The sequence below is a fragment of the Myxococcus sp. AB056 genome, assembly GCF_006547365.1.
Classification (GTDB): Bacteria; Myxococcota; Myxococcia; order Myxococcales; family Myxococcaceae; genus Myxococcus; species Myxococcus virescens.
Genome location: NZ_VHLB01000075.1, coordinates 1 through 41,809, shown reverse-complemented (window position 1 = coordinate 41,809; position 41,809 = coordinate 1). Strand labels below are relative to the sequence as shown.

The window sequence follows — 41,809 nt, the reverse complement described above, 5'->3', positions numbered from 1 at the left end:
ACCCGGAAGCCCGCCCGCGAGCGCACCGCGGCGATATCCACGGGACCGGAGAAGACGACCTCCACCTCCACGCGGCCCTTCACCGTGTCGAGCTGACGCGGCACCATCCGGACGAACTGGAAGGGCGGCGTGGTGAACGTGTGCGACCAGTCCCCTACCGCGGCCGGCTTCACCACGCCCGAATCCAGCCCGACCGACGCCAGCGAGACGGCGTACTTCGTGTCGAAGGCGAAGCCCGCCCCCGACGGCTTGAAGGTCAGCGTGGACGGGGAGGACCAGGAGAGGCTGCCCGGCACCTCCGGAGTGATGGTCACGACGGTGTCCTTCAACACCGAGCCATCGTTGGGGCGCACCTCCCGCGGGAACTCGATGACGATGTCCTGCGGCAGCACGTCGCTGGTGGAGACCGCGCGGACGACGGGCGTCAGCAGCTCCGGCGCGGGGGGCGTCGGCGCCTGCGCCACGGCCGTCCCCGAGTCCGCCGGCTGCGCGGCGACGGGCGCCTGGGGCTGCGACGCGGGCGGCTCGGTGGACTCCTGTTCCTTCTTGCAGCCTGCGAGCGTGGCGCTCACCAACATGGCCGCGAGGAGCCAGCGCGAGCGTTTCGCCCACGATGGCCGCTGCGTGACGACGGACTGCGAACCCATGATTCCTCCAGAAGATGACGCGTGTTCTTCACAAGGCGTGCCGGACGAGGACACGCCGAGGAAGAGAGGGCTGTGGTCAGGCACCCGCGGCCCTGACGCGTCCCCCGCGCGTCAGCGGACCCGCAGGGTGTCCAGTGAGCCACACCGTCCGTGGCTCCTGGGCGCCTGCGAAGGCTTTCGAGGCCCCCAGGCTAGCGGAGTCCGCGACGCGGCGGGACCTCCATCCGCGGTCCTCAGGCTGCGAGAAACCGCTAAGGTGCCCCGCGCATGGTGCTGCCTGTCCGATTTGTCCTCATGCGCCCCCGCAACGCGGAAAACCTGGGCGCCGCCGCCCGGGCCTTGAAGAACTGCGGCCTCTCCGACTGGGTCTGGGTCCGCCCGGAGGTGGAGGATTTGGAGCCGGCGCGAAGGCTCGCCGTCCACGCCGGGGACGTGCTGGACGCGGCACGGCGCGCGGACACGCTGGAAGAGGCCGTGGCGGACTGTGTCTGGGTGGTGGGGACCAGCTCGCGCAAGGTCGAAGGCAAGCGCCGACTTCCCCCGCGCGCGGTGGGTGAGGAGCTGGTGGCCCGGGCGCCCCAAGGGCCCGTGGCGCTCGTCTTCGGTGACGAGCGCAGTGGACTCACCAACGCGGAGGTGGAGCGCGTGCACGACTTGTCCGCCGTGCCGACCGCGCCCGAACAGCCCTCCATCAACCTGGCGCAGGCCGTGCTGCTGTACGCCTACGAGGTCCGCGTGGCGATGCTGGAGGCCGCCGCCACGCCGCCCGGCCCGCTGCCCGCGGCGGCCACGGACGCGGAGCTCACGCAGGTGGAGTCCACGCTGGAATCCGTCCTCACGACGGGAGGCTTCCTCGTGGACGCCCAGCCGGGCCGCACGGCGGTGCGGGACTTGTTCGCACCGCTGCGGCGCTCACGGTTGACGCGGAAGGAAGCCCGCTTGTGGCTGGCCGCGCTGCACAGCCTCCGCAAGCGTCAGCCCGCGCCCTAGACGGAGCGCGGCTTCTGGGGCAGCCCCGTCCCCTTCCCCACGCCAATCCCCCCGGAGCCGGACGTCGGCGGCCCCTTGCGCCCCGCCATGCGCACCGCGCCCCAGGCGAGGACAGCGGCGGCCACGACCAGCAGCAGGACCCACAGCCATGTGGATTGGGCGGGCGCGGGCTCCCCGCCGATGGGCGCCCGCGCCCGTGACTGGGCGAGCGCGAGAACGGGGACCAGGAGCGTCAGGTATGGAATCCGGGTGCGCATGTCCGGAAGGTGTCCACCGGCGCACGTTCCTGCCCGCAATCCCGAAGGGCCACGTCGGCCGCGTGGCCACAGACCGGCCGGGCGGGCGGCCCCCGTTCAGGCGGCTTCATCGCGACAGCGCCTCCAGGGCCCGTTCAACTCCCGCCCCCGCCCGAGGCCCGCCCGGGTACAGTGCCGCGCCCATGTCTCGCAAGCCCGACAAGCCGAAGCCGCCGCCGCAACACAAACGCTGGGAGGGCAAGGAGAAGCCGGACTGGCTGTCGCGCGCGCTGGCCCGCGCGGGCGTCTTTCCCCAGAAGGAAGCGGAGGACGCCATCCGCGCTGGCCGCGTCAGCATCAACGGCCGCGTGGCGAAGATGGCGCTGACGCCCGTGCCGCCGGGCGCCACCGTGAAGGTGGACGGACTCGTCGTGTCCCTGGAAGCCCCGCCCACGCGGGTGCTGGCCTTCCACAAGCCCGCGGGCCTGCTGTCCTCCACGGAGCGGCAGCACCGCACCGGCACCGTCTTCGAGGCGCTGCTGCCCCAGCTCCCGCCGGAGCTGGCTGGATACACGTGGCACGCCGTGGGCCGCCTGGACGTGGACTCCACGGGCCTGCTGCTCTTCACCAACGACGACAAGCTGGTGGCCCACGCCACGTCCCCGGACGCGCACCTGCCCAAGCGGTACGTGGCCACCGTCTTCAGCACCGCGAGCGACGAGCGGGTGGAGCCCCTGCGCCGGGGCATGACGTTGGATGATGGCCCCGCCCGCCCCGCGAAGGTGAACGTGCGGGACGAGCACACGGTGGAGGTGACGCTCACGGAAGGCCGGCACCACCAGGTGAAGCGGATGCTCGGCGCGGTGGGTCTGCCCGTGCGCGCGCTGCACCGCGAGGCCGTTGGCAGCGTGGACCTGGAAGGCATCCCCGAAGGCACCTTCCGGCTGCTGACGGACGATGAGGTCCGCGAGGGACTTCGCTACGAGGGGCGCGCGCCCTCGGCTCCCTAGGGCCTTCGTTCCCTCCCCACGAAGCATGGCTGGGTGCCGCTCGACAGGCGGGCCCACGCCCCCGCGTGAGAGGAGCGCCATGGATAACCCCTGGTGGCGCTCCTCGACGCGAGGCTGAAGGCGACTCAGCCGCCCAAGTTCTGGAAGTAGAGGGCTTCCGCCTTGACGATGTTCGTCGAGAGCGCGGTGATGAGCGCCACCAGATTGCCGCCCAGATAGGACAGGCCCATGCCGGCGATGATGGTGACCGCGGCCTCGGGCTGGACCGCCACAATCGCCGTGCTGACGCCGGTGATGACGCCGCCCAGGTTGGAGCAGACGTCGCTGCACCAGGTCGAGTTGCGCGGAGAGCCGAGGATGTCGCTGCTGATGGCGGTGACGCCGATGCCAGCGTCGAAGCATGCCTTGATCGTGCCACGCACCGCGGCGGAGCTGATGGGAAGCGCCGTGGAGCCCAGACGCAGGAGGCTCGCGATCCACACGAGGACCCGCATCTGGTACGCAGTGCCCTCCATCGCGGGGCTTTGGATGGGGAAGGTGAATGCGGCGGCAATCCCCCCCATGGTCAGGCTGGAGACCAGCAGGCACTTGCCAAGCGCTCCTTTCAGCCGTGCCGCATCCATGCTGACTCGCACGAAGCCCATCAGCGATGCGAGCCAGCCAGCAATCGAAGCGACTCCCGCGCCAATCACCGAATAGCGCCGGGCCGCGATGCTGGCCTCCTTCTTGCTCGCGCCCTCTGCCGTGTCCACCCGCGTCATGCTCGTCCAGAGGTCCAGCGGGTCCCCAGAGAATGGCGCCTGGCCGTCGTTGGCGAGCTTGTAGAGGTAGGTATAGGGAACCGCCACCAGCAGCGACATGAGGTTCACCGCCGACAGCTCCTCCGGCGGGGCTTCGCCCTTCCCGAGCGCGCTGGTCAGCCACGTGTAGAAGCCGGAGAGGAACGGGATGTTGACCGGCTCGGTCAACAGACTCACCACCCACGGCACGAGGTCCAGCAGGTAGTCGACGCAGCCCAGCAGCAGTATCTCCAGCGTGTCGATGATGGTCTTCGCCAGCCCCTGGAGGAAGGTGACGATGTGCTCGACGGTCTTCCCCTCCCCGGTGAACACGGCCTTCAGGTTCTCCCAGTCCTCTTCAATGGCCTTCACGAGGACGAAGGAGGTGGGAATCAGCACGTCGTCGATGAACTTCTGCACCGGCGCGGGCAGGTCTCCCACGGGACCGCCGCCCAGGAGCATGCCGCTGTACTGCGTCTGGTAGCTGGACCAGCTCGCGATGGGCGTGTCGAAGTTGATGCCGGGGTGACTCTGCTGCGTGGCCGCGGCCATTTCACTGGGGACCATGGACGCGACGCTCGCTGGCACCTTCATGCTCGCGAAGTTCTCGCGGGCGAAGCCCAGTTGCTCGGCGATGATGCGCGCCATCTTCTTCTTGAGCCGGGCCGAGTCCTCCTGCACCTCCTTGGACAGCGCCTCCAGGGCGCCGGTGAGCGTCTTCGCGATGACGAGGTGCGTGGCCCAGATGTCATCCCAGCCAAACAGTTCGCCGAGCCAGCCAATCAGCTTCTCCATGCCAACCTTCAGCGCCTTGAACAGCGCCGTCAGGAAGGCGAAGAGCTGCTCGAAGCTCTGGATGACGAACTTGATGACGCGGCCTGCGACGTTGAGGGTGATCTTGATCACCGTCTCCGCGACCTCGAACAACATGTGGCCAATCTGGTCCACCACATTGCCGATGAACTGCACCACGTCGCCCACGGCGTCGACGATCCACTCGCCCACGTCCTCGACCAGCTTGAACTGGGACGCCTCGGCGCCCGAGTGGTATCGGAGGAGCCCCTGCGGACCGAAGGACAGCGCGAACGCCTGGGGCGGCCGAGCCATGTGCGCCCCGCTCTTGGCCTGAGGCGTGGGCCCCACGACGCTGATGACCTCGGTGGGGTAGGACTGCTCTGGCTGGAAGGCCATCATCTGGGCGATGGCACTGGCGATCTGGTCGGCCGTCACGCCTTCTGGCAGCGTGGGCGGCAGCACGGGGATGTCCGCGCCGGTCCGCACGGCGGCCAGCTTCTTGTAGACGTTGCTCGCGGGGTTGATCCGCAGCGTGTCCGTAAAGGCGCTGCTGGTCAGCGTGAAGGTGGAGACCGCCAGGTCCTGGATCTGCTGGATGATGTCCAGCTCACCGGTGACGTTGGTCGAGACCTCCACGCTCGCGCCGGCGTCCACGGTGTATTTCAGGCCGTTGATCAACAGGCTCTGGAAGCTGGCGCTGGTCAGGGTCAACGGGAGGCGCGCCGCCGGGGGTTGGCCGTTGACGCGGAAACTGAGCCTGGTGCTGTAGCTGTTGACCTCCTGCACCTTGTCGCTGCTGTACAGGGGGATGGTCTCCTCCTGCCAGAGCGTGGTGGCCGGGTCCTGCCAGAGATAGTGAATGGCCTTCTGACGCTCCCAGTCGGTGGTCAGGAACACCAATTCGTTGGCGCGGGTCGCGGGATTGATGAGCGGCGCGATACGCGAGATGCCGGTCTTCAGCACCAGCGGCGTCGTCCAGTGCAGGGCCCCCTGATGCTCGAACTGGCTGAGCAGGTAGAGGTTGCTGCCGGAGAGCGCCCAGGCGGAGAGCGCGTTGGACTTGCTGAAGCTCTGCCGGACCACGAGCCCACCAGCGGCCATGCCCGGCAGCTGTTCGCCCGTGGCGACAGTCTGTGCGGCCGTCCAGCCCGGCGCGTTCGATTCGAGCTGGGCGCTGGCGTTCCAGAACACGATTCCCGCCGCGCCGCCGGCATAGAGATAGCTGGTGCCGCCGCTGCCCGCGGTGGTCTGTAGACTGTTCTGGCCCGCGGGCACGGGCAGCGCCCGCACGTAGTCCCGCCCGAACTCGTTGAGCAGCGTCTTGAAGACGAGGTGCGTGCTGCCGTCCTGGCCGGCGTACAGCATGTACAGGCCCTGCCCCAGGTCGGAGACCGCTCCGGGCGCGGAGTCCAGCACCGTCCGGGCGTCGGTGGGCGAGGGAAAGGAGGTCCAGTTCCAGGTGATGGCGCCGGTCGTGGTGTTGACCGTGGCCTGCATCAAGTAGGTGAGCACGTCCGTCGCGCCAGGGGCGACCAGGCCCACGGCGATCATCGGGATGCCAAAGCCCTTGCCATCGTCCAGCGGACTGATGCTGGCGCGGCTCACCCTCGAGCCAGACAGCGGGTTGCCGGTGGGGGTCCACAGCGCAGCCAGCTGCGACAGGTCGGTCACCTCCAGGTTGTTGGACAGCGGTCCGGCCACATAGGTATTCACCGCGCCGGAGGCAGCATCCTGGCAAGCCAGGAACAGGCAGAGGTTGCCGTTGCTCAATTGCCCGCTGGCGAAATAGACCGGCTTGCCCAGCGCGGACACCCCTGGCAGCAAGTCAATCTGACTCCAGCCCGTGGGGTCATTGCGCGTGTTGACGATGGCATAGAAATCCCCGCTGTCGGCTCCAAAGGAGAAAACGATGGGGTAGCCGTTGGAGTCGCAGGCGGCGGTGACCTGGCCGCCGGGGGCAATCGGCAGCGCTGGCAGGTAATTCTTCATCAACGAGCCGCTGGCGCTGACAGTCAGCGACGGGTTCTTCGGCAGCGTGCTGGGGATGACGACGCTGGTGGTGGACGAGCGAGGTGTCGTGGTCATGTGAAGGTTCCTCCGTCAAACGCCGTACGTGACGTCCATTTGCAGTGCCAATGCATCGTTGAAGCGCGGTGCGTTCAGGAGAAACACGGCCCCCGTGGGTGAGATGAAGTTGCCGGTGGCGCCGCCCGTCAGCCCCTTGTTCAACTGGGAGTTGAGCTTGTTGAAGGTGTTGTTGATCTGCGCATGCACCACATCCACCGTGTACCGCGCCGGGTTCAGCTCTTGAATCAACTTGGACGTGGGAAACAACTGGTCGATGATGGCCCACGCGGTCTGGACCACGAAGGAGCTCAGACCCGCCTCCCAGTTATTCGATTCGAGCGGGCCGTTCACCGGCTTGCTGAAAGTGGCCTGAGAGTGATTCACCACCAGGTCATAGCCATTTCCGCCCACCGCCAGCGTCAGCGCCTGCGAGAACGAGGTCTGGCAGGTCACGCTCCAAACAAGGGGGATTTCGATGCTGAGTACCTCTAGCGTGGCCGCGAGCTTCTGGGTGATGGACAGCGAGCCCGAGACGTTGACCGTGTTGCCGCTGACCGCGATGGTGTAGTTCGGGCTCTCCTTCTGCGTCACCTTCATATAGGTGCCCGTCTTCACCCGGTTGTCCGGTGGCGGCGTGCTGCGGACCAGCCACTCATAGGAGGTCTGATAGGTGAAGGTCATCCCGTTCTGCTTCCACGAGGCAGGAGGGGCATGTACCGAGGTGAGCGCCTGCACCAGGGGGTTGAAGATCTCCGGCCTGAAGAACACGTCCTCGGAAAACAGCAGCTCGCCCGAATAGTCATTGGAGGTGACGAAGTTCGTGCCCACGCTGGGCGCCGGCTGGATGGGATTGGCGTTGCCGCCGCCCATCACCTGGTAGTTCAGGACGGACAGTCCGCTGTCGGCGGTGTTGCGGAGGCTGGAGAAGCCGACCGAGGTAGGCACCAGGAGGGGGGTGCTGTCGGGGTCCGTCTGCGCCGGGTTGGAGGAGGTCACCGTGACGCCGATGATGTACGGCGTGGATGAGGGGTTGCCGTCGTAGGTCGCCCCCACGCCGAAGGCGTATTGCAGCGCGACACTCACCTCGGTGAGGAAACCCGGGTCCCCTACCAGTTGCGCCAGGGTGGTGGTGGAGACGGAGAACGTGTTGCTGGCGGTGTCGATCGACGCCCCCGTCACCGCGGTGCTGGTAGGCGGCGCGGTCGTGCTCCACTGCGTGAAGTCGGTGGTGTCGAAGTTCAGGAACAACTGCTTCAAGGAGAAATACGCGCTGTTGAAGCCGCTGCCGTTGATGGTGTCCAACACCTGCGGCGGCATGATTCCTTTGTCGACCAGTTCGGCGATGCCTTGCGGCGTGGTGGGGATGGAATCCAGGTTCACCGTGAAGCGCAGCGGCAGGCCAGACAGGTCCACCAGGGTGGGGTAGAGGCCTCCCGACATGTAGAACAACCCCGGCACCAGGTAGTTCGAATAGGTCGTGGTGGTGCCCACCGTGACCGACGGCCGCTTCAGCCAGTAATAGACTGTCTGATTCGGCAGCGTCTGGGCCTCGCCGTTGCTCCCGAATGCGATGTCCTCATGATTCACCAGCAGCCCGTACTGCGAGTTATCGGGGCCTGGCTGAGGGGAAGCGAACGCGGCGTCCACCTGGGCCTGGGTGAAACCGAGTTGCTCCATGACCGTCTGCGTGAGCGGCTGGCTTTGCAGGGCGAACTGAAACAGGCACTGCTGGGGGTTGTCACCAGAGGCCAGGATGACCATCGGCTGCGCCACGCTGGGCGCCGCGATGTAGCCTCTCAGGTAGGAGGTCAAGGTCATCGCGCCGCCGCCAAAGGCACCGCCAGCGGTGGCCAGCCCGTTCGTCTTCAGCAGGGAGCGGATGTACCCCTGTTGCATCAACCTGGAGAACTGCGAGTTGATTTCATTCTGGGTGACCTGCAGGACCATGTCGTAACCAAAGAGCGCGTCTCCCATCGTTCCTTCCAAGAATGAGGCGGCAGTCAGGAGACTGCCGCCTGGCAAAGCCCGCATCGTCGCGCCCACGTCCGACGTGGCGTCTCAGTCGCCATGATTCAAAACGTGACTCCGAGCCGTGAGAGCGACGACGACCGGGGCCAGGTCCGCCGAAGCGGCCTGGCGAATCACGGAGGGGCCTAGCAACATCAGGGCCAGGGACGTGCCGCAGCACATCCCGCAGGAATCCCGTGCGGACACACGCGTGACATGTTTCAGGCTGCGTCCTTCAGGAACGTGGGCTGCGTCGCGCCGGACGCAACACGGCACGGAACGGCGGCGCGGCATCCGCCCCGGCGGCACGGGGGATTGCCTTCAAACGACCGGCGGGGTCGCGTACCTTCGCGCCCATGGCGGACTTCGACCTGGTGGTGATTGGCTCCGGCCCGGCGGGTGAGTGGGGCGCGGTACAAGCGGCGCTGGCGGGCAAACGCGTGGCGGTGGTGGAGCGGGAGCCCGTGCTGGGGGGGACCGCGGCGAACACAGGCACCCTTCCCTCCAAGACGCTGCGCGAGACGGCGCTGCACCTGTCCGGCTTCCGGGCGCGTGGGCTGTACAGCGTGGAGACGACGCTGCAGCACGAGGCCACGGTGTCCGACTTCCTCTTCCGCGAACGGCGGGTGAAGGACATCGAGCGCGAGCGCATTGCCCGCAACCTCCAGCGCCACAAGGTGGAAATCATCCAGGGCACCGGCGCGCTCGTGGACGCGAACACCGTCGTCGTGCGGCGCCAGGACTTACCGGAGCGGCGCCTCACCGGCGCCACCATCCTGGTGGCCACCGGCTCGTCGCCGTACCGGCCGCCGCTGTACCCCTTCGAGGACCCGCGCATCCACGACTCGGACGAGGTGCTGGAGCTCGAAAGGCTGCCGCGCTCGCTGGTGGTGGTGGGCGCCGGCGTCATCGGCTGTGAGTACGCCTGCATGTTCGCCGCCATGGGCATCCCGGTGACGCTGGTGGAGACGCGCGAGGAGCTGCTGCCCTTCCTGGACGACGAGTTCTCCGCGCTGCTGGGCCAGCGCATGGAGGCGCTCGGCATCCAACTGCGCTTCGGGCAGGTGGTGGAGCAGGTGGACGCGCCACAGGACGAGGACACCCCCATCCGGATGCGGCTCTCCTCCGGCGCCGTGCTGGAGACGGACCAGGTCCTGGTCGCCTCCGGCCGCACCGCCAACACGGCGGGCCTGGGGCTGGAGGCCCTGGGCGTGAAAGTGGGCCCGCGCGGCCAGGTGGAGGTGGGCCCCACCTACCAGACGGCCCTGCCCCACATCTATGCCGTGGGGGACGTCATCGGCTTCCCGGCGCTGGCCTCCACGTCCATGGACCAGGCGCGCATCGCCGTGGAGCACGCGTTCGACCTGGGCGGCGTGCGCACCATGGCCCCGGTGCTGCCCTACGGCATCTACACCATCCCCGAAGTGTCGATGGCCGGCGAGACGGAGGAGGCCCTGCGCAAGCTGAACGTGCCCTACGTGGCCGGCCGCGCCGCCTTCGCCACCAACCCGCGCGGACAGATTCTGGGAGACACGCACGGCCTGCTGAAGCTGCTCTTCCACCGGGAGAGCCTCAAGCTGCTGGGCGTGCACGTCATGGGGCCCCAGGCCTCCGAGCTGGTGCACGTGGGCCTCACCGCCCTGCTCACCGGCTCCACTGCCCGGCTCTTCGTGGAGACGTGCTTCAACTACCCGACGCTGTCGGAGGCCTACAAGGCGGCCACCTTCGACGCGTTGGACCAGCTCAGCGGCTGCCCCTGAGGCTGCCCACCGTGAGGCCCGTGGCGAAAGGGGCCGCTTCGTGCAGCTCGTCCGCCGAGCCCCGCGCCAGCCGGGGTGCCTCGGCGGGCGCTTCCCGGGCCGGCGTGGGCGCCGCGGCGCCGCGGCCCGCCGCCCCTCCGAGCAGCTCCTGGATGCGCTGCCAGCGCGCCTTCTCCTCCACCATCAGCCGGGTGAGCTCCGCGCGCGCGGACGCATCCTCCAGGTCAGAGGCGGCCGCCGCCACGCGGTCCAGGAACGGCATCAGGTAACCGAAGTCCCTGTCGAAGGCGCTGGGGTTCGAGTTCTTCGCCATTGACGGCCACGCTAACCCACTTCACGGAAGGTGGGGGACTTCAGCCGTGGTACACCCGCGAGGCGACAATCCGGCCGTCGCGCACCTCAAAGACCTCCGCCACCGGCATGGGGGCCTCCCCCGGCGCATGGCGCAGGTACTCCATGAACACCCGCTCCTCGTCCGCGGTGAGGGCGACCAGCTCATACCGCAGCCCCGGCAGCCGGGCGTTGGCTGCCTTCCACCATGCGGACAGGGCCTGCCGCCCCACCAGCCGCCCGCCTGTCTCCGGGTGCAGCACCCGGATTTTGGGGGACGTATGGGTGGCGTCCTCGGCATAAAGCGCCACCAGCGCGTCCACGTCATAGGCGTTGAAAGCGTCCAGCCAGGCTCGGGCGAGGGAGAAGTTTTTTGTCGCGCTCATCGTTAAGAAACCCCAACTGAAAACGGCATTGAGTGGGTGGAGGTAGGCCCAGGTGGGTCAATTTCCATGCGGATTTGGCTGGAAACTACGTCCTGTGGGAAGTAGAGGCCCCGCCTGCTCTGTTCCGTCAGGCACTTTCAAGAGAAGAAGGACCGGATCGTGGCCGCCAACGCACCCATCGAGAAGATTCGAAATATCGGTATCTCCGCTCACATCGACTCGGGCAAGACGACGCTCTCTGAGCGCATCCTGTTCTACACGGGTCGGATTCACGAGATCCACGAGGTCCGCGGCAAGGACGGCGTGGGCGCGATCATGGACAACATGGACCTGGAGCGTGAGAAGGGCATCACGATCCAGTCCGCCGCCACGTTCGCGATGTGGGGCGAGTACAACATCAACCTCATCGACACCCCGGGACACGTCGACTTCACCATCGAGGTGGAGCGCTCGCTCCGCGTGCTCGACGGCGCCATCCTGGTCCTCTGCTCGGTCGCTGGCGTGCAGTCTCAGTCCATCACCGTGGACCGCCAGATGAAGCGCTACCGCGTCCCGCGCATCGCGTTCGTCAACAAGATGGACCGCTCCGGCGCGAACTATGACCGCGTGGCCGCCCAGCTGAAGGAGAAGCTGAACCACCACCCGGTGCAGATGCAGATGCCCATCGGCGCCGAGGACCGCCTCAAGGGTCTCATCAACCTCATCGAAATGAAGGCGTACTACTTCGATGGTGAGAGCGGCGAGAACATCCGGGAAGAGGAAATCCCGGCGGAGCTGCTCGAGGAGGCCAAGACGCGCCGCCAGCAGATGATTGAAGGCGTGGCCGAGGTCGACGACCAGCTCGGCGAGCTGTTCCTCGCCGACCAGCCCATCTCCAACGAGGCGCTGATCGCCGCCGTCCGCCGGGCCACCATCGGCCTGAAGATGACGCCGGTCATGTGCGGCTCCGCGTACAAGAACAAGGGCGTGCAGCTGCTCCTGAACGCCGTCTGCGCGTTCCTGCCCAACCCCAAAGAGGCGACGAACGAGGCGCTGGACCAGAAGAACAACGAGGCGAAGGTCATCCTCGACTCTGACCCGGAGAAGCCCTTCGTTGGCCTCGCGTTCAAGCTCGAGGACGGCCGCTACGGGCAGCTGACGTACATGCGCGTCTACCAGGGCCGGGTGACGAAGGGCGACTTCATCATCAACCAGTCGAACCAGAAGAAGGTCAAGGTTCCGCGCATCGTCCGCATGCACTCCAGCCAGATGAACGACATCAACGAGGCCACCGCGGGTGACATCGTTGCGCTGTTCGGCATCGAGTGCGCGTCCGGCGACACGTTCACCGATGGCGCGGTGAACTACACGATGACGTCCATGCACGTCCCGGACGCCGTGATTTCGCTCGCCGTGGCCCCCAAGGACCGCTCCGCGCTGGCCAACTTCTCCAAGGCGCTCAACCGCTTCACCAAGGAGGACCCCACCTTCCGCGTGCACCGCGACGAGGAGTCCGGGCAGACCATCATCCGCGGCATGGGTGAGCTCCACCTGGAGATCTACATCGAGCGCATGAAGCGCGAGTACAACTGCGAGGTCCAGGCCGGCAAGCCGCAGGTGGCGTACCGGGAGACCATCAGCCAGAAGGGCGAGTTCGCGTACACGCACAAGAAGCAGACGGGTGGCTCCGGCCAGTTCGCCCGCGTGTGCGGTTACATCGAGCCGCTGCCCTCGGACGCGGTGCAGCAGTACGAGTTCGTGGACGACATCGTGGGCGGCTCCATCCCCCGCGAGTTCATCCCGGCCTGCGACAAGGGCTTCATCGAGGCCGTGAAGAAGGGCAGCCTCATCGGCTTCCCCGTGGTGGGTGTGCGCGTGGTCATCAACGACGGCGCCTTCCACGCGGTGGACTCGTCCGAAATGGCGTTCAAGACGGCCGCCATCATGGGCTTCCGTGAGGGATATGCCGCCGCCAAGCCCATCATCCTCGAGCCGATGATGAAGGTGGAGGTCCAGGCCCCCGAGGACTTCCAGGGCTCCGTCGTGGGTCAGCTGAACCAGCGCCGTGGCACCATCCTCTCCACCGAGACGGCCGAGGGCTACGTCACGGCGGTGGCCGAGGTGCCGCTGAACACCATGTTCGGCTACTCCACGGACCTGCGCTCCGCCACCCAGGGCAAGGGCGAGTACACGATGGAGTTCTCCCGCTACACGCCGGTGCCCCGCAACGAGTCCGAGGCCCTGATGGCGGCGTACAAGGAGAAGCTGGCCGCCGAGCAGGCCGCGCGCAAGTAGTCCGCGCATCCGCCGCACTCTGGCGGTAAGGAAGGCGTCCCTCTTCAACGAGGGGCGCCTTTCGCCTTTTCAGGAGTCCGATACCGTGACGCTGCTCCGCGCCGCCAACGTCCAGCTCAGCTTCGGAAGCCGCACCGTCTTCCAGGACCTCACCTTCACCATCGAGGAGGGGGAACGGGTGGGCCTGGTGGGCGTCAACGGCTCCGGCAAGTCGTCGCTGATGAAGATATTGGCCGGGGCCGCCCGCGCCGACACGGGCGAGCTCCAGCTGCGCCGCGGCGCCCGCGTCACCTACCTGCCCCAGGAGCCGGAGTTCCCCGAAGGCGCCACGGTGGCCTCCGAGCTGTCCGTGTCCCAGGGGCCGCTGAAGGAGGCGCTGGCCGCCCACGCGGAGCTGGCGAAGCGGATGGAGTCCGCCCCGGCGGAAGAGCAGGAGAAGCTGATGACGCAGTTCTCCGCGCTCAGCGACCGCATCGAGCAGATGGGCGGCTGGGACACCGAACACCACGCGAAGACGCTGCTGGACAGGCTGGGCGTGAAGGACTGGGACCGCCCCGTGGCGCAGCTGTCCGGCGGCCTGCGCAAGCGCGTGGCCATCGCCCGGGCCCTGCTGACGCGGCCGGACCTGCTGTTGTTGGACGAGCCCACCAACCACCTGGACGCGGACACGGTGGACTGGCTGGAGGAGGAGCTGGACAAGCTGCCCGGGGCGCTGCTGCTCGTCACGCACGACCGGTACTTCCTGGACGGGCTGGTGGACCGCATCGTCGAAATCCAGCCCGGCGCGGGCGTCACGTCCTACCCCGGCAACTACCAGGCCTACGTGGAGCAGAAGCTGGTGGCGCAGGAGAACGCCGCGCTGGCGCAGCACAAGCGCGAGCGCTGGATTGCCCAGGAAGTGGCCTGGCTGCGCAAGGGCCCGGAGGCCCGCCGCACCAAGAGCAAGGCCCGCATCGAGCGCGCGCAGAAGCTGATGGCGGAGAAGGGCTTCGAGCGCCCCAAGGTGGCGGAGCTGCGCGTGGCGGCGGCGCCCCGGCTGGGCCACACCGTCATCGAGGCCGAGGGCGTGAACAAGGCCTTCGGCGACCGCAAGGTGCTGGACGGTGTGAACTTCCGCCTCCAGCGCGGCGAGCGCGTGGGCCTGGTGGGCCCCAACGGCGTGGGCAAGACGACCTTCCTGCGCGTGCTGTTGGGCGAGGTGGAGCCCGACGGCGGCAAGCTCGTCATCGGGAAGAACACGAAGGTGGCGTACTACGACCAGAGCCGGGCGCAGCTCGACCTGGAGGCCACCGTGTACGAAGCGGCCTCGCAGGGCGAGGACTGGGTGGAGCTGGGCGACCAGAAGATTGCCCTGCGCGACTACCTGGACGACCTGCTCTTCCCCGTGCCCATGCAGCGCATGAAGGTGAAGGCGCTGTCGGGCGGTGAGCGCAACCGGCTGCTGCTGGCGCGCCTGTTCCTGGAGGGCGCCAACGTGCTGGTGCTGGACGAGCCCACCAACGACCTGGACATCGTCACCCTCAACATCCTGGAGCGGCTGCTCCTGGACTTCGGGGGCAGCACCCTGCTCGTCACGCACGACCGGTACTTCCTGGACAAGGTGGCCACCAGCATCCTCACCTTCGAAGGCGAAGGCCGCGTCACCCGCTACGAGGGCAACTACGCCATGTACCGGCGGCTGAAGGAGCAGGCGGACGCGAAGGCCGCGGCCCCCGCCCCCCCGAAGCCGGGCCCCAAGCAGGAGGAGCCCGCGCCCGCGCCCGCCAAGGCCGCGCGCAAGCCCGGGAAGCTCTCCTACAAGGACCAGCGCGAGCTGGACGGCATGGAAGCCACCATCGAGGCCGCCGAGTCGCGCAAGGCCGGCCTGGAGGCCCAGCTCGCCGACCCCACCGTGTACAGCAACGGCCCCAAGGTGGCGGAGGTGCAGAAAGAGCTGGACGCCGCCGTCGCCGAGGTGGACCGGCTGTACACGCGCTGGCAGGAGCTGCAGGACCTGGCCGCCGCCAGCGCGTAGGCGCCGCGCGCGTCTGTCCATTCCCAGCCATGTCTGGGAATGAGACTTCACGGAAACACGGGAAGAATCCGGACGGCTTGCCCGTCAAGCCGGCAAGTTGTTTGGAACCCCAATACTTGCTGGCCGCAAGGGTAGGAGTGCCGCCCTTGCACGGGACTGGCGTGTCGTGCGACTCGTTCGGGACTTCGGGCCGTCGCATTCACGTCGTGTTTCATTGGAGGCGCGTCTTGCCGTCCCGGCCTGCGCTTGCGCTTGTCTCTGTGTTGTCTTCATTGGCCCTGTTCGTTGGCCCCGCTGAAGCGCGGGCCCAGGGCCGGTCGCTCCCCTCCTTCAACCTCCAGCGCCTGGAATTGGACCCGGCGGCGCTGGGCTCGCTGATGGTGGGCACGGGCCGCACGCTGCCCCAGGGCGCGCTGCGGATGTCGGTCCAGGGGCACTACGAGCAGCTCCCCTTCACCTTCCAACGTCGCTGGGAGCCGGGCAGCGGCCGTGGCCTGGTGGAGGACCGCTTCACCATGGACCTGACGGCCGCCTACGGCGTGCTGCCGTGGCTCCAGGTCGCCGCGGAGGTGCCCTTCATCGTCAGCCAGGGGGGCACGCGCTTCCGGGACTTCAACGCCCCGGAAGGCTCGGGAATGGGGACGCCGTGGCTGGGCCTGCGCGCGGCGCTGAAGCGTCAGGACTTTGGCTTCCAGCTGGCGGCGGACCTGTCGGCCGCGCTCCCGGTGGGCAGCACGGCGCTGCTGGCCCGGGACGACTACGCGGTGCACCCCCGCCTGCAGGTCGGCTTCCTGGCGGAGACGTGGCAGGTGGGCGGCGAGGCCGGCGTGCTGGTGCGCAAGAAGCACGAGCTCGCCAGCGTGTCCGGCTTCTCCCAGGACGTCATCGGCAGCGAGCTGCGGCTGGGCGCCACGGTGACGTCGCGGGCCGGGGAGAGCACGCGCGGCGAGGTGAGCGTGGTGGCGGGGCTGCCGCTGCAAGGGGGCCGTCCGGGCGGCGAGTTGCTGGTGGCCATCCGCAAGCACGCGCTGTCCTGGCTGGACCTCTACGTCCTGGGCGGGCCGGGCGTGGGCGCCGGCATGGACACGCCCACCTTCCGCTTCGTGGCGGGCGCCTCGTTCTCCACCTTCCGGGTGGACTGAGGCGCCCCGCCCCGCGGCGGCCTACTTGGGCATCACGCCGAAGGCCTTCGCCATCGCGATGCCGATGCCCAGCAGGCTCTCCCCGGCGATGAAGCCGGAGGACACCGGCAGCACCATGTCCTCCGCCAGCTTCGGCTTCGTGCGGCGCAGCAGCGCGGCGATGGCCGAGCCCAGGAAGAAGGCGATGGAGCTGGAGCCCGGAATCACGATGGCCAGCCCGAAGCCCGCGGGGGACGGCACGTAGGCCTTGGCCTTCGCCGGGGCCCAGCGCTCCAGCAGCACCAGGAAGATGCCCAGCGCCGCGCCGCACAGCGCGCCCATGCGCGCCGAGCCCGGCAGCGCGGCCACGCCCGTGGCGAGCAGCTTCGACACACCGGCCCACACCATGGAGGCGGGCGCGGGGAACTCCTCCGTGCCCAGCATGCTGGCGTCTGGCACCAGAATCTTGAACACGGGCACCACCACGGCCGCGCCGGCCACCACGCCGAAGAGCTGCGCGACGAACTGCTGGCGCGGATTGGCGCCCAGCAGCCACCCGGACTTGAGGTCCGTCAGCAGGTCCGCGGAATGGAGCCCCACGCCGCCCGTCGCGTTGGCGCTCATGACGTTGGCGGGGATGTTGCCCGGCGCCAGGCCGCCGAAGATGAGCTGCGTGACGGGGCCCAGCGCCTTGGTGGGCGTGGTGTCCGTCTCACCCGTCACCCGGCTGGCGATGACGCCCATGACGACGGCCAGCGGCATGGCCAGCACGCCCGCCCACCACGGAATCTGGAACAGGTAGGCCATGAGGAACACGGCCACCGGGCCGAGAATCGCGAAGCCCAGGGGGAACCACGCGGGCGGGCACTCGATGCCGGCCAGCGGGTCGGCCTCCTCCTCCTTCGCGTTCTTCCCCTTGAACAAGCCGGACAGCGACTTGAAGGAGCGCGCCACGCTGCGCCACTGGAAGGCGAAGGAGAGCAGGCCCGAGGACACCAGCACCGCCGAGCCCGTCCACACCATCCAACTGTTGATGGAGCGGTAGGTCACCTCGCCGATGGCGCCCTGGCTCACCATGGCCGGCGCGAGGAAGCCGTAGGTGAGCACGGCGCCCAGCAACATGGACCAGCCCGTGCGGAAGCTCACCAGCGCGCCCGCGCCCACCAGCAGCAGGCTGAACTCGAAGGACAGCGACCACGCCGACGCCTTCTTGCCCAGCATCGTGAAGGGCAGGCTCACCTTCTCCGGGATGTTGGTCAGCCACGTGAAGCGCGCGTCCCGCAGCGCCACCACGAGCGCGCCGATGCCGCCCGCGATGCCCAGGAGCCGCGACTTGCGGCGGGCCACCTCGCCATGGCCGTGCAGCGCGCGGATGGTCTCCGCGGTGGCCGTGCCCGTGGGGAACGGCAGCGCCTCCACGTTGATGAGCTGACGCTTGATGGGGATGGCCGCGAAGACGCCCAGCGCGGAGATGACGGCGAACCACACCATCAGCCAGCCCGAGGACGGCAGCGTGCCCGTCAGCATCAGCAGCGCGGGCACCGCGGCCATGTTGCCACCGCCCGTCATGTAGCCGGCGGCCGACGCCACCGAGCCCATGGCGTTGTTCTCCAGGTCGGTGAACTCCGCCTTCAGCACCCGAATCGAGCGCAGCGTGCCGAACACCGCGAAGGCCAGGATGCAGGCGGTGATGGTGACGCCCAGGCTCCAGCCCGTCTTGAGGATGACGTACAGGTTGGACAGGCACATCACCGCGCCAATCACCATGCCGGCGATGACGGCGCGCACCGTGAGCTGACGCACCCCACCCTGGTAGACGTGCTCCAGCCAGTAACGTTCCGGATCCTGGGCCGCGGAGGCGCCCGCGTCACCCGGCGAGTCGGACGGTTGGATGCGGAGGCCGCTGGGACTGGGCGTCTGAGAGGGGGACTGGCTCATGGGGGCGGCGAAGATAGTTCACCCCCACGCCCCCCGGCGAGCACCGCTTTTGACGGGGCGGGCCAACCCGGGAGGCTGGCCGCGCCGCGTCAGGAGGCTGCGTCAGCCGTGGTCATGCCCGCCCGGCCCGTGGACGTGGCCGTGGGAGAGCTCTTCCTGCGTGGCGGCACGCACGCCCTTCACGGTGACGTCGAAGTGCAGCGTCTTGCCGGCCAGCGGGTGGTTGAGGTCCACCACGACGCCGTCATCGCGCACTTCCTGGATGCGCAGCGGGATGTCGCCCTGGTCCGTCTGCGCCATCAGCGACTGGCCGGCCTGCGGCGAGAAGCCGGGCGGAAGCATGCTGCGAGGCACGGTGCGCACGCCCGCCGGGTCGTGCTCGCCGTAGCCCTGGCCGGGCGCCACCACCACCTGCTTGCTCTCGCCGAAGCTCATGCCCTCCAGGGCCCCTTCGAGCCCCGGGACGATCTGCCGGTGCCCGTGCAGGTAGGAGAGCGGCTGGTCGGGCGCGCTCTGGTCGATGACCTGGCCGTCTCCCAGGTGCAGCCGGTATTCGAGCGAGACGACGGAATCCTTGGCGACCCTCATGCGGGGCTCCTTGCCGATGACTGCGGTGGGACTGCGTTTGCTGTGGGGAAGGTGCGGCGGGAAATGCCCGGCGTCAGGAAGCAGAGGGGTCCACGGCTCCCTCTTCGGCCGGGCTGTCGGCCGTCTCTCCGCGCGCCACGTAGACGGCGGCGGCCAGGTCGCCGGTGACGTTGAGCGTGGTGCGGCACATGTCCAGGAAGCGGTCCACGCCCAGGATGAGCCCCAGGCCCTCCACCGGAATCTTGAACATGCCCAGAATCATCGCGATGACGGGAATGGAGCCCGCCGGCACGCCCGCGGTGCCGATGCCCGCCAGGATGCAGATGAACATGATGAGCGCCTGGTCGGACAGGCTGAGCGGCACGCCGTAGACCTGGGCGAGGAAGAGCACCGTGACGCCTTCGAAGAGCGCGGTGCCGTTCTGGTTCATGGCCGAGCCGGCGGTGAGCACGAAGCGCGACACGCTGCGCGGCAGCTTGAGGTTCTCCTCCGCCACCTTGAGCGCGGTGGGCAGCGTGGCGCTGGACGACGACGTGGAGAAGGCGGTGACGATGGCCAGCCGGCTGCTGCGGAAGAACTCGATGGGGCTGCGCCCGCCCAGGAAGCGCACCGACAGCGAGTAGACGACGAACATGTGCAGGCCCAGCGCCAGCAACACCGTGCCCATGTAGGAGGCGAGCTGCACGAAGATGCCGAAGCCCAGCCGCGCCGTCATGGCGAACAGCAGCGCGGCCACACCGAAAGGCGCCAGGCTCAGCACACCGTCGATGAGCTTCATCATCACGTCATAGAGGCCCTGGATGGACTCGCGCAGGCGCTGGACGGGCTCGCTCGGCGTGAGCGCCACGCCCATGCCGAAGATGAGCGAGAAGACGATGAGGCCGATGAAATCCCCATCCGCCGCGGCCTTGAGGGGGTTGGTGGGCACCATGGAGACGAGCACCGCGCCGAACGAGGACGCTCCCGGCGCGGCGGCCGCCTGGATGGTCATCCCGCCCTGGGCCAACGCCCGGGCCTCGTCACTGAGGCCCGCGCCGGGCTCCAGCGTGTTGACCAGCACCAGCCCGATGAGGACGGAGATGGAGGACAGGACGACGGTGTAGCCCAGCGTGCGAGCCCCCAGCCGCCCCACCTGCTTGAGGTCCAGCTCCGCCACGGCCACGACGATGGCGGAGAACAGCAGCGGCACCACGAGCATCAGCAGCAGGCGGATGAAGATCTGCCCCACCGGTGAGGCCACGTTGTCCACGACGAAGGCCAGCCAGGGAGCCCCGCCCGCGACGAGGTTGGCGACAAGGCCCGCCACCGCGCCGGAGGCAATGCCGACGAGCATCTTCTGGTGCGCTTTCATCGAATCTCCGAGCCCTCCTCGCCGGAGGAGAATGGTCCGCGCCACCGGGCGGTAGGCGAAGATGGCATGCTGTCCTCCTCGTGGAAACCCTCGTTCGACTCACAGAGAACGCCGTGCCCCCCCTGCTCTTCCGCCGCCTGCTGCGACGCTTGGGCGCCGTGGGCACGGAGCGCCTGCGTCAGACCTACCAGACGACCTTCTGGTACGACTTCGGCCCCGCGGCCAACGTGGTGGAGGACATCATCCTCACGCTGCGCCCGCACATCGCCGGCAGACGCCGCGTGGCCGGCGTGGAGTGGTGGCTGTCGCGCATGTACCCGACGGACGTGCGCGTGGACTTCCACCAGGACCGCGATGAGAAGCTGGCGCTGCGCACCGGCGAATTGGTGCACCCGCGCATCTCCTCCGTGCTGTTCCTCAACCGGGTGCGCGGCGGCGCGCTGGTGGTGACGCCCGAGCTGCCAGACCCGGCCAATCCGTCCCTGGCTCCCACGCGGCTGGACACCGCCGACCTGGTGACGCCCCGGCCCAACCGGCTGGTGGTGTTCGACGGCACGCTCACCCACGGCGTGCTGGACGCGGACAACCAGATTCCCGACGGGAAGCTGCCCGGAAGGTCCCGGCAGCGCCGCACGCTGGTGATGAACTGGTGGGGCCACCGTCCCACCGACATCCCCGCGTGGGCGGACACGCGCCTCTACCGGGCGCTGGCGCGCTGAGCTTCCTCGCGAGCCGTCTCACGCAGGCGGTGGGTGACGCGCTCGGCCCACTCCGGCTCGATTTCCAGGCACGCGGGCCGCCGGCCCAGCCGCAGCGCCGCCGACGGCATGGAGCCACTGCCCGCGAAGGGGTCCAGCACCGTGTCCCCTGGGCGGCTGTACGTGCGCACCAGCGGCTCCAGGACGGAGAAGGGCTTGTGGTGCGGGTGGCCGCCCCAACGCTTCGCTTCGCCTTCATCGTCATAGCCGCCGACCACGGCCCAGACCGTGGGCAAATCTCCTGGCGCCAGCGGCGGCGCGGGCGTGCGGGCAATCACGAGCGCGACTTCGTAGACGCGCAGCGTCTGCTCGTTGGCGTTCTTGTCGGTGGTGCGCTTGCCCCAGACGTACTCGCCGCGCAGGTGCGGGTACCCCAGCCCGCGCGCGGCGGTGAGGATGGGCTCCTTGCCCAGCAGGTTCGTCCAGATGATGAGCGGCGCGTCCGGCGTCAGGTGCGCGGTGGCGCGCGACAGCCAGGCCTCGGAGAAGGCGCGGTAGTCGCGCACGGTCTCGAAGCGAACGATGGGGTTCTGGTCGATCTTCTTGTGCGCGCGCGTGTCTCGCAGGTCCCCGCCCTTGCGCCGCCGGGTGAGCAGGCAATACGGCGGGTCCGTGTGGAGCAACGCGGCGCGGGTGTCACCCAACGCCGCGCGGTAGCCCGCCGGCTCGCGGGAATCGGCGTTGATGCAGCGAAGGGACTCGGGCGGGGGAATGGAGGTCATCGGCCTGAGCGGCACCCTACACGGCGGGGCGCGAGGCTCAAGTGGCGCGCTCACCGCGCCTGGAAACCCTCCAACTTCAAGGTCCGCTTGCGGCCCTCGTCCCACAGCTCGAGCGTGTACCGGCCGGCGTCCGCGGCCTCCGGCTCCTCCAGGACGATGATGATGGGCGAGCCGCCCGCGGCGTCCAAGGGCCCTTCCTGCCAGGGAGGGAGCGTCCGCATCCGGTTGCCCTGGGCGTCGGTGAGCGCCGCGCCGGCCGCGATCCATCCCCTCCCCGCCTCCGAGGGAAACAATGAAAGCCGCAGCGCGGCCCACCCGGGGGACAGGCGGACGAGGCTCGCGCGGCGGACGACGAAGTCACCCGTCACCTTCCGGGGCGCCCAGCGCCTGAACATGACGGTGCTCTCGTCGCGGATGTCCGCCACCAGGGACTCGCGCGTGTACTGCCCTCCCGTGCGGGAGCGTTGGAGCTGCTGCACCTGGCGCTCCAGCCGGAGCATCCCCGCACGGAGTTCCTCCACCTCCTGCCGGTAGGACGCGGCGGACCGGGCATGGCGGTAGATCTCCACCTGGCGCTCCGGCCGCGTGGCATCCACGACGAGGTCCAACACGGCCCGATCCGGCACGGCGCCATCATGGAACCGGACCTCAAGCCGCAGCCGCTCCCCCTCCCGGAACGTGGGCGAGGGCACCAGCACGAGGTGGTCCTCCGTCACGCCGAAGCGCTGGAACCGCTCACGGCCTTCGAGCGCCAGTTGCTCCGGACGGATACGCGCATCGAAGAACAAGGTCGTGGACAGACCGGGGCTGATGCGGACCTCCGGCGGCGTGGCCAGACCTCCCGCCTGCACGTCGATTCGCCGCACCACGGCGGCACCCGCGGGCACTTCCACCGCCGCGGACTCCGCCAGGGTGGCCCACAACAAGCCCCACGCGAGCACGATGAAAGTGGGCGAACCAGTCAAGGCCGAGCAACCTCCAGCAAGGACGCCTCCACACCATGACAGGTGGAGGGCTACCTGCGGTGCCCCATTTCTCCAAGAACCTGGGAGATCGCCAGGTTGACGCCCGGAAACATCATCGGTCTGCCGGGAGTGCTGGAAGGGTCATACTCCATCCCCACGGCTTCCCGGGCGGCGCTGTCCACGATGTTGGCGCAGATGGGGATGCGCCGGCCGTCCGGGTACTCCACCTCCGTGAACCACCCGTAGATGGCCGTCTTCCCGTGGTACACCGTCCCATAGAAGCGGCTCCCCTTTGGGAGGCGGCCGCTCCAAGCGCTCCGGACCTCGTCGATGGCATAGAGGGTGATGGGCTCCCCGTCTGGCGGCACGGGCACCGGACGCACGGAAACCTGGGGCGTCATGGAGAGCGTCAAGTCGTTGCCAATCATCTTGGGCGGGTGGAAGCCCAGCTTCGCCATGGAGTCCAACACCTCCGTCGGGCACTGGATGCGAGGCGGCATGTCCCGCACCTGGGGCCCGCTGGCGCACGCGGCCGAGAGGCAGGCCACGGCGGCGGCCTTGCCCAGCGCGCTTCCTGGCGACGGGCGCTTCTTCAACGGTGACGCGTGGGCTGCTTCCCCCTCCGCGTCGGAGGAAGCCACCTGCGCGGACACTTCGTCCTGCGCGTCCGTGTCGTGGACCGCGCCCGCGTCCGGAGAGGACGGCACCGCCTCTAGGAGGGGCATCTCGGAGGGATTCGAAGAACGACTCGTCACTGCGTGACTTCCTTTCTCAATGGGAACAGGCGGGGCAGGAACCGGGGCTCCCGCGATGGGCATCGCGAGGCGGCTCACCCCGAACACCACCAACCCCACGCCCAGCAAGGCGGCCACTCCCCACCCCATGACGGCTCGGCGCCTCGAACGCGGTGCTGGCGGCGCGGGCGTCTCCGCCACGGGCGCCGCCGGTGCGGGCACTGCGGGCGCCTCGACCTCGGGCACTCCGGGTGGCTCGGAGGAAGTGACGGGCGCATTCGCATCCGCCGCGGGCGCATCCCGGAGCTCCGGATTGAGGGGCAGCACCGCGGCGACCTCGGACGACTCCCGAGAACGGACGGGCCGCGAGGACGTGGAGGCGTCGGGCACCATGCGCACCCGCGGCGCCTCCGCGTCGGCGCCCTCGGGCGGACGGTCCAACGACACCTTCCAGGCGGGCTGCCGCTTCTCCTTGGCCACGTCCCAGAGGGCCTGAAGCAGGGCCTCCGTGTTGGCGTAGCGGTCCTCGGGGCGCTTCGCGAGCAGCCGCAGGGCGATGTCGCCCAGGGCGCGCGGCACCTTCGGGTTGACGACGTGGGGCGCGCGCGGCGTCACCGTTTCGATGGCCGGCAACAGGCGGTCATACGGAAGCTTCGGGTCGAACGCGTAGCCATCCGTGAGCGCCTCGTACAGCAACGCGCCCAGCGCGTAGAGGTCCCCGGGAACGCCCGCGTCGAAGTTGGCCCCCTGCTGCCAGGTGCCCTCACGCAGGAAGGCGACGCATTCGGGCGGCAGCAGGTGAGGCGCGGCGGGCGCCACGCCCACCGTCAGCGTCGTGGCCCCGGGCAGCCGCACCGTGCCCAGGTCGATGAGGATGGGGCGCTCGTCCTCGCGGCGGATGAGGACGTTGTCGCCCTTCATGTCCCGGTGGTGCACACCCCGGCGGTGCAGGTCCGCCACCACGCGCACCAGCTCCGTGAAGACGGTCAGCAGGTGCGCCGCCGTGGGCTTCACCCGCCAGCGCCACTCATGGAACGTCTCGCCATCGATGTAGTCGGTGACGAAGTACAGGTAGCCGTCGGGAGGCTCGGGCCAGCGGTCCACGGCGTGCAGTGCCGGGAGGTTCGGATGGGGAGCGCAGGCCAGCAGCGCCGCGACCTCGTGCGCCAGCCGACCGTTGATGTCCTCTTCCTCCGCCGCGTGGAGTCCCGCCGGGCGAAGCGCCATCTTCAGCGAGTAGTGGCGGCCCGCCCGCTCCACCTGGAAGACCCGGCCGAAGCCCCCCGAGCCCAGCGATGCCACCACGCGCCAGGGACCGACCTCGCTGCCCGGGACGAGTTGATCCGGATGGAAGGGAGGCGACCTCACGGCCACGGCCACTGCCCTCCTCCCGCCCCACCCGTGACGTCACGCGCGGGACACACGGCCCGTGGCGGCGCCATTCGCGCGAAAGACTCGGTAACCACCCAGGGAGCGGGGCTGGACAAGGGCAACCTCCAGGGTTGACCCTATCCTTTTCCCCGGGGATGTCACGTTTTCACTTACCCGCAAGGTAAGTCCGCTGCTCAGGAGGACCCAACGCCCTCCGTTGGGTTCACCGCCTCGGCGGCGTCCGCCCAGGCCCCGCTCAGCCGGGCCTCAGCGGCCAGCGCTTCGTCCCAGGACGGGCCGTCCGGCAGCAGGCGCGCCGAATGCGCCAGGACCAGCCGCTCCAGCGCGAGTTCCCCACACAGCCGCCGCAGCCCCACCGCGTCCAATCCCAGGCGCGCGAGGTGAGCCTCCCGGCGAGAGGCGGGCACGCGCTGGGTCTGCCACCAACGGGCCTCTTCCTCAGCCACCTCGGCCTCGGAGACGCCCAGCCCCAGGGTGCGCGCCCAGCCCGCGAGCAGCGCCCGCCGCAGCCCCGCCTCGGCCAGCGCCGGCGCGTTCGGGGACTCACGAAGGACGTCCAGCACCTGCCCCGAGGACACGGGCCCCGCCTGCGTCGCCGTCACGTCATCCACCAGCCGCCGACGCCGGACCAGGGATGATGGCTCGCGCGGAGCGCCGTGCGGCGCGGGCGCACCCGAGGCCACCCACTCCGCCGCCGTCCGGAGGCACGCGAGCGCGTCCTGCCGCTTCAGGTCCTCCGCGCCGTGCGGAAACCACGCGTCCCACGCGGCCCGGGTGGACGCGGACCAGCGAGGTGCCACGGCCTCCAGCACCCGCGCCCACGACCGCTCCTGGTAGAAGACGGACTGGCCAGCGTCGACGAGCGCCCGGGCCGCATCGCGCGTCAGCACCCGGGCCTGGGCCGCGCATGCCGCCGCGTGCCGGACGTTGACCAGGGGCACCGTGAGCGGGCGCCAGCCGTGCTCACCGTCCGCGTGCAACAGCGCCACCTCCGAGTCGTCCACCACCACGCCATCGCGGTACCACTCGAAGATGCGCCCCACGCCCACCACGCCATGCGGCGCCAGCTCCGCCGCGCGCAGGGCGCCCATGCTGCCGCCTCCGAAGACGGCCACGCCCGCCTCCAGCGCCGCCAGCAGCTCGTGGTGCCACACCGAGGGCTGTGCCTCGAAGACGCCATCCACCAGGGCGATGGCCCGGGGCCGCAGCCGCAGCGCGCGCCACACGTCACCCTGGCGCGCGGGGGGCAGCACCGTGCAGGGCGCCAGTCGCTTCGCTTCTGCCTCTGGAAGCGAGGGCCCCAGGAACACCACGAGCTTGTCCGCGCGCCGCTTCATAGGAGCTCCGAAATGCGCATGCCCGGCACCACCACCTTCTGCACGTGAAGGCCCTCGACCGGTGACGACATCGTCACCGCCGCCGCCCGCGTGAAGCCCGCTCGCTGGAGCTGCGCCAGCACCTGACGCACCTGCCCCGCCGCGGCGCCCTTCGCCTTCGCCCCCAGGTCCGGCATGTCCGCGGCGCGCCGCCGTGGACGGACCTGGGCGCAGACCTCCGCGAAGCCTCGCGCCGCCTCCCGGTCCGCGGCGGCCACGTCCTCGCGAGCGCCGTGGATGTCCGTCAGCCGCGACTGCGCCGCCTCCAGCAAGGCCTTCAGCAACGCCGCCTCGCGCGTCAACGCGCACGCATAACCCGCGGTGAGCGGCACCGGCCCCTCCTCCAGGTCCACCAGCACCGCCGCGCCCACCGGCAGCCCCACCGCGCCCGGCGTGCGCGCGGCGGGCGTGGCGTCGAAGAGGTACACACCAAAACCCCGCTCACGCAGCGGTCCAGCCAGGGCCTCCACGGCGGGAGCGAGCTCGAGCAGTTCAGGCGTTCGCAGCAACCGCCGCTGGACGACCTCTTCCGTCCACCCCTCCGGCATCATCCGCGCGAGCTGGTCCCGCTCCGTGGCCTCCAGCAGCGCGTGCAGCAAGGCCCGCCCCGCGTCCGGATGCGCGCCGGAGCCGTTGCTCGTCCACGCCACCGCCACCGGGCCCAACGCGGGGCTCCCGGCGGGAGGCACGTGCAGGCCCTGGGCGGGCACCCACACCGGCTCACCGGAGTACAGCTCCCGCGCCTCGAGCCAGGCACAGCGTACGTGCGGGCTCCACAAGCGCGGCGCCACCAGCGCCCCCGCCGAGCCCAATTCGTCCGCGCCCCACAGCACGCCCAGGTGGCCATCCAGCTCCGCTCGCGAGCCCCACACGAGGGCGTCCGGAACCACCGTCTCCGCCGCCCACAACTCCGCCGTCTCCAGCAGCGCGCCCCAGGCCGCGTCGTCGTAGGAGAGGCCCTTGCCGTTGCACACCTGGAGAACGTGGCCGCCCGGCCGCACCGCGCACGCCACCTCCACGCCGGTCCGGTCCAACCCGGTGACACGCGCCACCCGTGTCACGCCCATGGCCTGGGCCAATCGTTGTTGAAACCGCCGCGAAGACAGCTCGTCCCTGGGAGCCCGCACGGGCGCGGACCTTAGCCTGAACGCCGAACGCCTGTCCGGCGCGTCCATGGCAAACCGAAGTCCTTCACGGTGGGTTGCTCGCGTGGCTGGGCGATGCGGACCGCGGCATCAACCGCGACCATGGCGTGTGGTGGTGCGCGTCTACCGGCACCTGGACGACGTGCTTCGCGACCTGCGCGCAAACCCGGCCCCGGCCCCCTGACGGGCGCTCACTCCCACGAGCAGTGGTACTCGCAGTGCGGTGCGCCCCGGGCGCGGCACATGGGGTGGGTGACGCGTACGGAGCGGCCGCCACACAGCTCGATGGCGCGCTCGTGCCAGCCGATGATGGTGAGACAGTCCGGCTCGGTGACGTTCTCCGCGCCGAACGTCCGCAGCACCGCGGAGCACGGGCCAGTCTGCTCATAGGTGCGTGAGCCCACCGCGTAATAGAAGCGGTAGATTTTCGGCGCCTGGCTCAGCAGGAAGTGCGGCTCGCCTGCCTTGACGAAGACGTGCTGCGGGCCATGCAACGCCTCATGAGCGGAAGCGCGCCCCATCTCCAGGAAGGCCCGGTCCTTGTCCTCGGGCGACATCACCCCCGCGATGGCCGCGTCCAACCGCAGGTTCAGCTCCAGGGGATACCAGCCGACGGGAAGCAACATCTGCCTCAGCAGCGCCTGGTCCTCCGCGGGCAGCCGCCGCAGCACCGCGTCCACCCCGACCTGCCCAACGTGCTGACGCAGCATGTTGAGCCGCGAGATGAGCACGCCGCCCTTGATGCGTGAGCCAGTTCCTTGGGTCAACATGCCCCCGTCCCAGGTAACAACCGCCCACCCATTGTCCCCGCGCGGCCTGCTCGCCATCAACTCGGGAAGGCATGTTTCCCGGATCAATATCTCGTAATTCACGGACAACCAGAAATCACAGGCAGAAATCGGCCGAAATTAACCTTTATCTCCGTCCGGGGTTGGAGCCACGTGAGCATCAGGGAGACAGGCGGCCAGGTGGTGTCCCTGCCGGCGCGCATGGCCCGGGCGGGCCTGGAGCGTGCGCCGGACGAGGCGCTCTGCCGCGCATTCCTGGAGGGTGAGCCGGCGGCCTTCGAGGTGCTGGTGACGCGGCACCGCTCGCTCGTCTTCTCGCTGGTGCGCCGCTACGTGACGCGCCCGGAGGACGCGGCGGACCTGGTGCAGAGCGCCTTCCTGCGCGCGTTGGAGGCCTCGCGCCGCGTCTTCGCGCGCTTCACGCCGTCGGGACCGGCGCCCTTCCGGGCCTGGTTGGTGCGCATCGCGCTCAACCTGGCGAAGAACCACGCCCGTCAGGGGCAGCGGTGGCGCCCGGTGCTGGTGGCCTCCGGGCCGGACGACATGGTGGAGGACCCGTCGGAGTCCGCGCAGGACCGGCTGGAGCGGGCCGAGCGCGAACGGCAGGTTCGCGCCGAGGTGCTCACCCTGCCCCGCCGCCAGCGCGAGGTGCTGACGCTGCGCGTGGACGGCGGGCTGGCATTCAAGGACATCGCCGAGACGCTCGGCATCACGGAGAACAATGCGAAGGTGCAGTTCCACCATGCGATGAAGCGCCTCAAGGCGCGGGTGGGCGCGCCCGAGGAGAAGCACTGATGGCTGCGTGCCCTGACCAGGAAGAGCGGCTGGACCTGCACGCCGCGGGGGCGTTGGAGGATGACGAGGCGCTTGGACTCATCCAGCACCTGGAGGGCTGCGAGGGGTGCCGGCAGGCGCTCGCGGCATCCAAGGAGCTGCTCTCGCTGGTGGCGCTGCCCGCGCTGTCGCCCCAGGAGAAGACGGAGCTCCAGGAGCTGCCCCGGCGCACGCTGTCGGAGTGGCGCCGCGGAGCCCGGCGCCAGGGTCTGGGCTTGAAGACGCTGGGCGCGCTGGTGGCCACCGTCGCGGCGGTGACGTTGCTGCTGCTGGTGCCCGGCGCGTGGCGGCTGCCAGCCTTGGGACCGAAGGCGCCGGTGACGGCGACGGCGGCGCCCGCCACCGACGTCGAGGAACTGGACGCGGAGACGATGGCGGCCATCGAGGCCTGGGCGGGACTGGAGCCGCTGGACGCGGTGCTGTTCGAGGACTCCCAGGGCTGGGACGAAGAGTTCGACATCGATGTGGGAGAGACGCTGTGAGGACGAGGGTGCGAACGCGGATGGCGGTGATGATGCTGGCCCTGCTGCCCTGGGTGGCGGTGGCCGCGCCCACCGGGCGCGAGGCCCGCGTCGAGGAACGGATGGAGCGCGCGGAGCAGCGGCAACGGCTGCGGCAGGTGCTGGAGCTGTCGGACGTCCTGGACCTGGACAACGCGCAGGCCCTGAAGCTGGAGGAGACGCTCCAGCGCTTCGACGAGCGCCGCCGCCCGCTGCGCAAGCAGGTGCGCGAAGCGGCGCGCATCCTCCACCGGGCGTCGCGAGGTGACAGTGAGGCCCTGGCGCAGGTGGACGCGGCCGCGCTGGGTGCCTACGAGGCACGCGAGCGCATCGCGGCGCTCGACAAGGAGCTGTACCTGGCGCTGGCGAAGACACTGCCCCAGGAGAAGCGCGCCCGGCTCGCGCTCGCCCTGGCGCGCAGCGAGGGTCGCCAGAAGATGAAGCGAGAGCCCGGGAAGGACTCGTTGGGGCGCAGCGGATACGAGGGCGGCATGCACTGACGCAGGGGCTTGGGGCCTGACGGCGAGCTCACTCCTCGGTGGGCTCGCTCGGGTCCTTCCTGCCGGTGGCCAGGTACGACTCCGCGCGGGCCTCGAGGTGGGCGGCGAGCCGAGGCTCCACACGCGACAGCACGTCCCATTCGATATCCATGGCGCGGCGCACGACGGGCCTCGTCGGCGACAGGGGCTCCCCCGCGACGGAGGCCGCCGCCGCCCCCTCCCCCAGCTTCGCGTCCCGATTACCGGCGCCCATGCTCGGATGCGAGGGCGCGCGCCCGTTGGTGGTGTAGTCCATCCGGTAGGCCCGCACCACGGAGCGGCCATCCGACAGCGGATGGACCTGCACGAAGACGCGGGACCAGTTGGCGCCCAGGTCCGTATTGCCCCGGATTCGCCAGGTGGTGTGGACGTAGAGCGGGTCCGAGCTGGGGAGCAGCTCGTACTTCTGCTCCACGAGCAGGCGCCGTGCCGTCGTCACCAGTGCGTCCGGCGGCAGCTTGTAGACGGCATTGCCGCTGGTGGTCTCCACCAATTGCTGGCGGGTCTCGGGCGTGACGGCGCAACCGCAGGCTCCCAACAGGAGCCCCGCCGTCACCCACGTCGAAAGGCGTGAGCGCATGACGATGTTCTCGGCGTGCCCCTGAGGGGAAGACGAATGGAGCATGTCCTCCGAGCCCGGGGCCCGGCTCACGGAGGACACACCTGAGAACGCACCGGACGTGCCCCTCATATCGCCGTGCGCGTTGAACGGGCTGGTCCCCTCCCGCGGGCAGAGGACTCGCACCGAGGCCGGGGAGGACCGGGCATCCAGCCCAGGGGGGCCTCGTCATGCCGTGGCTACCGTCAGGGAGGCAACGGCGCGCACCGCGCCGCCACCGAGGAGGCTTCCTTGCGGCTGCTGACCCGAATCGCCCCACCGCTGCTGGCGCTGGCTGTCGCCGCGTGCTCCAGCATCGACGTGAACACCAACTATGACCCCACCGCCACGCAGAAGCTGGAGGGGTACCGCACCTATGCCTGGCTCCCACAGCCCACGGGCAAGGACGACCGCGTCTACAACCCCATCGTCGGCGCGCGCGTCGAGCAGTCAGTGGACCGCTACCTGCAGTCGCGCGGCTACCAGAAGGTGGAGTCCACCGCCAACCCGGACTTCCTCATCGGCTGGCACGGCGCCATCCACAACGCGCTGAAGGAGGAGACGGTGGACGCCTACTACGGCTATCCCTGGGGCGGTCCCTTCACGGATCCCTTCTTCGCGGGCGGAGCCGTCACCATGCCGGAGACGGAGCTGCGTGAGTACGAGGAGGGTTCGCTCATCCTCGACATCGTCGACCCGCAGTCCAAGCAGCTCGTCTGGCGCGGCACGGCCCAGGCGGAGCTGGACGAGAACGCCAGCGCGGAGAAGCAGCAGCGGCGGCTGGACGAATCCGTGAAGGACGTGCTGGAGCGCTTCCCGCCCAAGGCGAAGTGAGGAGGGCCCTCCGTGCGCACCGGCCTCGCGGCGCCGGGCCTCCGCGAGGTCGGGCTTCATGGCGCGGGCTGCTCGGCGACCGTCCCCTCCTCCACGGTGCGGGCCGCGCGCAGGGACTCGGGGACGATGAGCGGCCGCTCCAGGCGCTCCCGCTCCCAGCCGCCCAGGTCCGCGCAGGCCGCGTAGGTACTCTGGAGGAAGTCGAGCAGGTACGCCTTCGGGTCCTCCGCGTGCCGCACGTCGTCGTACGCCAGCAGGTACTCCTTGATGTTGGCGTCGTACCGGGCCTGGGCCGGGCGAACGCTGGCGCGCGCGAAGCCCTCCGGCTCCGGGGCCGCGTAGCTGTAGAAGGCCGCGCCGCCGGTGGCCTGCGAGCCGGGCCAGAAGCCCGCGCTGCTGACCTCCTCGCAGTAGGCCTCCTGGGTGATGGGGTCCGCCCCGAGGCGCGCGGGCGCGGGCCGGCCGGAGAAGCGCGTCACCGCCAGGTCGAAGCTTCCCCAGAAGAAGTGCACCGGGCTGCACTTGCCGGTGAAGCGCGCGCGGAAGTCCTCGAAGACGAGCGTGGCCTGCAGCAGCGCCCGCCACCAGTGCTCCACGGCTTCACCGTCATAGCTGGCGTGGTGCCAGTCCTCACCGAAGGGCGTGGTGTCGTCGGGAATCTCGACGGGCTGCTCCCAGATGCGCACGTCGATGCCCATGGAGCGCAGCGTCGCCATGAAGTCCCGGTAGAACTCCGCGACGGGCCGGGGCTCCAGCGCCATCACCCGGGACGGCCCACGGTTGGCGTGCACGTGCAGCTCGTGCGAGAGGAAGTCGAAGTCCACCTCGAAGGCGCCGTTTCCGAAGGGAATGAGCCCCGTCGTCATGCCCCGCGCCGTCACGCGGAACGCGACGTTCCACCAGTGGTTCTGCGGCGGCGTCAGCGCCAGCTTCACCTTGCCGACGACCTGCGTGTACCGGTGCAACGTGGCGTAGGTGTCCTGCCACGCCTCCAGCGGCAACGGCGGCCACGCCGTGTCCCGGGTGTCCATGGGGCCTCCCTTCAAGCCGAGTCGGCATTCAGGGTGAGCCCCCACCGGCGCCCATGCCAGGGCGCCAGCCAGGGCCGCATGCCTCCAGGGCGGGGACCAGAGGGCCAGCCCCCACGCGCCCTCTGGGGGACTACGGCTGCGCGAGCGCGCTGTCGATGGCTGCCTTCAGCTCGGCGCTGTCCGGCGTCACCGCGCTGGGGAAGCCGGCCTTCACCTGGCCGTCCTTGCCCACCACGTACTTGTGGAAATTCCACTTGGGCGCGGGGTGGTGCTGCGACAGGAACGCGTAGACGGGCGACTGGCCGTCCCCCTTCGTCTTCACCTTCTCGAACATGGGGAAGGTGACCTTGTAGCGGAGCTCACAGAACTTCTTGATCTCCTCCGACGAGCCCGGCTCCTGGCCGCCAAAGTCGTTGGACGGGAAGCCCACCACCACCAGGCCCTTGTCCTTGTATTCCTGGTGGAGCTTCTCCAAGCCCGCGTACTGCGGCGTGTAGCCACATTCCGACGCGGTGTTCACCACCAGGACGACCTTGCCCTGGTAGCCGGACAGCTTCTCCGGCTTGCCATCGAGCCGGTTGGCGGAGAGGTGATGGAAGGACATGGGCTTCTTCTCGCTCGTGGGTTCGGACTTCGCGGGGGGAGGAGGCTTCGGCGCCGCGGCGAGCGCCGGGGTGAAAGCCAGCGCCGAGGCCAGGGTCAACAAGGGGAGGGTTTTCATGCCGCTCCCCAGGATGCCCCAGTCCCCCGCCCGTTTCACGCCCGCCGCGCCGCGGCACGCGAGCGTGTGTCCTCATCCGAAAACAGCGACTTGAGCACCCGGCCGGTGGGCGTCTTCTGCTTCGCCACTTCGCGGGGCGTGCCCTCCGCGACGATGTGACCTCCCGCCTCGCCACCATCGGGCCCCAGCTCCACCACGTGGTCCGCGGCGCCAATCACGGACGGGTGGTGCTCGATGACCACCAACGTGTCGCCGCGGTCCACCAGCCGGCCCATGAAGGTGATGAGCTTCTCCACGTCGCCCAGGTGCAGGCCGGTGGTGGGCTCGTCCAGCACGTACAGCGTGGGCTCGTGCCGGGCAGAGGCCGTCAGCTCGGCCGCCAGTTTCAAGCGCTGCGCCTCACCGCCGGACAGGGTGTTGGACCCCTGGCCGAGTTGGAGGTAGCCCACGCCCAGGTCGGCCAGGCACTCCAGCGGCGCGGCCACGCGAGGCAGCGCCTTGAAGACATCCTTGGCCTCGTCGGCGGACAGGCGCAGCACGTCGCCAATGGTGAGCCCGTGGTAGCGCACCTCCAGCGTGGCCGCGTCGAAGCGCGCGCCGTTGCAGGCCTCGCACGGCGTCACCACGTCCGGGAGGAAGGACATCTCATGGGAGATGGCGCCCTGCCCGTCGCACGCGGTGCACCGGCCGCCACTGGCCGAGTTGAAGGAGAAGCGCGTGGGCGTGAAGCCCTTGATTTTCGCCTCGGGCGTGGCCGCGAACACGCGGCGCAGCTCGTCCCAGATGCCCAGGAATGTCGCCGGCACCGAACGCGGCGTGCGGCCGATGGGTGACTGGTCCACCGACAGCACGCGCTTCACCGCCTCCGCCCCGTGCAGCGAGGTGAAGGGGCCGGGCTTCGCCGTGACGCGGTCCAGCTTCTCGCGCAGCGCCGGGTACAGCACCTGGCGAATCAGCGTGCTCTTCCCGGAGCCGGACACGCCGGACACAACATTGAGCCGCCCCACCGGCAGCCGCAGGTCCACGCGCTTCAGGTTGTTGGCCCGCGCGCCCTTGAGCTCAATCCACTGCTTCGCCTCGCCCCGGCCCGAGGGAGGCCGCACCTGCGACTCCTTCAAGGCCCGCGCGGTGGGCGAATCACTCTCCAGCACCACGTCCGGCGGCCCCTCCGCCAGGATGTGCCCGCCACCGCGGCCGCCCGTGGGCCCCAGGTCCAGCAGGTGGTCCGCCGCGCGGATGGTGTCCGAGTCATGCTCCACCACCAGCACCGTGGAGCCCGTGGCCACCAGGGCGCGCAGGTTGTCCAGCAGCCGGTGCGTGTCGCGCGGGTGCAGGCCGATGGTGGGCTCGTCCAGCACGTACATGGCGCCGGTGAGGCCCGCGCCCAGCTGCGCGGACAGGCGCAGCCGCTGCATCTCCCCGCCCGACAACGTGGCGGCGTTGCGGTCCAGGGACAGGTAGCCCAGGCCCACGCGCTCCAGGAACTCCATGCGGCGCAGCAGCTCCTGACGGGACGGCTCGCCCAGGAGCGCCCGGTCCCCCTTGAACTTCCAGCCGCGCACCCGCGCCAGCGTGGACGCCACGGACTGCTGCACCACCTCGTGGTAGCGCGCGCCCTCCAGCCGCACGCCCCGGGGGACGGGGGCCAGCCGGCTGCCACCGCACGTGCGGCACGGCGCGACTTCGCCCTCGGCCATCGCCTCGGCGCCGCCCTGGATGCCGGTGCCCTCGCACGACTCGCAGCGGCCCTGCTTCGTGTTGAAGGAGAACCAGCGAGGGTCCAGCTCCGGCACGGCGGTGCCGCACTTGGGGCAGGTGCGCTCGGTGGACAGCAGCGTCTCGCCCTTGCCGGCGTCCACCTTCACCGCGCCCTGCCCCCAGCCCAGCGCCTTCTCGAAGACGTCGCGGTCCAGCTTCGACAGCTTGCCCTCGTACATGACGAGGTCGATGTCGTGCTCACGCGTCTTCGCCAGGCGCGGCGGGTCATCCGTGGACGCGAGCTTCCCGTCGACGATGGCCCGCGAGATTCCCGCGCGCGCCGCCGCCGCGAAGATGTCCAGGTAGGTGCCCTTGCGCGAGCGCACCGCGGGCGCCAGCAACGTGCCTTCGCCCTTCATCGCCGTGAGCTGTGCGAAGAGCACGTCCGGCGACAGGGAGGTGATGGGCGAGTCGTCATTCGGGCAGTGCGGCTCGCCCAGCTTCGCGAACAGCAGGCGCAGGTAGTGGGCCACCTCGGTGACGGTGGCCACGGTGCTGGTGGCTCCCGCTCGCGAGGTGCGCTGCTCCAGCGCCACCGACGGCGGCAGCGAGCTGATGCGCTCCACATCCGGGCGCGGCATGGAGGGCAGGAACTGCCGCGCGTAAGGGCTCAGCGTCTCCAGGAAGCGGCGCTGGCCTTCCGCGAACACCACGTCGAAGACGAGCGAGCTCTTGCCCGAGCCGCTCGGCCCGGTGACGACGGTCATCTTCCCCAGCGGGATGCGGCACGACACGTCGTGGAGGTTGTGCTCGCGCGCGTGCTCCACCTCGATGGCGGGAACCTCGCCCTTGCCCGGCTTGCGCAGCTTCACCGCGCGGCCCAGCGGCTTGCGCTCGCCCCGCAGTGCCTGGGCGGTGGCGCCCTTGCCGCGAGCCACGTCCTCCGGCGTCCCTTCCGCCACCAGCCGGCCACCGTCACGGCCGCCCACGGGGCCCAGGTCGATGACCCAGTCCGAGGCCTTCATCACCGCCACGTCGTGGTCCACCACCAGCACGCTCGCGCCGAAGTCCACGAGCGCATTCAGCGCGGTGATGACGTGGCGCACGTCCTCCGCGTGCAGGCCAGCGCTGGGCTCGTCAATGAGGAACAGCGTCCCCTGCGCCTCACTTGCCAGCGCCCGTGCCAGCTTCAAACGCTGCGCTTCGCCCCCGGACAGCGTGGACAACGGCTGCCCCAGCGGCAGGTAGCCCAGCCCCAGCCGCGCCACCGGCCCCAGCGTGCGCTTCAGCGCCGCGTCGCCGCCGAAGTGCTGGAGCACCTCGTCCACCGTCATCTCCAGCACCTGGGCCACGCTGAAGCCCTGGTGGCGGACGGCCAGCACCTCTTCCTTGAAGCGCCGGCCGCGGCACACCGCGCACAGCAGCGCCACGTCGGCGAGGAACTGCATCTCCACCGTCTCGTAGCCCTCGCCCGAGCAGGCCTCGCAGCGGCCCTTGTCGACGTTGAAGGAGAAGTGCGCCGCCGTGAGGCCGCGCACCTCCGCGTCAGGCTCGGAGGCGAAGCGCTCGCGCAGCCGGTCCCACGCCTTGGTGTACGTAGCCGCGTTGCCGCGCGAGGTGCGCCCCAGCGGGGACTGGTCCACCAGGGTGATGGCCTTCACCGCCTCCATGCCCTCCACCGCGTCCACCGCGCCGGGGGCCTCCACGTCCTTCACGCCCAGCCGCCGCGCCAGGTGCCGGTACAGCACCTCGTCCATCAGCGTGCTCTTCCCCGAGCCGCTGGGCCCCGTCACCGCGCACAGCACGCCCAGGGGCACCTCCACCGTGAGGTCCTTCAGGTTGTGCTCGCGGGCCCCCCGAATCACCAACGCCCCGGTGCGCGTGCGCGGCGTGCGCGGCACCTCGTCCACACCGGCCAGCAGCCGCCCCGTGGGCAGGTCCTGCTTCTTCGCCAGCGCCTCCGGCGTGCCATCGAATACCAGCCGCCCGCCCTGCTTCCCGGCCCCGGGCCCCAGCTCCAGCACGCGGTGCGCCGAGCGGATGACCAGCGGGTCATGCTCGATGACCAGCGCGATGTTGCCCCGCTCCGCCAGCTCCGCGATAGCCTCCGTCAGCGGCGGCACGTCCCCCGGGTGCAGGCCCACGGTGGGCTCATCCAGCACGAAGAGCGCGCCGGTGAGGGACGTGCCCAGCGCGGCCGTCAGGGACACGCGCTGCGCCTCGCCGCCCGACAGCGTGCGCGCGGGGCGGTCCAGCGTGAGGTAGCCCAGGCCCACCCGCTGGAGGTAGCGCAGGCGGCCGGCCAGTTCGCGCCGCGCCAGCTCCCCTTGCCCCGTGGTGGTGCGCAGCGCGTCCAGCCGCGCCAGCGCATCCGTCAGCTCCAGGTGGTGCCACGACGGCAAGTCCAGCCCGCCCACGCGGTACGCACGCGCCTGGGCGTTGAGGCGTCCGCCGCCACAGCTCTCGCACAGCGTGTAGGCGCGATAACGCGCCAGCAGCACGCGCACGTGCATCTTGTACGTGCGGCCCTCCATCCACCGGAACCACGCGCGCACGCCCGGATAGGCGCGGCCGTCGTCGTAGTCGCCCTCGCCCTCCAGCACCGACTCGCGCTGCTCGGGCGTCAGCAGGCCCCAGGGCTTGTCCCACGGAATCCCCCGCGCCTTGCACCAGCGCTGGAGCATGCCGCGCTCCCACGTGGTGGACTGGCCGGACCAGGGGCGGATGGCCCCCTGCGACAGGCTCAGCTCGGGGTTGGGAATCACCTTGCCCCAGTCGATGCCAATGGTGCGGCCGAACCCACGGCACGCGGCGCACGCGCCCACCGGCGACTGGTAGCTGAAGAGGCCGGGCCGCGCGGCCTCGAACTCCCGCGCGCACTTGGGGCACACCAGCCCGCGCCGCAGCCGCTGGGGCACGCTCTGCCCCGGGACGAAGAGGTGCGCCTCGCCGTCCGCGCGGTTCCACGCGTCCTCCAGCGCCTGCGTCACGCGCGACAGCTGCGCGTTCGTCAGCTTCACCCGGTCCACCACCACGCGCGCGATTCCAGCCGGGTCGGTCGCCTCGGCGGGACGGAGCGACTCCAGCTCCTTCACCTCGCCCTGCACCATCAGCCGGTGGTAGCCGTCCTTCAGCAGCCGGGCCCGCGCGTCCAGGAAGGCCGCCGTGTCGGGGATGCGCAGCGGGAAGGTGAGGATGGCCTGCGCGTCCGTGTGCTCGCGGATGGCCGCGGCCGCCGCCACGCGCGCGTCCGTCCGCACCGCCTCCACGCCGCAGGTGCCGCAGACGGGCACGGCTTCGCGGGTGAAGAGCGCGGACAGGTACGGCTCCACGTCCGCCAGCGTGGCCACCGTGGAGCGCGAGCTCTTCACGGGCGCGCGCCGGTCCACGGCCACGCCCGCGGCCACGGGCTCCAGGGCATCCATGGGCGGCCGCTCCAGCCGCTCGAGGAACTGCCGGGCGTACGGGCTGAAGCTCTCCACGAAGCGCCGCTGCCCCTCGGCATACAGGGTGTCGAGCGCCAGGCTCGACTTACCAGCGCCAGAGACGCCAGTGACGCAGACGAACTCCCCTTCCGAGAGGTCGACCGACAGGTCCTTCAGGTTGTGCGTGCGCGCGCCAACGAGGTGAGTCTTGTGCATACGGGTGGCAGGTTTAACGACTGGACACTTCGCCGCCAATCACAACTGAGGGAGCACCTGTGGGAACTCGCCTCCCTGGCTGGCGATGAGGCGGCCACCCGGAGCCCGGAGGCCCGCTCAGGCGCCCGTCCAGCGCACCCGCAGGGCGTACCCCGCGGTCTGCCGCTCCAGCACCTCCACCTGGGGCAACACCTTGGTGCGCAGCAGGACGCCTTCCACCACGCCGGCGACGAAGTCCGGCAGCGGGTCCGGGTCCACGACGCGGATGCGCCATTCCCCCGCCTGCACCGGCTCCAGCAGCATCTTCATGTCCTCGCGCCCCGCCCGTAGATACGTGGGCAGTCGCGTCAGACACCGCTCCGTCCCCAACAGGGGCGCGGCGGTGGCGAAGATGCGACCCACCAGTGTCTGGGCGAACCCCTCCACATAGCGGTGCCCCAGGACGCGGTTGGCCGCCTCGGGCGGCTGCCCCACGCAGACATGGCGACGGGCCACCCCCAGTGCCGCCCGCCACACCGCCAGCGGGTAGTACTCCTGCGACGCCTCCATGTCGTAGCCAATGTCTCGCAAGGACTGGGCGAAGGGCCCCGTGGGCTTCAACGCATGGACGAAGAGCCCTTCGAAGTTCCGCCGAGGCACCTGCACCGGCAACGGTGGTGGCTTCCGCGGCTCGGTGGCCGTCTTGTCGTCAAAGCCCCGCCGTTCCATGAGTTCCCCCTGTCTCCACCGGTCCACCCCGGTCCTGAAGCCAGTGTATCAGCCCGGGCGCTTCGTCACCTGCACGCCACACCGGCACGGCACCCCGCTTTTACAACAGCAAACGTCGTGTAACGATGAGCGTTCGTCTTCAAGAGGTGTCCCATGCGGGTCCTGATTGTCACCCAGGGGGGAGGGGCGGACCTGGCGCCAGTCGAGTCCTGGTTGCGTGAGCAGGGACACACGGTGGTCACCGTGACGCGCGAAGCGGAGGTGCCCGCCGCGTGGCGCAGCGGAACGTGCGCGCTGGTGATGGTGGATGCCCGGACGGACCCCTCCCGCGTCCCGCTGGTGCGCGCGCTGCGCAGCCTGCCCGGCGGTGAGGAATCCGTGTTGCTGCTCCTGGGCCACCGGGGCGCGCTGGGCGGACTGCGGCCCGTCCTGGAGGCCGGCGCCGATGACTTGCTCGCGTGGCCCGTGGATGAGGAGGAGCTGGCGCTGCGGCTGGAGCTGGCCCACCGCCGCTTCGTCCGGCGCGAGGGCCGCAAGGGCCTGCCCTTCGGAGATGACCTGAAGGAGACGCTGCTGGCCGTCAGCCCCGTGCCCACGTCCATCACGACCATCACCGAGGGGCGCGTGGTGGCGGCCAACGAAGCCTACTTCGAACTCTTCGGCTACACGCGCGAGGAGGTCATCGGGCGCACCACGATGGAGCTGGCGCTGTGGCAGGCGCCCCTGAACCGCTCGCAAATCATGGACACGCTGCGGCGCCACGGCACGGTGCGCGGCGTGGACGCGCAGTACCGCACCCGCGAGGGCGAGCTGCGGCACACGCTGCTCTTCATGGGCCTGGTCCCCTACGGCGGCACGCCCCACGTCATCGCCTTCTTCCCGGACATCACCCCGCTCAAGCGCGCCGAGGAAAGCCTGCGCCGCTCGGAGGTGAGCTTCCGCACCCTCATCGGCAGCCTGCCGGACCTGGTGGCCGTCTTCGACACCGACGCACGCGTGCGCTACGCCAACCTCAAGGTCGCCACGGCCCTGGGCTACGAGAGCGTGAACGAGCTGCTGGGCAAGCACTTCTCCGACATCATCCCTAAGGAGGACTTCGCCAGCGCCAACGCGCGCATGCACGAAGCCCTCCGCACCGGCCGCGCGGCGCTCCAGGAGCGTCGGCTGATCAAACGCGACGGCAGCGTGCTGCACGTGGAGTCCACCACCTTTCCCCTGCCCTTCGACGGCGAGGACTCCATCGTCTCCGTCTCCCATGACTTGACGGAGCGCTACCAGATGCAGGCGCGGCTGATGCTCGCGCAGCGCATGGCCTCCGTCGGCACACTGGCCGCGGGCGTGGCGCATGAAATCAACAACCCCCTGGCCTACCTCACCGCCAACCTGGCCTTCGCGCGCGAGGAGCTCGCCGGCGTGCAGCCCACCGGCACCCGGAACATGGAGCCCCGGCTGGCGGAGGCGGTGGCCAGCGCCCAGGCCGCGCTCGCCGAGGCGCAGCAGGGCGCCGACCGGGTGCGCAGCATCGTCCGGGACTTGAAGACGTTCAGCCGGGTGGACTCAGCGGAGAGCGCGGAAGTGGACGTCCGGCAGGTGCTGGAGTCCACGCTGAACCTGGCCACCACGGAGATTCGTCACCGCGCCCGCCTGGTGAAGCAGCTCGACGCGGTCCCCACCGTGGTCGCCAATGAGTCACGCCTGGGACAGGTGTTCCTCAACCTGCTGGTGAACGCCGCCCAGGCCATTCCCTCCGGGACGCCGGAGCGCCATGAAATCCGCGTCGTCACCCGCCTTTCGGGCAACGGCCACGTCTGCGTGGAGGTGTCGGACACGGGCGCCGGTATCGCCAAGGAACACCTGCCGCGCCTGTTCGACCCCTTCTTCACCACCAAGGAGCCCGGGGTGGGCACCGGACTGGGCCTGTCCATCTGCCACAGCCTGGTGACGGCCCTGGGTGGGGAAATCCATGCGATGAGCGAGCCGGGCAAGGGCTCCACCTTCCAGGTGCTCCTGACCCCCTCCCAGCGGCTCGGGACGGAGCGCCCACCACCCGCTCCGCCGCCCGCCCCCACGGAGAAACGGGGCAACGTGCTGGTGGTGGACGACGAGCCGCTCGTCTGCACGGCCCTGGGGCGTACGCTGCGTCCACACCACGACGTCACCCTCTTCACCCGGGCCCAGGAGGCCTTGGAGCGCATCGAGGCCGGCGAGCGCTTCGACGTCGTCTTCTGCGACCTGATGATGCCGGGCATGAGCGGGATGGACTTCTACTCCGCCCTCCAGGCCCGCCACCCCGAGCAGGCCCAGCGGGTCATCTTCCTCACCGGCGGCGCGGTGACGCCTCAGGCCCGCGCCTTCCTGGAGTCGGTACCAAGCCCCCATCTGGAAAAACCGTTCGCTGGCAGGGAACTCCTCTCCCTGATCCAGGAACGGCTCGCGCACGCATAGCGAATTGTCAGCCTGTGGAAGATTTGGACAGGCCCCCCCACCCCCCCGCCTCTCTTACACATATGACGCTGCCGACGACCTTTCCCC

Annotated in this window: 31 protein-coding genes and 1 pseudogene; 12 read left to right on the top strand and 20 right to left on the bottom strand. The window is 69.9% G+C overall.

The genetic code is table 11. From position 1 onward, the window contains the following. Window positions 1-647: pseudogene (locus FMP39_RS27295) on the bottom strand (hypothetical protein); the annotation flags it as partial. A 267-nt stretch (window positions 648-914) separates the two neighbouring features. On the opposite strand from FMP39_RS27295, the gene FMP39_RS27290 reads away from it, so the two are divergent. Next, window positions 915-1,637 carry an RNA methyltransferase gene (locus FMP39_RS27290; RefSeq protein ID WP_141593079.1) on the top strand — a complete coding sequence of 241 codons (723 nt, stop codon included), beginning with the start codon at window positions 915-917 and terminating at the stop codon, window positions 1,635-1,637. Here FMP39_RS27290 and FMP39_RS27285 read toward each other — a convergent pair. Continuing rightward, entirely contained in the window at window positions 1,634-1,894 is a 261-nt protein-coding gene (locus FMP39_RS27285) for a hypothetical protein (RefSeq protein ID WP_141593078.1), read from the bottom strand. The genes FMP39_RS27290 and FMP39_RS27285 overlap by 4 nt on opposite strands. A 182-nt stretch (window positions 1,895-2,076) precedes the next feature. Between FMP39_RS27285 and FMP39_RS27280 the strand changes: the two genes are divergently transcribed. After that, window positions 2,077-2,883 carry a pseudouridine synthase gene (locus FMP39_RS27280; protein ID WP_141593077.1) on the top strand — a complete coding sequence of 269 codons (807 nt, stop codon included), beginning with the start codon at window positions 2,077-2,079 and terminating at the stop codon, window positions 2,881-2,883. 125 nt (window positions 2,884-3,008) lie between these two features. On the opposite strand, the gene FMP39_RS27275 is transcribed toward FMP39_RS27280, so the two are convergent. Continuing rightward, on the bottom strand, window positions 3,009-6,542 hold the full coding sequence (locus FMP39_RS27275; protein WP_141593076.1) for a hypothetical protein: 3,534 nt from the start codon (window positions 6,540-6,542) through the stop codon (window positions 3,009-3,011). A 15-nt stretch (window positions 6,543-6,557) separates the two neighbouring features. After that, a complete protein-coding gene (locus FMP39_RS27270) occupies window positions 6,558-8,498 on the bottom strand; it encodes a hypothetical protein (protein ID WP_141593075.1) in 1,941 nt (646 codons plus the stop codon). Between the two features lie 389 nt (window positions 8,499-8,887). Here FMP39_RS27270 and sthA point away from each other — a divergent pair, with 389 nt between their 5' ends. Continuing rightward, on the top strand, window positions 8,888-10,291 hold the full coding sequence (sthA, locus tag FMP39_RS27265) for a Si-specific NAD(P)(+) transhydrogenase (RefSeq protein WP_141593074.1): 1,404 nt from the start codon (window positions 8,888-8,890) through the stop codon (window positions 10,289-10,291). On the opposite strand, the gene encD is transcribed toward sthA, so the two are convergent. Further along, the gene (gene encD / locus FMP39_RS27260; protein ID WP_141593073.1) at window positions 10,275-10,604 is read right to left on the bottom strand and encodes an encapsulin nanocompartment cargo protein EncD; all 330 of its coding nucleotides are present in this window, start codon (window positions 10,602-10,604) and stop codon (window positions 10,275-10,277) included. The genes sthA and encD overlap by 17 nt on opposite strands. 40 nt (window positions 10,605-10,644) lie before the next feature. After that, complete coding sequence (locus FMP39_RS27255) at window positions 10,645-11,007, bottom strand: nuclear transport factor 2 family protein (protein ID WP_141593072.1); 363 nt, start codon at window positions 11,005-11,007, stop codon at window positions 10,645-10,647. Between the two features lie 159 nt (window positions 11,008-11,166). Between FMP39_RS27255 and fusA the strand changes: the two genes are divergently transcribed. From fusA to FMP39_RS38595, 3 genes are all read left to right on the top strand, one after another. Continuing rightward, the gene (gene fusA / locus FMP39_RS27250) at window positions 11,167-13,281 is read left to right on the top strand and encodes an elongation factor G (RefSeq protein ID WP_141593071.1); all 2,115 of its coding nucleotides are present in this window, start codon (window positions 11,167-11,169) and stop codon (window positions 13,279-13,281) included. Window positions 13,282-13,366: 85 nt separating this feature from the next. Beyond that, window positions 13,367-15,295 (top strand): ABC-F family ATP-binding cassette domain-containing protein, encoded by a 1,929-nt coding sequence (locus FMP39_RS27245; RefSeq protein WP_141593070.1) that lies wholly within the window; start codon window positions 13,367-13,369, stop codon window positions 15,293-15,295. A 272-nt stretch (window positions 15,296-15,567) separates the two neighbouring features. Beyond that, on the top strand, window positions 15,568-16,437 hold the full coding sequence (locus tag FMP39_RS38595) for a flagellar motor protein MotB (RefSeq protein ID WP_305036081.1): 870 nt from the start codon (window positions 15,568-15,570) through the stop codon (window positions 16,435-16,437). A 21-nt stretch (window positions 16,438-16,458) separates the two neighbouring features. Here the strand turns inward: FMP39_RS38595 and FMP39_RS27235 are convergent, their stop codons facing one another. From FMP39_RS27235 to FMP39_RS27225, 3 genes are all read right to left on the bottom strand, one after another. Beyond that, a complete protein-coding gene (locus tag FMP39_RS27235; protein WP_141593069.1) occupies window positions 16,459-18,354 on the bottom strand; it encodes an OPT family oligopeptide transporter in 1,896 nt (631 codons plus the stop codon). A gap of 102 nt (window positions 18,355-18,456) precedes the next feature. Further along, window positions 18,457-18,942: a peptidylprolyl isomerase gene (locus FMP39_RS27230; protein WP_141593068.1), complete on the bottom strand. Its 486-nt coding sequence runs from the start codon at window positions 18,940-18,942 to the stop codon at window positions 18,457-18,459. Window positions 18,943-19,015: 73 nt separating this feature from the next. Continuing rightward, a complete protein-coding gene (locus FMP39_RS27225; protein ID WP_141593067.1) occupies window positions 19,016-20,293 on the bottom strand; it encodes a dicarboxylate/amino acid:cation symporter in 1,278 nt (425 codons plus the stop codon). Between the two features lie 80 nt (window positions 20,294-20,373). Here FMP39_RS27225 and FMP39_RS27220 point away from each other — a divergent pair, with 80 nt between their 5' ends. Continuing rightward, the gene (locus tag FMP39_RS27220) at window positions 20,374-21,012 is read left to right on the top strand and encodes a 2OG-Fe(II) oxygenase (protein WP_141593066.1); all 639 of its coding nucleotides are present in this window, start codon (window positions 20,374-20,376) and stop codon (window positions 21,010-21,012) included. Here the strand turns inward: FMP39_RS27220 and FMP39_RS27215 are convergent. The 6 genes from FMP39_RS27215 to FMP39_RS27190 all read right to left on the bottom strand — a co-directional run bounded on the left by FMP39_RS27215 (window position 20,991) and on the right by FMP39_RS27190 (window position 28,155). Further along, a complete protein-coding gene (locus tag FMP39_RS27215) occupies window positions 20,991-21,773 on the bottom strand; it encodes a DNA methyltransferase (protein WP_090489541.1) in 783 nt (260 codons plus the stop codon). The two genes, FMP39_RS27220 and FMP39_RS27215, sit on opposite strands and share 22 nt — an antisense overlap. Window positions 21,774-21,823: 50 nt before the next feature. Continuing rightward, a complete protein-coding gene (locus FMP39_RS27210; protein ID WP_141593065.1) occupies window positions 21,824-22,738 on the bottom strand; it encodes a DUF2381 family protein in 915 nt (304 codons plus the stop codon). Between the two features lie 50 nt (window positions 22,739-22,788). Beyond that, a complete protein-coding gene (locus FMP39_RS27205) occupies window positions 22,789-24,846 on the bottom strand; it encodes a serine/threonine-protein kinase (RefSeq protein ID WP_228558375.1) in 2,058 nt (685 codons plus the stop codon). A gap of 191 nt (window positions 24,847-25,037) precedes the next feature. Then, a complete protein-coding gene (locus FMP39_RS27200) occupies window positions 25,038-26,201 on the bottom strand; it encodes a TfuA-like protein (protein WP_141593063.1) in 1,164 nt (387 codons plus the stop codon). Next, window positions 26,198-27,367, bottom strand: coding sequence for a YcaO-like family protein (locus FMP39_RS27195; RefSeq protein WP_141593062.1), 1,170 nt, complete (start codon window positions 27,365-27,367; stop codon window positions 26,198-26,200). The genes FMP39_RS27200 and FMP39_RS27195 overlap by 4 nt, the downstream gene beginning before the upstream one ends. 209 nt (window positions 27,368-27,576) lie before the next feature. Then, entirely contained in the window at window positions 27,577-28,155 is a 579-nt protein-coding gene (locus FMP39_RS27190; protein ID WP_228558374.1) for a TIGR02265 family protein, read from the bottom strand. Window positions 28,156-28,326: 171 nt separating this feature from the next. Here FMP39_RS27190 and FMP39_RS27185 point away from each other — a divergent pair, with 171 nt between their 5' ends. The 3 genes from FMP39_RS27185 to FMP39_RS27175 are packed head-to-tail and all read left to right on the top strand — an operon-like array spanning window position 28,327 to window position 30,007. Then, window positions 28,327-28,968, top strand: a complete 642-nt coding sequence (locus tag FMP39_RS27185) for an RNA polymerase sigma factor (protein ID WP_141593060.1) — start codon at window positions 28,327-28,329, stop codon at window positions 28,966-28,968. Beyond that, window positions 28,968-29,489 carry a zf-HC2 domain-containing protein gene (locus FMP39_RS27180; protein WP_141593059.1) on the top strand — a complete coding sequence of 174 codons (522 nt, stop codon included), beginning with the start codon at window positions 28,968-28,970 and terminating at the stop codon, window positions 29,487-29,489. Before FMP39_RS27185 ends, FMP39_RS27180 begins: the two co-directional genes overlap by 1 nt. Next, on the top strand, window positions 29,486-30,007 hold the full coding sequence (locus FMP39_RS27175; RefSeq protein WP_141593058.1) for a hypothetical protein: 522 nt from the start codon (window positions 29,486-29,488) through the stop codon (window positions 30,005-30,007). The genes FMP39_RS27180 and FMP39_RS27175 overlap by 4 nt, the downstream gene beginning before the upstream one ends. Window positions 30,008-30,035: 28 nt before the next feature. Here FMP39_RS27175 and FMP39_RS27170 read toward each other — a convergent pair whose 3' ends face one another. Further along, on the bottom strand, window positions 30,036-30,698 hold the full coding sequence (locus tag FMP39_RS27170) for a hypothetical protein (protein ID WP_141593057.1): 663 nt from the start codon (window positions 30,696-30,698) through the stop codon (window positions 30,036-30,038). 198 nt (window positions 30,699-30,896) lie between these two features. Between FMP39_RS27170 and FMP39_RS27165 the strand changes: the two genes are divergently transcribed. Then, window positions 30,897-31,478, top strand: a complete 582-nt coding sequence (locus FMP39_RS27165) for a DUF4136 domain-containing protein (RefSeq protein WP_141593056.1) — start codon at window positions 30,897-30,899, stop codon at window positions 31,476-31,478. Between the two features lie 56 nt (window positions 31,479-31,534). Here the strand turns inward: FMP39_RS27165 and FMP39_RS27160 are convergent, their stop codons facing one another. The 4 genes from FMP39_RS27160 to FMP39_RS27145 all read right to left on the bottom strand — a co-directional run bounded on the left by FMP39_RS27160 (window position 31,535) and on the right by FMP39_RS27145 (window position 39,277). After that, the gene (locus tag FMP39_RS27160; protein ID WP_194858587.1) at window positions 31,535-32,509 is read right to left on the bottom strand and encodes a DUF5996 family protein; all 975 of its coding nucleotides are present in this window, start codon (window positions 32,507-32,509) and stop codon (window positions 31,535-31,537) included. 130 nt (window positions 32,510-32,639) lie between these two features. Next, window positions 32,640-33,230, bottom strand: a complete 591-nt coding sequence (locus FMP39_RS27155; RefSeq protein ID WP_090489934.1) for a glutathione peroxidase — start codon at window positions 33,228-33,230, stop codon at window positions 32,640-32,642. Window positions 33,231-33,265: 35 nt separating this feature from the next. Further along, window positions 33,266-38,569 (bottom strand): excinuclease ABC subunit UvrA, encoded by a 5,304-nt coding sequence (uvrA, locus tag FMP39_RS27150; protein WP_141593054.1) that lies wholly within the window; start codon window positions 38,567-38,569, stop codon window positions 33,266-33,268. 117 nt (window positions 38,570-38,686) lie between these two features. Further along, on the bottom strand, window positions 38,687-39,277 hold the full coding sequence (locus tag FMP39_RS27145) for a DUF2378 family protein (protein WP_141593053.1): 591 nt from the start codon (window positions 39,275-39,277) through the stop codon (window positions 38,687-38,689). A gap of 153 nt (window positions 39,278-39,430) precedes the next feature. Between FMP39_RS27145 and FMP39_RS27140 the strand changes: the two genes are divergently transcribed. Continuing rightward, a complete protein-coding gene (locus FMP39_RS27140; RefSeq protein ID WP_141593052.1) occupies window positions 39,431-41,722 on the top strand; it encodes a PAS domain S-box protein in 2,292 nt (763 codons plus the stop codon). Window positions 41,723-41,809 lie beyond the last annotated feature (87 nt).

What these genes read in the sequence shown, in the direction of transcription:
- sthA (WP_141593074.1), top strand. Translation starts at nt 8,888, where the DNA reads ATGGCGGACTTCGACCTGGTGGTGATTGGCTCCGGCCCGGCGGGTGAG.
- FMP39_RS27155 (WP_090489934.1), bottom strand. Translation starts at nt 33,230, where the DNA reads ATGAAAACCCTCCCCTTGTTGACCCTGGCCTCGGCGCTGGCTTTCACC.
- FMP39_RS27140 (WP_141593052.1), top strand. Translation starts at nt 39,431, where the DNA reads ATGCGGGTCCTGATTGTCACCCAGGGGGGAGGGGCGGACCTGGCGCCA.
- FMP39_RS27190 (WP_228558374.1), bottom strand. Translation starts at nt 28,155, where the DNA reads ATGTTGACCCAAGGAACTGGCTCACGCATCAAGGGCGGCGTGCTCATC.
- FMP39_RS27145 (WP_141593053.1), bottom strand. Translation starts at nt 39,277, where the DNA reads ATGGAACGGCGGGGCTTTGACGACAAGACGGCCACCGAGCCGCGGAAG.
- FMP39_RS27255 (WP_141593072.1), bottom strand. Translation starts at nt 11,007, where the DNA reads ATGAGCGCGACAAAAAACTTCTCCCTCGCCCGAGCCTGGCTGGACGCT.
- FMP39_RS27200 (WP_141593063.1), bottom strand. Translation starts at nt 26,201, where the DNA reads ATGAAGCGGCGCGCGGACAAGCTCGTGGTGTTCCTGGGGCCCTCGCTT.
- uvrA (WP_141593054.1), bottom strand. Translation starts at nt 38,569, where the DNA reads ATGCACAAGACTCACCTCGTTGGCGCGCGCACGCACAACCTGAAGGAC.
- FMP39_RS27235 (WP_141593069.1), bottom strand. Translation starts at nt 18,354, where the DNA reads ATGAGCCAGTCCCCCTCTCAGACGCCCAGTCCCAGCGGCCTCCGCATC.
- FMP39_RS27280 (WP_141593077.1), top strand. Translation starts at nt 2,077, where the DNA reads ATGTCTCGCAAGCCCGACAAGCCGAAGCCGCCGCCGCAACACAAACGC.
- FMP39_RS27270 (WP_141593075.1), bottom strand. Translation starts at nt 8,498, where the DNA reads ATGGGAGACGCGCTCTTTGGTTACGACATGGTCCTGCAGGTCACCCAG.
- FMP39_RS27160 (WP_194858587.1), bottom strand. Translation starts at nt 32,509, where the DNA reads ATGGACACCCGGGACACGGCGTGGCCGCCGTTGCCGCTGGAGGCGTGG.
- FMP39_RS27230 (WP_141593068.1), bottom strand. Translation starts at nt 18,942, where the DNA reads ATGAGGGTCGCCAAGGATTCCGTCGTCTCGCTCGAATACCGGCTGCAC.
- FMP39_RS27225 (WP_141593067.1), bottom strand. Translation starts at nt 20,293, where the DNA reads ATGAAAGCGCACCAGAAGATGCTCGTCGGCATTGCCTCCGGCGCGGTG.
- FMP39_RS27285 (WP_141593078.1), bottom strand. Translation starts at nt 1,894, where the DNA reads ATGCGCACCCGGATTCCATACCTGACGCTCCTGGTCCCCGTTCTCGCG.
- FMP39_RS27180 (WP_141593059.1), top strand. Translation starts at nt 28,968, where the DNA reads ATGGCTGCGTGCCCTGACCAGGAAGAGCGGCTGGACCTGCACGCCGCG.
- FMP39_RS27275 (WP_141593076.1), bottom strand. Translation starts at nt 6,542, where the DNA reads ATGACCACGACACCTCGCTCGTCCACCACCAGCGTCGTCATCCCCAGC.
- FMP39_RS27290 (WP_141593079.1), top strand. Translation starts at nt 915, where the DNA reads ATGGTGCTGCCTGTCCGATTTGTCCTCATGCGCCCCCGCAACGCGGAA.
- encD (WP_141593073.1), bottom strand. Translation starts at nt 10,604, where the DNA reads ATGGCGAAGAACTCGAACCCCAGCGCCTTCGACAGGGACTTCGGTTAC.
- FMP39_RS27215 (WP_090489541.1), bottom strand. Translation starts at nt 21,773, where the DNA reads ATGACCTCCATTCCCCCGCCCGAGTCCCTTCGCTGCATCAACGCCGAT.